Below are 53,207 nucleotides of genomic sequence, written 5' to 3'. Positions count from 1 at the left end.
TGGAACAACTCCCATAGCTCGTCAGGAACCAGTCGCTCAGTGAAGCTCGCCACGCCTGATCAAACGAGTGATCGCCAATCAAGACACGGTCTTAGAGGGCGTTGGACGTGGGAGACAGCACCGCCTTCGACAACAAGGCCCTTCACGGCCACAGCGCACGGTGGCGGCTCCAGGCCGGGGATTGCCGTGTCGTGTGCACGATCGACGACGACCAACTGCTCGTATGGGTCGGACCACCTGTCCTGAAGGCTGACATTTCCTGTCCGGATCGGTGTGGTCGTCCGTGGCTGTCAGGGTTCTGCCCTATCGTGGAGCCTCGGTCGCGCGCTGTGACGGCGCGATGGTCGTGAGGCCAGGGGAGCAGAAAGCCGGTAGATGACCGATCAGACCTCGGCGCAGCCGTTCGCGCATTTGGGTGCGCCGAACTCGGGGCTTTACCGGGACGTGCTGAGGGCGTTCGCGAAGGCGAAGGAACGGTTCATCGTCCATCTGCGGCCGGAGGACGTGGCCGCCGAACTGCGGCGGGAGAGCGACGAGCAGCTCACGCAGGCGCTGGACAAACTCGTCGAATGGGGAAACCTGCGGGCCGACGCCGACACCGGCCGGGTCACCAGCGTCGAGGATTTTCACCGTAAGCGGTTCCTTTACCAGTTGACCGCGGCGGGGCAGGCGGCCGAGCAGGCGATCGCGTTCTACGAGGAGGCGATCGGGCGGCGGGGCGCGTTGCAGTCGGTGGCGCTGGCGGACATCGGTGATCAGTTGGAGGCCTTGTCGGCGCTGGCCGAAGAGGCCGATCCCGATCCGGTCAAAGTCCATCTGCTGCTGCTCAGCATCGCCGAACGGTTCTCGTCGCTGGCCGACAACGCGCAGGCGTTCATGGCCTCGTTGCGCCGTGCGATCGACTTCTCCGACGGCGATGTCGACGGGTTCATCGCCTACAAGGAACGGCTGATCGACTACATCAACCGGTTCATCGCCGACCTGGCCAATTCCGGTGCCCGGATCGCGACGCTGCTGGACGAGGTGGAGTCACGCGGGCACGAGAGGCTGCTGCGGCTGGCCGCGCGGCGGGAGGCGGCGGACGCCGTGCCGGAGGGTGCGGACGCCGCCGAGGCCAGGGACCGGGCCGAGGTTGCCGCCCTGGAGACCTGGTGCAACCGGTGGCGCGGGCTGCGCGACTGGTTCGTGTCGGGGGGTGCGGGCCGCCAGTCGCAGGCGAGGTTGCTGCGGCAGGCCGCGGTGACGGCGATCAAGCAGCTGATCGACACGGTGGGGCTGCTGAACGAGCGGCGGTCGGGGCGTTCGGACCGGTCGGCGGACTTCCGGACGCTGGCGCGATGGTTCGCCGAGGCGCCCGACGAGGAGGCGCTGCACCGGCTGTGGCGGGCCGCGTTCGGGCTGACCTCGGCTCGTCACCTGACCGTCACCCCGCAGACCCTGGCCGCGTGGGAGGAGGAGGCCGCTCCGGGCATGCCGTGGGCGCAGGCTCCGCCGGTGCGCATCTCGCCGCAGTTGCGGCGGACGGGCTCCTACGAGCGGCGCGGCAAGCCCAACCGCGTGCAGGACCGTTCGCAGGCCAGGCGGCTGCTGGCCGAGCACGCCGAGCGTGAGGCGGCCGAGACCGCGGCGGCGCGCGCCCGGCTGCGTACCGCGGGCCCCACGCTGCTGTCGGATCTGAACGTGCTCGATCCGAAGGCGTTCCGGTTGTTCCTGGGACTGCTGGGCGACGCCCTGGCGGCGCGCAGGCCCGGCGAGACCGAGGTGAAGACGCTCACCGCCGACGGGTCGATGGAGGTGCGGCTGTCGCTGGTGCCCGGCGGCGGGCAGGCGCGGATCCGCACCGAGGACGGAACGCTGACGGGCCCCGAGCACGTCATCGAGATCACCGACCTGACAGGGGCGCCGTGATCGAGGAGGAAGAGCGGGCGAAGAGGCGGGCCGCGCTGCGCGCCCTGCTGCTCAGGCCGCTGTTGACGGCCGAGTCCGCCCCTGCGGAGCTGATGCTGGTCCGGCGGCACCAAGCGGAGCTTCGCGACTGGCTGGCCCGGGAGACCGGCTGGCGGCTGCATGTCGACAGCGAGGCCGCGCGGCTGTTCAAAACGGCGCCGTCGCTGGAGGACGACACGCATCCCGCTCGGGGCAAGGGCAAGGAGCCGTTCGGCAGGCGCCGCTACGTCCTGCTGTGCCTGGCGCTGGCGGTGCTGGAACGCGCCGACGCCCAGACCACGCTGGGACGGCTGGCCGAGGAGGTGCTGAACGCGTCCGCCGAGCCCGACCTGGCGTTCGACTTCACGCTGGACACCCGCCCGGAGCGGGCGGACCTGGTCGCGGTGGTGCGGATCCTGCTCGGATGGGGCGTACTGCGGCGTGTGGCCGGTGAGGAGGAGGCGTACCTGTCGGCGACCGGGGACGTGCTCTACGACGTGCGCCGCAACGTGCTGTCGGTCCTGCTGACCGGGGCGCGCGGACCGTCGACGGTCACGGCCGCCACGTTCGAGGAGCGGCTCGCCGGGCTGGCCGACGAGCCGGTGCCCGACAGCGACGACCTGCGCAACCAGGCGCTGCGGCGGCGCCTGACCCGCCGCCTGCTGGAGGATCCCGTCGTCTACCACGCCGACCTGGACGACGACGAGCGCGCCTATCTGGTCTCGCAGCGCGCGGCGATCATCCGGCGGATCGAGGAGGCGACCGGGCTGGTGGCCGAAGTCCGCGCTGAGGGCATCGCCATGGTCGATCCCGACGACGAGGTGACCGACGTGCGCATGCCCGAGCAGCACACCGACGGGCACGTGACGCTGCTCGTCGCCGAGTTCCTGGCCGGACGGGGCCAGGAGGTCACCCGCGAGGAGCTGCGCGGCTTCGTCCGTGACGCCGCCGCCAGACACGCCTCGTTCTGGCGCAAGGGCGTGACCGAGCCGGGCGCCGAGGACGAGCTGCTCGGCATCGCGCTGGAGAAGCTGGTCGCGCTGCGCCTGGTCGTCGTGCTGCCCGACCGGGTGCGCGCACTACCCGCGATCGCCCGCTACGCCCTGGACGAACCCACCATCCGCGAACCCCGGAGGGCCGAACGGTGACGACGATGACACCGGCCCCGGCGACACGGCTGCCCGAGCCGGCGTCCGAGCGCTGGAAGCCGCTGCGCGCCGGGCTGGTCGACATCTTCTACTACGACGCCGAGGAGTTCTGGTTCCACGACGGGCGGCTCCTGCTGCGCGGCAACAACGGCACCGGCAAGTCCAAGGTGCTCGCCCTGACGCTGCCGTTCCTGCTCGACGGCGAGCTGGCCCCGCACCGGGTCGAGCCCGACGGCGACCGGCAGAAGCGCATGGAGTGGAACCTGCTGCTCGGCGGCAGGCATCCGCATCCCGAGCGGCTCGGCTACACGTGGCTGGAGTTCGGCCGCCGCGCCGCCGACGGCACCGCCGAGTTCCGCACCATCGGATGCGGGCTGAAGGCCGTGACGGGACGCGGCATCTCCCGGCACTGGTTCTTCGTCACCGGCCAGCGTCCCGGCCTGGACGTCCACCTGGTGTCGGCCACGGGCGTCGCGCTCACCCGGGAGAAGCTGCGGGAGGCGGTGGACGGCCACGGCATGGTCTATGACAGGGCGTCGGACTACCGGCGCGCGGTGGACGAGGCACTGTTCGGGCTCGGCGAGCACCGGTACGAGGCGCTGGTCAACCTGCTGATCCAGCTCCGCCAGCCGCAGCTGTCCAAGCGGCCGGACGAGCGGCTGCTGTCGCGGGCGCTCACCGAGGCGCTGCCGCCGCTGAGCCCCACCCTGATCGCCACGGTGGCGGAGGCGTTCCGCGGTCTGGACGAAGAGCGCGAGGCCTTGCGGTCGCTGGAGGAGGCGCGCACGGCCGCCGAGGCGTTCCTGGGCCACTACCGGCGCTACGCCCGGATCGCCGCCAAGCGCGCCGCCGCGGGGCCGCGGCTCACCCACAGCCGCTACGAGCATCTGAACCGGGATCTGACCGAGGCCGAATCCAGGCACGACGCCGCCGAGCGGGAGCTGAGCGAGGCGACCCGGCTTCTGGAGGAGCTGAGGGCCGAGAAGACACGGCTGGAGGGGCGCCGGCAGGCGCTGGAGGCGAGCCCGCAGATGCGCGACGCCAAGCGCATCGAGGAGATGGGCCGGGAGCTGCGGCGCAGAGCCGAGCACGCCGAACGTCTGGAGCGTGAACGCGCCGACCGGGTCACCGAGACCGACCGCCGCCGCGGCCGCGCCGAGGCCGCGCGCACGCGCCGCGAGCAGGCCCAGCACGCGCTGGCGACGGCGCTGGACCGGGCGGGCGCCGCCGCGGCCCGGGCGCGCTGCGGCGGCCCGCACGACGAGATCGTCTCCGGCTGGGAGCACGATCCGGCGCGGGCCCGGCGGGAGGCCGACGATCTCGTCGAGCGCACCTCGCGCGCGATCGCCGAGTTGGAGCGGCTCCTGGCCGTCCTGGCGCGGGCCCGGACCCGGCTGGAGTCCGCCAGAGTGGAGGCCGAACGGCTGGAACGCCAGATCCAGGACGCCGCCGAACGCGTCGAGGCCGCCGACACGCTGACGCGGTCCCGTTCGGCGGAACTCCTCGACGCCTACGTCACCTACCTGGCGCGGCTGGAGGAGATCAAGGTCGGGGATCCGGACGCGGTGCTGGCCGCGCTGGAGGCGTGGACGCAGACCGCCGAGGGCGCCAATCCGGCCGCCACCGCCGTGAACGACGCGGCGCGCGCGGCGACGGCCGAGCTCGGCCGCCTGGACGCCGCCCTGGACTCCCGGCTGCGCGCCGAGCGGGAGACGGCGAACCGGCTCGAAGAAGAGATCGGCAAGCTCGAACGCGGCGTCCACGAGCCCCCGCCCGTCCCCCACACCCGTGATCAGCAGGCTCGGGCCGATCGTCCGGGTGCGCCCCTGTGGAGGGTCGTGGACTTCTCCGACGCGCTGCCCGCCGAGCATCGGGCCGGTCTGGAGGCGTCGCTGGAGGCGGCGGGCATCCTGGACGCCTGGGTGACGCCCGAGGGCGGGCTGCTGGCGGCGGACGACACGTTCCTGCTGGCCGGCGACCCCGTCGACGGGCCGTCCTGCGCCACGGTGCTGCGCCCGGCCGTCGACCGCGCCGACCCGCGGGCCGCCGTGCTCGGCGACGACGCCGTCGCAGCGGTGTTGAAGCGGATCGGGCTCGGTCCGGGCGCCCGGACGTGGGTCGCCGTGGACGGCCGGTGGGCCAACGGCGTCCTCGGCGGGTCCTGGCACAAGGATGAGGCGGGTTACATCGGCGAGGGCGCGCGGGAGGCCGCCCGGCGCGCCCGCATCGCCCGGTTGCGCGCCGAGCTCGGCGAGACGGCCGGGCGCGTCGCCGCGCTGGAGGACGAGCGAGAGGTGCTGAGCGCCAGGCAGCGGGCACTGGACGCCGAGCATCGTGCGCTGCCCCCCGACACGGATCTGCGGGAGGCGCACGTCCGGTTCGCCGACGCGGTCCGTCGGCGCCGGGAGCTGACCGACGAGCACACCGAGGCACTCGGCGTGGTGGCCGAACGCGACGCCGAGGCGGCCGCGGCGCACCGGCACGCCGCCGAATTCGCCGACGATGTCGGCCTGCCGGTGGACGGCGCGGAGCTCGCGGAGATCGGCGCGGCGATGACCGACTACCGGCTGGCGCTGGCGGGACTGTGGCCCGCCGCCGAGTCCCTGCGCACCGCTCGTCGGGCCGAGAACGAGGAGACCGAGGAACTCGGCCGCGTCCAGGACCGCCTGAACGAGGTGGCGGAACGCGCCGCCGAGGCCCGCGCGGAGGCGACCGAGGCCGACGAGACCTACCGCGCGCTGGTGGAGACCGCCGGTGCCGCCGTCGAGGAGCTGTTCCGGCAGTTGGAGGAGGTGCGGGAGGCCCTCACCGCACGCGACGGAGCCGAGACCGGCGCCCGCCGGCGCGAGCGGGCCGCGTTGGAGGCCCGGGGCGAGGCCAGAGGCGCCTGCGAACGGCTCGCCGACGAGATCAGGCAGGCCGCCGGCGAACGCGACGCCGCGATGGCCGCGTTCCGCGGGTTCGCCGCCACCGGGCTGCTCGCCGTCGCGCTGCCCGAGCTGGAGATCCCCGATCCGGACCAGGAGTGGGCGGTGCGGCCCGCCGTGGAGTTGGCCCGCGCCGTCAACGCCGCGCTGGACGGCGTAGACGACGCCGACGGCCCATGGGATCGCGTCCAGCGCAGGGTGACCGAGGAGCACAAACAACTGTCGGACGTCATGTCCCGGCACGGGCACTCCGTCGGGCTGACCCTCCGCGACGGGATCATGGTCGTGGACGTGGTGTTCCAGGGCCGCACCCGCGACATTCCCGGGCTGGCCGGGGCGCTGGCCGAGGACACCGGGCACCGCGCCCGGCTGCTGTCGGCCCGGGAACGGGAGATCCTGGAGAACCACCTGCTCAACGAGGTGGCCGGCACGCTGCAGGAGCTGATCGCCGCGGCCGAGGAGGAGGTCGCCGCGATGAACACCGAGCTGACGGCCCGCCCCACGTCCACCGGCATGCGGCTGCGGCTGCTGTGGAGACCGGCGCGCGACGCCCCCGAGGGCTTGGAGCGGGTGCGGGAGAAGCTGCGGCAGACCGTCGACGCCTGGTCCGCCGGCGACCGCGCGGCCGTCGGGGCGTTCCTGCAGGAGCAGATCAACCGGGAGCACGCCGACAATCCCGCGGCGGGGTGGACCGAGCAGCTCACCAAGGCACTCGACTACCGCAACTGGCACGCGTTCTCCATCCAGCGGTTGCAGGACGGCCAGTGGCGCCCCGCCACGGGACCCGCCTCCGGAGGGGAACGGGTGCTCGCGGCGTCCGTGCCGCTGTTCGCCGCCGCGTCGGCGCACTACAAGTCCGCCGCCAACCCGCACGCCCCGAGGCTGGTGGCGCTGGACGAGGCGTTCGCGGGTGTGGACGACGACTCGCGCGCCAAGTGCCTCGGCCTGCTGGCCACCTTCGACATGGACGTGGTCATGACCAGCGAACGGGAGTGGGGGTGCTACCCGCAGGTGCCCGGCCTGGGCATCTGCCAGCTGTCGCGCCGCGACGGCATCGACGCAGTCCTGGTCACGCCGTGGCGCTGGGACGGCCGCGAACTCACCCGCGCCGCCCGTCCCGACCCTCTTCGCGCACCCGGGCCCGAGCCGGACGCTGTGCAGGAGGACCTGTTCACCGAGCGACCGGAGACATGACCGGGGACACCGACCGGCTGCGGCGCCTGCTGGGCGGGCCGGAGACCGCCTGGCTGCGCACCCGGGTCCGCCGCCGTCTCGAACGCGGCACCCCCCTGACCGGCTCCATCACCCTGGCCCGCGCCACCCCGGAACAACGGCGGGCGGTGGAGCTGCTGCTCGGGCGCCGCGCGGGAACGGGCGTCTCGCTGTCGGTTCCGCTCGACGAGATCGATCGCGTGCTGCGCGACAGCGGGGCCTGCCCCGGTGGCCTGGCCGCCGCCGTCGAACTGCTGGACGGCCCCGTCCGTGACCTGGCCCGCGAGCACGCCGAGAACGCCGCCGCGTGGCGGGCGGCGTTGGCACCGCTGGACGCGGCGGTGGCCGGCCGGACGGAACTGGACGGCTGGCGCGCCTGGCTGGACTCCACCGGCCTCGTCCGCAGGCTCACCGACGGCCCCGACGAGGCCGCGCCGATCCTCGCCCGGCTGGCCGCGGTCGTGCGGCGACTGCCGTCCGCCGGCGTCCCGCTCGGCCGCCTGGCCGCCGAGACCTGCGGTGACGCGCACGCCCTCGACGAGGGGTCCGCGCTGGCGACGCTGGCCCTGTCGGCGGCGCGTGCCCTGGCGGGGCTGCCGTATGCCGCGGAGGGCACCGCCGAATCGCGGCGCGCGGCCTGGGCCGCCGTCGGGGTGCACCTGGACGAGCTGTCCTCCCTGGTTCTGAGCCTGGGTCTGCCCGGTGGCGACGAGACGCCACTTGGGCGCATGCTGGCCGCCGCCCGATCCGCCGGTGAGCCGGTCGTGCTCACGCTCCGCCAGCTCCGCCGCCACACCGGCCCCCTGCCCGTCCCGGGCCTGGTCCGGCTGTGCGAGAACCCGGTGGTGGTCGCGGCCGCGGCCGACGAGCTCGGCGCGGACTGCCCGCCCCTGGTCTGCGTGAGCGGCCGCCCGTCCGCCGCCGTCTGGCGGCTCCTGGAGCTCCTCGCGGAAGGCGGAGCCGGATTCGCCTACCACGGCGACTTCGACTGGGGCGGCGTCGCCATCGCCGCAGCCGTCCACGACCGGATCGGCTGCCGTCCCTGGCGTTACGACACCGCCGCGTACCTGGCGGCCCCGGCCGACGGCTCCGGGGCCCCGCTGACCGGACGTCCCTCCCCCACCCCCTGGGACCCCGGTCTTGCGGCGGCGATGACCGAACGCGCCGTCCGCGTCGAAGAGGAACTCGTCCTCACCGACCTTCTCGCCGATCTCCACGGTGGGGCGCACCGCTGACACGGAACCAGGCCAGCCGGGAGAGGGGCCAGTAGCGGGCCACCACGCGGCCCACGATCAGGTTCTCGGGGACGGCGTCGAAGTCCCAGCTGTCCTGGCGGCCGGGGGCGCCCTGGTTGTCGCTCTCCAGCCACCAGCCGCCGTCGGTCCGGCGCGTCGCCCGTTTGACGATCAGTTGCTCGGTACGTCCCGGATGGCGCGCCACGACGACGTCCCCCTCGGCGACCCGCGCCCCCCGGCGCACCAGGAGCCAGTCACCGGGACGCAACGCAGGCGTCATCGACTCCCCCGTCACCGCGACGGCCAACAACCGGCCGGCCATTCCCGCGCCCTCCGCATAGGTCACCGTTGTGTGGAGACAACGTCACTCCGGGCACTCCCCCGAGGGGTCCTAGGCCCAAATACCGAGCGCCCCGCCCCGACGGCGGTGCCGCCACAAGAGTAATGTCGGTGACCTGAGCATGATCCGATACGAGGGAAGGGAAACGCAGGTGCTCGCTAACCTTCTGCGCCCCAGGACCACGGTCTCCGCGCACTGCGACCTGCCGTGCGGCGTCTACGACCCGGCGCAGGCGCGCATCGAGGCCGAGTCCGTCAAGGCGATCTGCGAGAAGTACGCGGCCAACGAGGACCCGGTCTTCCGGGCCCGCGCCATCCTCATCAAGGAGCAGCGCTCGCAGCTGGTCAAGGAGCACCTGTGGGTGCTGTGGACCGACTACTTCAAGCCGCCGCACTTCGAGAAGTACCCGCAGCTCCACCAGCTGTTCAACGAGGCCACCAAGCTCGCCGGGGCCGGCGGCACCAAGGGCGGCATGGACGTCAAGACCGCCGAGGACCTGCTCGCCCGCATCGCGGAGATCGACAAGATCTTCTGGGAGACCAAGCAGGGCTGAGCACGGCCCGCGCCGCACGTCACGAGGCCCTGCCCGCCCGGGCAGGGCCTCGCACATTTCCGCGGACGCGGGGAGCACGTGTCACAGAAGATCTCGTCGATCTCCGCGATCGGAACATCCCCGCGTCATGCGGGGCCGAATGTGAACGTTCTATCACTGTTCGTGTCCGGTCGTTCCTGTGACATGGGTGTCTGTAGTGGTCAGGGCCTTGTAACCTTTCCGGTGTGATCCGCCCCGCTGCTCCCGAGGATGTTCCCGCGATCCTGACGCTGGTGCGCAGGCTCGCCGACTACGAGCGCGCCCTGCACGAGGTCAAGGCGACCGAGGACGATCTGCGCGAGCATCTGTTCGGGCCGCAGCCGCGGGTGTTCGCGCATGTGGCCGAGCACGAGGGCGAGGTCGTCGGGTTCGCGTTGTGGTTCCTGACGTTCTCCACCTGGCTCGGCCGTCACGGCATCTACCTGGAGGATCTCTACGTCAGCCCGTCCGTGCGCGGCAGGGGCTACGGCAAGGCGCTGCTGGCGGAGCTGGCGCGCATCGCCGTGGAACGCGGGTACGGCCGGGTCGAGTGGTCGGTGCTGAACTGGAACACCCCGGCGATCGGCTTCTACAAGGCGCTGGGCGCGCAGCCGCAGGACGAGTGGACGGTCTACCGTCTCACCGGCCGGGCACTGGAGGACCTCGGCGGCGGCCGGGCCGGAGGGGAACCGGGTCCCGAAGACGCGGACAGGTGATCCATTTCCCCCGGATGCGGCAAAGCCACGCGCGCCGGAGTCTCGAAGCGGGCCGGTTAGGCGGTAGTTTCGAAAGCAGCGGGACCTACCGCGCAAGGGAGTGACGTGACTGAGGAAACCGCTGCGATGCCGGCCAGTACGAAGGTGTCGCCGCGTGACGCGGTGACCGTGAAGCTGCCCGCCGCGGGCGCCTACCTGTCGGTTCTGCGGACCGCGACGGCGGGCCTGGCGGCCCGGCTCGACTTCACGCTGGACGAGATCGAGGACCTTCGCATCGCCGTCGACGAGGCGTGCGCGATGCTGCTCGCCCAGGCGGTGCCCGGAACCGACCTGACGTGCGAGTTCGAACTGACCGGGGACGCGATGCGCATCAACGTGTCGGTCCTGACCGTGGACGGCCGCGTGCCCAGCCGCGACACCTTCGCCTGGACGGTGCTGTCGTCGCTGGCCGGAGAGGTCGACTCCGAGGTCGGCGCCGACGACCGGGTCACGGTGATGCTGCAGAAGCGCCGCGGCGCGACGGGGGCCCCGTGACGGAGAAGACGACACTTCCGGACGGCGGCGGCGCGGCGGGCGCGAGCGAGCGCCCCGACACCGCGGTGCCCGACCGCGCACGGGCCCGGGCCCTGTTCGAGCGGCTGGCCGAGCTGCCCGAGGGCGACCCGGAGCGCCAGCGCATCCGCGACCAGCTGGTGGAGCTGCACCTGCCGCTGGTGGAGTACCTGGCCCGCCGGTTCCGCAACCGCGGCGAGTGGCTGGACGACCTGATCCAGGTCGCCACGATCGGGTTGATCAAGTCGATCGACCGGTTCGACCTGGACCGCGGCGTGGAGTTCTCCACCTACGCCACGCCCACCATCGTCGGCGAGATCAAACGGCACTTCCGCGACAAGGGCTGGGCGGTGCGGGTCCCGCGCCGGCTGCAGGAGCTGAAGCTGTCGCTGACCAAGGCGATCAGCGACCTGGCCCAGCGCGAGGGACGCGCCCCCACCGTCAGCGAGCTGGCGGCGCACCTGGGGATGAGCGAGGAGGAGGTGCTGGAGGGACTGGAGTCGGCCAACGCCTACTCCACGGTCTCGCTGGACGCCCCCGACTCCGGCGACGAGGACGCGCCCGCGGTGGCCGACTCGCTCGGCATGGTGGACGAGTCGCTGGAGGGCGTGGAGTACCGCGAGTCCCTCAAGCCGCTGCTGGAGAAGCTGCCCGCCCGCGAGAAGAAGATCCTTCTGCTGCGGTTCTTCGGCAACATGACCCAGTCGCAGATCGCCGCCGAGCTGGGCATCTCCCAGATGCACGTCTCCCGTCTGCTGGCCCGCACCCTGGCCCAGCTCCGCGAGGGCCTCACCGCCGACGAGTGAGCGGGAGCTAGCGTTGGGGGGCGGAGCCGGGTTCACCGGCGGCCGCCCCCACGCGCGTTTTCAGCGTTGTTTACCGCCCTGAGGCTTCTTCTTGCCGCTCGGCGCGCGTTTCCGGGGCGCCGTCTCGGCCTTGTCCGCCTGCGGGCCGGCCGTCTTGGCCTTCTCCTGCGGGCTGGACGGCCCGCTGACGCTCTTGTCCGCCGTGGCCTGCTCAACGGAGGTGTCCGCGTCGTCGGCGTCGTCGGAGGGCTCGTGGTCGTGGACGAGCCAGGCCGTGGTGGGCGGGCTGAGCAGGAGCACCAGCGAGGCCACGGCCACCAGGCCCAGCGGGACGGCCAGCCAGTACTGCTCGCTCTGCCACAGCGACCAGGCGACCGGCAGGGCGAACAGCTGGACCAGGACGCTGGGCGAGCGGCTCCAGCCGTCGCCGCGCAGCAGGCCGCGGGCGCAGCCCAGCATGCCCGCGCCGGCGCCGAGCGCGATGACGGTCACGGCGATCGCGGTGACCGGGTCCACGGCCGCGCCGATCACCGTCTCGTAGCCGGTGAACAGGCCGAACCCGATCGCGGTGAGGCCCTCGGCGGCCATGAGGGCGGCGGCGCCGTGCACGGTGTTCAGACGCTTCGACACAACCCGCAACCCTATCCCCGAGCACGGATACGCTGAACGCCGTGCGCGCCATGCTCATCGCCAACCCCAAGGCGACCTCGACCACCCGGCGGGCCCGCGACATCATGCTGCGGGCCTTCACCGGCGACCTGAACGTCGACCTCGCCGAGACGGCGCACCGCGGGCACGCCGTGGAGCTGGCCCGCAAGGCCGCGCACGAGGGCTACGACCGGGTCGTGGTCCTCGGCGGCGACGGCACGGTCAACGAGGCCGTCAACGGGCTGCTGGCCGAGGGGCCGTCCCCGGAGCTGCCCGTGCTGGCCGTGGTGCCGTGCGGCAGCGCGAACGTGTTCGCCCGGGCGCTGGGCCTGCCGGGCGACCCGATCGGGGCGACCCGGCAGGTGCTGCAGGGGCTGCGGGCCGGGCGGCACCGCACCGTGGGGCTGGGCACGGCGCGCCTTCCCGACGGCCCGGAGCGGTATTTCACCTTCAACGCCGGGGTGGGCCTGGACGCGGAGGTCGTCCGTGAGGTCGAACGGCAGCGCGAGAAGGGCAACCGGGCGCACGCGTCCCTGTACGTGCGCACGGCGATACGGCATTTCTTCGCCGGGACGGACCGGAGGCGTCCGGCACTGACCTTGGAACAGCCGGGCCGCCCACCGAAAGCGGGGCTGTTTCTGGCGTTTGTCTCCAACACCTCGCCGTGGACTTTCCTTGGACCGCTTCCGGTGAATCCGAGTCCGCGCGCCAACTTCAACAAGGGCCTGGACGTGTTCGCGCTGCGGTCGCTGGAGGTGGCTCCGGCGTTGGGGACGGTGACGCAGATGCTGCTGGCCCGGACCCGTCCCGTGCAGGGCCGTCAGGTGGTGAACGTGCACGACGCGGCCGAGGTCACGCTGCGGTCGCCCCGGCCGGCGGCCTACCAGCTCGACGGCGACTACCTGGGGGAGACGCCGGCCATCACCTTCCGTGCCGTCCCGAAGGCGATACGCGTGGTCATATGACGCCGGTCACGCACGAGTTAACGGCAAAGCAACACCGCTGAACCACGGATGTGACACATACGACACTCATACTTTGAGAAACGTTTCTCAAAGGTCTTGCGTCCCCCTACGCTGCCCTGACACGCTCAAAGTGCGCCGCGACAGGGGCCCAACGTCGTCAGCCTCCTGTTCGAGTAGCGCCACGGAACAACCACCCCTGAACCCAACCCCCTACTGCGGCTCGGGGTGTTTCGCGAGACATGTGAATCAGTTCACAAGAATGTGGGGGCGATTCCTCCACGCTGACGAAGGAGTGGACCGCATGGACTGGCGCCACCGCGCAGCCTGCCGTGACGTGGACCCCGAGCTGTTCTTCCCGATCGGCAACACCGGGCCCGCGCTCCTGCAGATCGAAGAGGCCAAGCAGGTATGCCGCCGCTGCGACGTCACCGACGCCTGCCTGCGCTGGGCGCTGGAGTCCGGCCAGGACGCCGGCGTGTGGGGCGGCATGAGCGAGGACGAGCGGCGCGTGCTGAAGCGGCGCACCGCCCGCGCGCGTGCCCGCGCCAACGCCCGCGTCTGACCCGGCGCCAGGTCCCCCGTCCGTCTCCCCCGCCGGCGCGCCGCCTCCGAACCTCCCAGCCGGAGAGCATTGCGCGTCCGTAGACTCCAAGCGCCCGTGGCATCGCCACGGGCGCTGGTCTTTTCCCCGGGAAGCGCCTAGATCCCCTGGTCGGGCAGTCCGCCCAGGGACGGCCGCCCGCCGTCGCGCTGCCGTCCGGGGCCGAGGTCCTTCAGGGCAGGACGCGCCGCCACGCCCCGATCCCGCGGCGCGGGGGCGCGCGCTCCGACCTGGTCGAGCGGTATGTCCACCAGCACCTCGGTGCCGCCGCCCGCACGCCGCCCGAACTCCAGCCGTCCGCCCAGCTCCCCCACGATCAGGGTCCGGACGATCTGCAGCCCCAGGCTGTTGCTGCTCTCCACGTCGAAGTCCGCGGGCAGGCCCACCCCGTCGTCGGCGACCGTGACGACCAGCCGCGGCCCGCCCTCGCCCGTCGCCTCCTGCCGCCGCGCGCTGACCTCCAGCGTCCCGAACCGGTTGGACAGGCCGTGCTCCAGGGCGTTCTGCAGCAGCTCGGTGAGCGCCATCGCCAGCGGCGTGGCGACCTCGGCGGGCAGCACCCCGAAGCTGCCGGTCCGCTTGGGCGCCACCCGCGTCTCCGGCGTCGACACCTCCCCCGCCATGGTGATCACGCGGTCGGCGATGTCGTCGAAGTCGATCAGCTCGTCGGGGGTGAGCGACAGGGTCTCGTGGACGATCGCGATGGACCCGACCCGGCGCACCGCCTCGTCCAGCGCGGCCCGTCCCTCGGGGATGCGCAGCCGCCGGGCCTGCAGCCGCAGCAGCGCCGCGACCGTCTGCAGGTTGTTCTTCACCCGGTGGTGGATCTCCCGGATGGTGGCGTCCTTGGTCATCAGCTCGCGGTCGCGCCAGCGCAGCTCGGTGACGTCGCGGCACAGCACGATCGCGCCGATCCTGGTGCCGCCCACCACCAGCGGGATGGTGCGCAGCTGCATCACCGACCCGTGCGCCTCCACCTCCACCTCGCGCGGCGCGCGGCCGCTGAGCAGCGCGGTCAGCGCCTCCTCCAGCGGCTCGCCGGTGTCGCACAGCTGCGTGGTGACCTCGCCGAGTGACTCGCCGACCAGGTCGGTGGGGAAGCCGAGGCGCCGGTAGGCCGACTGCGCGTTCGGGCTGGCGTAGGTGACGCGCCCGGCCCGGTCGAGCCGGATCAGCCCGTCGCCGACGCGCGGCGCGCGCACCAGGTTGGGCTCCTCTCCCGGCACCGGGAACCGTCCCTCGGAGATCATCTGGGCCAGGTCGCTGGCGCTCTGCAGGTACGTCAGTTCCAGGCGGCTGGGGGTGCGGGCCGAGCTGAGGTTGGTGCTGCGCTGGATGACGCCGAGCATCTTCGCGCCGCGCCGCACCGGGATCGACTCCTCCCGGACGGGGATGCCGCTGCCCCACTCCGGGTCGCCCTCGCGGACGATGCGCCGCTCGCGCCAGGCCACGTCGATCAGGCCGCGCCGTCCGCTGCGCACGATCCGGCCGACCAGGTCCTCGGGGTAGGCGGTGGGGCCGGTGGTGGGGCGCATCTGCGCGATCGCCACCCACGACGTCGGCACCGGGCCTTCCGCGGACCGCAGCGGCACCCACAGCAGCAGGTCGGCGAACGACAGGTCCGCCAGCAGCTGCCAGTCCGACACCAGGGCGTGCAGCCATTCCAGGTCGGTGTCGGTGAGGTCGGTGTGGTCGCGTACCAGGTCGGTCAAGGTGGGCACGGCTCCATCATCGCCGATGCCGGGCACCGCCCCGTCCACCCTTGGGCACGCCCCCCATTGACGCGTCCTGGGCACGGGACCTGGCAAAATCTGGTCATGACACGCGATCCCCTGGACCGGCTGCGCGCCGCCGCCGTCCGCCGCGAGCAGGCGGGGCTGCGACGGAGCCTGCGGCCCCGGACCGCCGACCACGACGGGCTCATCGACCTGGCGTCCAACGACTACCTCGGGTTGTCGCGCGACCCGCGCCTGGTCGAGGGCGCGGTCGCCGCGGCCCGCGCGTGGGGCACCGGGTCCACCGGGTCCCGGCTGGTGACCGGCACGACGCGGCTGCACGCCGAGCTGGACGAGCGGCTGGCCGCGTTCACCGGATGCGCCGCCGGTCTGGTGTTCTCCTCCGGCTTCATGGCCAACCTCGGCGCGGTGGCGGGCCTGGGCGGCCCCGGCGTGCTGGTGGTGTCCGACCAGGTCAACCACGCCTCGATCATCGACGCGTGCCGGCTGTCGCGGTCCCGGGTGGTGGTCGTCCCGCACCGCGACGTCGGCGCCGTCGAGGCCGCGCTCGCCGACCGGGAGGAGGAGCACGCCCTGGTCGTCACCGACGCGGTGTTCTCCGTGGACGGCGACCTGGCGCCGCTGCCCGAGCTGCACCGCGCCGCCCGTGCGCACGGGGCGCTGCTGGTGGTGGACGAGGCGCACGCCCTGGGCGTCGTCGGCGACGGCGGACGCGGCGCCGTGCACGCCGCGGGCCTGGCCGGGGAGCCGGACGTGGTGCTCACCCTCACCCTGTCCAAGTCGCTGGGCGCCCAGGGCGGCGCGGTGCTCGGCGCACCCGAGGTCGTCGAGACGCTCGTCGACACCGGACGTTCGATGATCTTCGATACGGGGCTGGCGCCGCCCGCGGTGGGGGCCGTGCTGGCCGCCCTGGACGTGCTGGCGGACGAACCGGACCTGCCCGCCCGCGCCCGCGGCCTGGCCCGCCGGATCGCCGCCACGGCCGCCGGGCTCGGCCTGGAGACCACCGGCGAACCCGCCGCCGCCGTGGTGCCCGTGGTGCTCGGCGAGCCGCAGGCGGCCGTGGGCGCCCAGGAGATCTGCGCGCGGCACGGCGCCCGCGTCGGCTGCTTCCGCCCCCCGTCGGTACCGAAGGGACGCGCGTGCCTGCGGGTCACCGCCCGCGCCACCCTGGACGAAAACGACCTCACAACGCTAGAACGGGCCCTGAAAGATGTCGCCGTCTCGGCCACCCGTACCCTTCACACATAACATCGGGGAAACCGATGATGAACGTGAGGAGAGACCGTGACGGAGGTCAGGGGCGGGCCCCGGCACGGGGGCGGCTACAGAGCCGATCGGGCACCACTCAGCGACATCGGCCGGCACCACTCGGCCAACGCACCGCGCATTCCGAAGTACTACAAGCTCAAGGAACTGCTCGTCGAGCTGATCCAGTCCCTGCCGCCCGGTAGCCCGCTGCCGCCGGAGCGGACGCTCGCCGAGAAGTACGAGACCTCGCGCACCACGGTCCGGCAGGCGCTGGCCGAACTGGTCGTCGAGGGACGGCTGCAGCGCATCCAGGGGAAGGGCACCTTCGTCGCCAAGCCGAAGGTCGCCCAGGAGCTGCAGCTGGTCAGCTACACCGAGGACATGCGGCACAAGGGCCTGCGGCCCGAGACCCGCATCCTGGAGATCGGTTACGTCAGCGCCGACGAACGCATGGCCGGCCTGCTCGGCATCCGGACGGGGGGCCGGGTGCTGCGCATCCACCGGCTCCGGCTGGCCGACGGGGAGGCCATGTCGGTCGACACCTCGCACCTGCCGGCCCGCCGCTTCCCGGGCCTGCGCCGCGAGCTGCCACGGCACCGCTCGCTGTACGAGACGCTGGCCACCGCCTACGACGTCCACCTCGCCGAGGCCGAGGAGACCATCGAGACGGTGCTGGCGACCCCGCACGACGCCCAGCTGCTCGGCGTGGACGTGGGCCTGCCGATGCTGCTGCTGTCCCGGCACGCCGTGGACACCAGCGGCCAGCCCGTCGAATGGGCCCAGAGCCTCTACCGAGGCGACCGCTACAAGTTCATCACCCGGCTCAAGCGGACCTAGAACGATCTCTCCGTACGACTTGCGGTGTGGACCCTCGCCTAACGGCTCGGGCCCACACCGCGCAAGACCTCCCGCCCCACCGCCGGGGGGAGGCGGGGGTGTGGTTGGGGTCAGAGGGTCTGGGAGAGGGCCTTGATGGGCATCTGGAGTTCGGTGAGCAGGGCCAGGTCCTGGGAGGCGGGGCGGCCGAGGGTGGTCAGGTAGTTGCCGACGATGATGGCGTTGATGCCGCCCAGCATGCCGTCGCGGGTGCCCAGGTCGCCCAGGGTCAGCTCGCGGCCGCCCGCGTAGCGCAGGATGGTGCGCGGCAGCGCCAGGCGGAACGTGCCGATCGTCTTGAGCGCCTCGGGGCCCTCCACCAGCGGACGGTCGGCGAACGGGGTGCCCGGACGCGGCGCCAGGAAGTTCAGCGGCACCTCGTCGGGCTCCAGCTCGGCCAGCTGCCCGGCGAACTCGGCGCGCTGCTCGACGGTCTCGCCCATGCCGATGATGCCGCCGCAGCACAGCTCCATGCCCGCCTCCTTGACCATGAGGCAGGTCTCCCAGCGCTCCTCCCAGGAGTGCGTGGTGACCACGTTGGAGAAGTGGGAGCGGGCGGTCTCCAGGTTGTGGTTGTAGCGGTGGACGCCCATCGCGACCAGCTCGTCCACCTGGGCCTGGGTGAGCATGCCCAGCGAGCAGGCGATGTTGATCTCGACGGCGTCGTTGATGGCCTTGATCCCGTCGCGGACCTGCGCCATCAGCCGCTCGTCCGGGCCGCGCACGGCCGCGACGATGCAGAACTCGGTGGCGCCGGTGCGGGCGGTCTCCCTGGCCGCCTCCACCAGCTCGGGGATGTTCAGCCACACCGAGCGCACCGGGGACTCGAATTTGCCCGACTGCGAGCAGAAGTGGCAGTCCTCGGGGCAGCCGCCGGTCTTCAGGGAGATGATCCCCTCGACCTCGACCTCCGGTCCGCACCAGCGCATCCGTACCTCGTGCGCCAGCGCCAGCAGGTCGGCGATCCGTTCGTCGGGCAGCGACAGGCACTCCAGGGCCTGCTCGGCGGACAGCCCCCGGCCCTCCTCCAGCACCTGGCGGCGGGCGACCTCAAGGATGTCGGTCACGGACCCCTACCTTCCTTCCTGGGTTGACGCGGCGTTCGTGCGCTCTGGGGAGAACATCGGCTCGGAGGACGTCGGGTCGTCAGGGGACGGCGGTGCCCTGGGCGTCGCGGAACGCGGCCGGGTCGAAGGAGCCGCCGAACACCGGGGCCAGCGCGCGGTGCGCGGCCACCAGGAACTCGGCCGGGTCGAGGGCGCCCGCGCCCGCGGGCACCGCCCCGGCCAGCGGCCGGGCCGAGATCGTCTCCAGGTCCGGCACGTTGCTGCGCATCGCCAGGTCCGGCTTTTCGGGCCACTCCCCGATCACCACGCCGGCGGGCTGCACGCCGCGGTGCGCCATCGCCTCCAGGGTCAGCGCGGTGTGGTTGAGGGTGCCGAGGTCGGGCCGGGTCACCACGACGGCGGGGGCGCCCAGCCAGCGGGCCAGGTCGGCGACGGTGGTGCCCTCCTCGTCGTAGCGGACCAGCAGCCCGCCCGCGCCCTCCACCAGCACCAGGCGGCGGGTCTCGGCCAGCTCGCGGATGCGGCCCGCGACCTCGGGCAGGGCCACCGGCGGCAGCCTGGCGCGGCGGGCGGCCGCGGCCGGGGACAGCGCGTCGGGAAAACGGGCGAACTCGTGCAGATCGTCCACGCCCGCCAGGCGCCGCACGACGTCCAGGTCGCCGGGTTCGCCGGGCGACACGCCGGTCTGCGCGGGCTTGACCACGGCGACCGACGACCCGCGGGCGGCGGCCAGCGCGGCCAGCGCCGCGGTCACGATCGTCTTGCCGACGCCCGTACAGGTTCCGGTCACCACGAGCACACTCACGACCGGCACCCTAGCGCGGGCCGCTCCGGCGGCGCGCTCGCCGAATTCCACAGTCTTGGCCAGGGGAATTTGTACGCGGGTTCGCGCGCATGCCCCCGGAATGCCCTGGAATCCCCCGGAACCCGGCGGTGGCGCACCGCGTCCAACCCCCATGGCCGGGCTCACACGCGCGACGGGGGCCGCGACGGCGCTGGCGGGGACGATCGTCCTCGCCGCCTGCGGCTCGAACGTCGACAAGGTGACGGACCAGACCTCACCCCCGCCGTCCTCCACCGGGGCAGCGACCGCCGAACCCTCTTCCGGCGAACGGCTCGTCCTGCGCTGGCGGCGGACCGGAGGCATCGCCGGGTTCGGCGGGCCCGGCGCCCTCCCCGACTTCTCGCTGTACGGCGACGGGCGCGCGATCTTCGTCCCGGACGGCGGCGACCGGCGCGCCACCGAGTACCGGCTGAGACCGGACGCGCTGCGGCGGCTGCTCGACCAGGCCCGCGCGGCCGGGCTCGACCGGTCACGCACGATCGCCCCGGACGAGCAGGTCATGGACGCCCCGGTCCTGGAGATCACCATGGGGGCCGCGCGCACCCGGGTGGTCATGCCCGAGGAGCACGACGGTCCGGTGACGCGGTTCCAGAAGCGCCTGTATCCGACGGGCTGGGCGGAAGGGGACCAGGCGGGGCCGGGCCGCCCGTACCGTCCCGCCCGGGTGGCGGTGCTGGCCGGACGGTTCGGCGCGGACGTCGGATCCGGCGACGGCCAGGGCGTGAAGACCTGGCCGCTGGCACCGCTCGACCGCGGCGAGCGGGTCGCCGGAGGGCTGTGCACGGTGCTGACCGGCCGCGACGCCGCCACCGCCGAACGCCTCGCCGCGTCCGGCTCCTCCGCCACCCCCTGGCGCAGCGGCGCGCACCTGTACTCCGTCCGCTTCCGGCCGCTGCTGCCCGACGAGACGGCCTGCGCCGACATCGCCCGCCCCTGACCCCGCGCATACCCTGGGCGCGGATCCGATCTACCCAGGGAGCACCATAGGTGTCAGAAACGTCGGTTGTGCATGGCCCGGTGACGGTCCGGACCGCCCGTCCGGACGAGCACGACCTCGTGGGCGAGCTGACCGTCGAGGTCTACGTCGGCGGCGGGCTGGTCGCGCCCGACTCCGGGTACGTGCCCGAGCTGCGCGACGCCCGCGCCCGCGCCGCGCACACCGAACTGCTCGTGGCCGAGATCGCCGGCGAGGTGGTGGGCGCGGTGGCGTACTGCCCGCCCGGCAGCCGGTACGCGGCGGTCGCCGGCGCGGACGAGGCGGAGTTCCGCATGCTGGCCGTCGTGGAGCGGGCGCGCGGCCTGGGGGTGGGCCGCGCCCTGGTCGAGGCGTGCCTGCACCGCGCCCGCGCGGCGGGGCTGCGCGGGCTGCGGCTGGTCACGCAGCACAACATGCCGGTGGCCCACCGCATGTACGAGCGTATGGGCTTTCGCCGGACGCCCGAGCGCGACTGGTCCCTGGACTCCGGGAAACGGCTGCTCACCTACCACATGCCGCTGTGACGCGCATGCCGCCGCGCGTCCGCCGGGGCGCCGGGCGCCGCGAGGGGTCAGGCCGAGGCGAGCGTGCCGTGCTCGGCGCAGCGGGCCGTCCAGCCCATCGGCGTCACCTGGACCACCATCCGGCGACGGCACCGGGTGCAGTAGCGCGGCGGCTCCATCAGCCGGGCGGCCCGGCAGTCGCGGTGGTCGCCCTCCGCCGCCGGGGCGCCGCAACGGTCGCAGTACGTCTCCACGGTGCGAGCGTATTACTCGATGACGGCGATCAGGTCGCCCTCCTGGACGACCTGGCCCTCGGTGACGGCCAGCTTGGCGACCGTGCCCGGCTCCTCGGCCAGCACCGGGATCTCCATCTTCATCGATTCCAGGATCACCAGGGTGTCGCCCTCGTTCACCTGGTCGCCCTCGGCGGCGGTCACCTTCCACACGTTCGCCACCATCTCGGCGTGCACGTCGGCCACGACGGTTCCTTCCTTCGATGTGCCAGGGATGAGTTCGGCGGACGCGCCCGGAGCCGGGCGGGCGCCGCCGCAGGTCGACGGGTTGCGCACCGCGAGACGCGGCGCGGGGGGTACGGCGCGGTGGGCGGCTAGCGCTCCCGCATCCGGCCGACGAGCCCGGTGTCGTAGGACCCGTCGGCGAACTCCGGATGGTCGAGCAGCTCGGCCAGGAACGGCAGGTTGGTCTTGGGGCCCTCGATGCGGAACGCCCCGACCGCCGCCCGCGCCCGCCGGACCGCGTCGTCCCGCGTGTCGGCGTGCACGCACAGCTTGGCCATTAGCGGGTCGTAGTGCGGGGTGACGGTGTTGCCCTCGGCGTACCCGGCGTCGATGCGGATGCCGTCGCCGACCGGCTCCTCCCACACCCTGATCTCGCCGGGGCCGGGCAGGAACCGCACCGGGTCCTCGGCGTACACGCGCAGCTCGATCGCGTGGCCGCGCGGCTCCACCGCGGTGAACGACACCGGCTCGCCCGCCGCCACCAGCAGCTGCTGCTCGACCAGGTCGATGCCGGTGACCAGCTCGGTGACCGGATGCTCCACCTGCAGCCGGGTGTTCATCTCCAGGAAGAAGAAGTCCTTGGTGGCCGGGTCGACCAGGCACTCCACGGTGCCCGCCCCGCGGTACCCGATCGCCTCGCCCGCCCGTACCGCCGCGGCCAGCATCCGCTCGCGCAGCTCGCCGGCGACGCCCGGCGACGGGGTCTCCTCGGCGACCTTCTGGTGCCGGCGCTGCACCGAGCAGTCCCGCTCGCCCAGCGCCACCACGGTGCCGTCGGCGAGCCCGAGGATCTGCACCTCCACGTGCCGGGCCCGCTCCACGTACCGTTCCAGCAGGATGTCGGCGCTGCCGAAGAACCGCTCGGCGCGGGTGCGGGCGGTCTCGAACGCCGCGCGCAGGCCCGCCTCGTCGCGGACGGCGGCCATGCCGATGCCGCCCCCGCCCGCCGCGGCCTTCACCATCACCGGGTAGCCGATGCGCTCGGCCTCCTCGGCGGCGGTGTCGGCGTCCGGCACCGGCTCCCACACGCCGGGCGCCACCGGGACGCCCGCCTCCTTCATCAGGTTCCGCGCGTTGATCTTGTCGCCCATGCGGGCGATCGCCAGCGGCGGCGGACCGATCCAGACCAGGCCCGCGTCGATCACCTGCCGGGCGAACGCGGCGTTCTCCGACAGGAACCCGTACCCGGGGTGGACGGCCTGCGCGTTGGTGCGGCGCGCGGCCTCCAGGATGCGCGGGGCGTCCAGGTAGCTGCGCGCGGGCTGCGGCGGCCCGATCAGGATGGCCTCGTCGGCCTCGGCGACGAACGGCAGGTCGGCGTCGGCCTCGGAGTACACCGCGATGGCCTTCAGGCCCATCGCACGCACGGTGTGGATGATCCGGCTGGCGATCTCACCGCGGTTCGCCACGAGCACGGACTCGAACACCAGGGGGTTCTCCTTCCACCTGTACACCTGTACACGCGACGGCGCGCCGGAACGGACGTGGCCGACCCTAGTCCGCGCGCGGGCGACGCGTCCGGGCGCGCGAGCGACAAATACCAGCCGGTAGTTTTGTCCGCCGCCCCCTATGTCCCCTACGTCCGGCTACCGGCCGCGACACGTCCGGCGACACGCGCGGCGAACACGTGCGGCGGGTGGGCGGGGCGCGCTACGAGCGGAGACGGCGGTCGACGACGCGGCTGAGCGCCTCCACCACGGCGGGGTCGTACTCCGACGCCGAGTCCAGCCGCAGCCGTTCCAGCACGGCGGCGCCCCGGTCGCGGTCGGAGGAGTCGCCGACCAGGTCGTCGTAGGCGTTGGCGACCTTGATGATGCGGCTGGCCAGCGGCGGCGGCACCGGCCGCTCCACGCCGTCGTCGGCGCCGGCCGGCTCGCCCTTGCTCCGCCGGGAGGTGTGGGAGGCCGTCCCCTCGCCGGGGGACGCGGCGGTGCGGTAGGGGTGCGAGGAGAGCCGGACGATGTGCGCCACCCGGTCCAGCACCCCGGTCTGCTTGATCACCTCGGCGCCGAGCTCGGCGATGCGGCGCTGCTCGGTGGGCGAGGCCAGCACGGTGGCGCCGCCGGGGATCGGGTCGCCGAGCGACAGCTGGCCGATGTCGTGCATGAGGGCCGCGTACTCCAGCTCCAGCAGCTCCTCCTCGCACATGCCCAGCTCACGGCCCATGCCCACGGCCAGCCGCGACACCCGCCGCGAGTGCCCCGTCTCGACGTAGCCGCCGACCTCTGTCACCCGCGACAGCGCCCGCACCGTCTGCAGGTACGTGGCCCGCACCCCCGAGTAGCGGCGGAAGGCGAACTGGGTGACCAGGATCGGCGCGGTGAACACCGCCAGCGCCACCGGCCCGAGCACGGTGGTGGCGACCGCGATGAGCATGGCGGTGGCGCTGGTGGCCGCGCACAGCGCCATCTTGGCGCGGATCTCGTCGCGCAGCGCGATGCCGAACCGGGCCCGCACCGTCTCGGCGCGGATCCACGCCGCGACCACCACGTCGGTGAAGCAGGAGATCACCACGGTCAGGCACATCGCCGCCAGCAGGAACTGCCAGTCCAGGTCCAGTGACAGCAGGGGGCGGAAGCACAGCGCCACCACCGCCACGGTGAACAGCCGCCGCGCCATGGCGTCCGGCCGCGGCATCCGGCCGACCGCGGCGTGCGGGAGCGAGCCGACCAGCATGCCGGCCGCGGTCACCGCCACCACCTGCAGCGGCGAGTGCAGCGCCGGGTGGACGCCGAGCAGCGCCCCGGGCGGGGCGTTCTCGGGGCCGACGCCGACGAGCAGGGCGTACCCGAGGGCGCCCGCGGTGGCGACCGGGGCGACCTCGCGGTTGCCGGGCATGACCATGCGGAACAGCTCGCCCAGCGCGATCAGCACCCCGAAGAGCACCGCGACGTCGGGCTGTTGCAGGCCGACCGTGGTGACCCGGGTGACGGCGACGGCCACGCAGAGCCCGGCGGCGGCGATGACCAGCAGCTTCCCGGAGTCGACGTTCTGCCAGGCGCTCCGGGGGTGGTGGGCGCTCACGGGCCCCTACCGCCGCGCGCCGTCCCCGGCGACCCGGATCGGGGCGCTGGGATCGTCGTGGTCCTGCTGGGTGGTCTCCACCACGTCGTCGTCGGGCAGCACCACGGGCTTGGGCGGGTCCCAGCCGTCGCGTTCCAGCGCGCGCAGGAACGCGTCGACCATCACCGGGTCGAAGTGGTCGCCCGCGCACTTGCGCAGTTCGCCCACCGCCTTCTCGATACTGAGCGCCGAGCGGTAGGAGCGGGTGGACGTCATCGAGTCGAACGCGTCGGCCACCGAGATCACGCGGGCGAACTCGGGGATCTCGTCGCCCGCCAGGCCCATGGGGTAGCCGGTGCCGTTCATCTTCTCGTGGTGGTGCATGATCCCGGCCAGCGCCTCGTCCAGGAAGCCGATCTCACGGACGATCTCCAGCCCGCGCATCGGGTGGAGCTGGATCGCGGCGAACTCCTCCTCGGTCAGCGTCCCGTTCTTCTGCAGCACCTTGGTGGGGACGCCGAGCTTGCCGACGTCGTGCAGCATGCCCGCGTAGCGGATCGCCTCGACCCGGTCGGCGCGCATGCCGATCTCCTGGGCGATCATCACCGAACCGCGGGACACCCGTTCGGAGTGGCCGCGGGTGTAGTAGTCCTTGGTCTCCACCGCCTGGCACAGCGCGGCCAGCGTCGCGGCGTGCGCCTGCTGCTGGGCGTGGGTCTGCTCCAGCGCCCACCGGGCGATGAACAGCGGCAGCAGCACCAGCACCGCCGCGAACGTGCCGACGTGCTGCCACAGGCCCGCGATGAGCAGCCCGAACATGCCGTAGCCCAGGCAGCCCACCGACAGCTGGCCGCTCTCGCGCAGCAGCTCGCGCGGCGCCGCCTGCTTGGACAGCAGCAGGATGCCGGCCATCAGCAGCAGGTTGACGCCGACGAAGGTGACCAGGGCGCCGAGGAACGGGACGATGACCTGCTCGACCCAGTCGGCCTGGCCGAAGCGGGGCGGGCTGCCGCCGAGCGCCTCGAACACGGTGCCCGCGGCGTACCCGCACAGCGCGAACTGGGCCCCGTTGAACAGCCGTTTCACCGGCGCGAACAGCCGCTGTCCGGTGACCACGGCCGACAGGCCCAGCAGCGCGGCCCCGGCGGGACCCAGGAGCACCACCGACGCCAGGCTGGCGGCGAAGCTCAGCGAGACCCGCGCGCGTTCGACGTTGAGCAGCGCCGGCGCCGAGTCGCAGATGAGGAACAGGGCGGCCAGCACCGCCAGCTTCGACCAGTCCAGCTCGCGGAACGACGACGTCGCGATGAGCCCGGCCGCCAGGGCGACCACGCCGCAGACGTACGCCCAGGCAGCCAGTGGTAGTCCACGCATTGCCGCACCTTCGGAAACGGAACGTGGGGCCGCCGCCGGGGCCGGTGGTGCCGGTGCCCACCTAGACCCAGGACACGCCCTCGGGCATCCTCAGCGACGACGCCGAGGCGCCCCGGTCTCGACTGAGCCCGGCCGTCCTCACACGCTTGAGCATGGCATTCGCCTCCCCCCGTGAACCGGCCCCGAGCGCCCGGGCGAGCGCGAGGACCCGGCCGCCGGGGCATGCGAGTGCTCCCGTCGCTGATTCCGGCACAAGCCTAACGTGAGCGGCGCAGGTCACACAGGCATGCGGCGAATCGTGAGCAAAGCGTGAACTAATCGTCACCTTAGGTGATCCGCACCTCAGGCGCTTCCTGCGGCCACCCGCTCGCGCGCCCACGCGGCGGTCGCGGCGAGGCCGTCGCGCAGCGGCACGCGCGGCCGCCAGCCGAGGGCCCGTTCGGTCGCCGCCGGGTCGACGGCCATCGCGGGCAGGTCGCCCGGCCGCGGCGGCGCGAACGCGGGGTCGTCCGGCGCGCCCACCGCCTCGGCGACCAGGGTGTGCAGCTCGCGGTCGGTGGTCTGCAGGCCGGTGCCGACGTTGAACCGGCCGCCGCCGCCCGCGTCCCCGGCGGCGCGGGCGAACGCGTCGACCACGTCGAGCACGTACACGTAGTCGCGGGTCTGGGTGCCGTCGCCGAACACCCGGGTCGGCCGGCCTGCAAGCAGCGCGTCGGTGAAGATCGAGACCACCCCGGCCTCGCCCTCGGGGGTCTGCCGCGGCCCGTAGACGTTGGCCAGCGTCAGGATGGTGAAGTCCAGGTCGTGCAGCGCCCGGTACGTGCGCAGGTAGACCTCGCCGGAGACCTTGGACGCGGCGTACGGCGAGGCGGGCCGCAGCTCGGCGTCGGGCGGGACGGGCAGCGCGTCCGGCACCCCGTACACCGCGCAGCTGGAGGCGAACACCACCTTGCGGGCGCCGCCCGCGCGCGCGGCCTCCAGCACGTTGGCGGTGCCCAGCGCGTTGGTGCGCGCGTCGTGCAGCGGGTCGGCGACGCTGGCGCGCACGCTGACCTGCGCCGCCAGATGGCAGATCACCTCGGGCCTTCGGGCGGCGACCCGGCCGGCGAGCGCCGGGTCGGCCACGTCCATGCGCCAGATCTCCACGTCCGCGCGCGCGTTGCGGCCCGAGGAGAAGTCGTCGACGCCGATGACCTGGTGGCCGTCGGCGAGCAGCCGGTCGACCAGGTGGGAGCCGATGAATCCGGCAGCGCCGGTGACGAGTACGAGCACGCCGGAAACCCTAGATCAGTCGGCGGCCTGTTTCTCGGCTTTGCCGGCCGCCTGTTTGCCGGCGGCCCCGGCGGCCCGGGCCTCGCCGGCCTCCCCGGCTCCCTCGGCCTCCTTGAGCTCCCCGCACAGCTGCTCGATGCGTCCCATCACCTTGGCCCGCAGGTCGCCGGGCACCGGCTCGCACCCGCACGACTTGCCGACCAGCTTCTTGACGGCCTCCTCCAGGCCGAACTCGCGCAGGCACGGCCCGCACTCGTCCAGATGCTGCTGCACCTCGCCGCAGCCCCTCTGGTCGAGCTCGCCGTCCAGATAGGTGTAGACCCTGGCCAGCACTTCGCTGCACGGCGTGTCGTGGTGGTCGCCACAGCTCATGACGATCCCTCCCCCGCCCGGGTCAGCCCGCGCTCCCGGGCGTAGTCCTCCAGCATGCCGCGCAGCTGCCGCCGCCCGCGGTGCAACCGGGACATCACCGTGCCGATGGGCGTGCCCATGATCTCGGCGATCTCCTTGTAGGCGAAGCCCTCGACGTCGGCGAGGTACACCGCGATGCGGAACTCCTCGGGGAGGTCCTGCAGGGCCCGCTTGACGTCGGTGTCGGGCAGGTGCTCCAGCGCCTCGGCCTCGGCCGACTTCAGGCCGCTGGAGGTGTGCGACTCGGCCCGCGCCAGCTGCCAGTCCTCGATCTCCTCGGTGGCCGACTGCTGCGGCTGCCGCTGCCGCTTGCGGTAGGAGTTGATGAAGGTGTTGGTGAGGATCCGGTACAGCCACGCCTTGAGGTTGGTGCCCTCCCGGAACTGGTGGAAGGACGCGAACGCCTTGGCGAAGGTCTCCTGGACGAGATCCTCCGCGTCGGCGGGGTTGCGCGTCATGCGCAACGCGGCCGAGTAGAGCTGGTCCAGGAACGGGAGCACGTCGCGCTGGAAGCGCTCCTGCCGCTGCTCCACGGTCTCGGTGGCGTTCGAACGCGCCGGGGCCCGCGTCTCCTGCGCCCCGTTCCCCTGTGACGGGCGGCTCAGGCGCTCCTCGCTCCGCTGTCGCTCCGCTGCGGCCACCTGACCACCCCCTTCGTCCGTGATGGCGCCTTTGGCGGCGCCGTACGCCACAGACGATATAGGGCCGCGCAGCCGGACCGGACCATAGGGGGCGTTCCGCGGCGGCTGCACCGCGGCGTCCCCCGGATGCTCGGCAACGGCCGTGGTCATCGAGCAGCACCTCCGCTGTACGGATCGTTGTCGGTCCCGTACGGCACGCCCAGTGGCCCTTTTCGCGACGGTTTCGGTCGTCTCGCGGGTCGGAGGACGCCCGTACGCGGACGGTTGTGAGACGGTGCAACGCACGGACCGGCGCGTCGATTCCCGGGTAGGACGAATCCCGGGGACCACGGAGGGTGACGCGCGGCACCCACGGGGAAGAAGTCCACATAGAGGGCGAGAACAGGAGCAAACCGTTGCTACCGCTGCCGGCGCAACCTCCCGAACCCAGCGTCGCGGATCTGCGTGCCGCGCCGGGCGACGGCCGGTCCCTGGCGCTGTACTGGACGTTCTACTGGGCGGTCGCGGCGGCGCAGCTGGCCCGCTGGCTGCCGCGCCGGCCGTCGCTGGTCCTGGACATCTCGGGGGGACGCACGGGCAGCGCGGCGCAGGCGGCCGCCGCCGGCCACACCGTCCTGGAGATGCTCGACCCGCTGGTCACCCCGCCGGGCGGGGACGGCGGGGACACCGCCGACGGCCGGGTGAACGGCACGGCGGCGCCGCGGCTGCGCCCGCCCCCGGCCCCCGACCTGGCGGGCCCGCCGCCCGCCATGGCCTCCGCCGACCCGCGCCGCGGCGGCCGCGCCCCGCGCCGTTCGGCGGCGGGCGTGGCGCGCCGCGTGATCGCCGACTCCGGGTCGCTGGCCTGCCTGCGGGACGCCAGCGTGGACGCGGTCGTCGCCGAGGACCGCGCGCTGTCGCGGCATCTGGTGACCGAGTCGACGGTCGCCGAGATCGCCCGGGTGCTGCGTCCCGGCGGCCGGGTGCTGCTGTCGGTCGACTCACTGACGCTGGGCATGGCGCTGCTGGCCGAGCAGAGCCGCTGGGCGCACCTGTCGGACGTGCCGAGCGCCGAGGTGCTGCTCGTCCCGTGGCCGGACGGCACGATCACCCGCTGCTTCTGGGTCGACCAGCTGCGCGAGCTGCTCACCGACGCGGGTCTGGAGGTGGAGTGGATCAGGCCGCGCACGGCCCTGTCCCCGTCCACCGTCGAGCACGTGCTGGCCGGCACCCCGCGCGCGCTGGCCCGCCTGGTCCGCACCGAACTGAGCGCCCCCGTCCGCGACGACTCCCTGGGCGTCCATCTGCTCGCCAGCGCCCGGCGGGTGTGAGCCGGGGTCAGCGCAGCGCCTTGTCGTGCCGGGCCTGGCAGGCCAGGCAGCGGGCGGCTTCGGGGCGGACCTCCAGGCGGCCTTCGGGGACGGGCCCGCCGCACTCCACGCAGCGGCCGTAGGTGCCCGCGGCGATGCGGTCGAGGGCCTGGGCGACCGCGGCGCGGTGCCGCTCCAGCGACTCCAGCGCCGCCTCGACGCGGTCGCTGTCGGAGAGGATGGCGCCCGCGTCGGAGGCCGAGTTCTCCCGTTCGGGGTGCTCGCCCTTCAGGATCGCGATGGAACGGTCCACGTCGGCGAGCGCCTCCTGCAGGCGGGTGCGGGCGGCGGCGATGTCCACGATGCTCCGAACTCCTCCCGGTACGCCCCCGGGTGCAGGGCTCCTCGCCTCTGAACGCCGCGCTCGCGGCGTTCAGAACAGGGCGTCGGAATGGTTGGGAGGTATATCCCCGTTTGCCGTTGGCTTTATGAGTTCTGGCCCGTTGTTTCTGACGTTGTTGACGGCGGTCGAGACGGGATAGGCCTCCATGGTCCCGGCCATCGCGGGCACCAGCAGGCCGCGCACCCGGTCGGGGTCGGTGAGGTCCGGGTCCAGCCAGGCGTCCCAGCGGTCCGGCTGGACGATCATGGGCATCCGGTCATGGATGCGGCCCAGCTCGTCGGGCGCGTCCGTGGTGATCACGGTGCACGTCCACACCCACTCGTCCTCGGGCGACTTCCACAGCTCGTACAGCCCGGCCAGGGCCAGGACCGAGCCGTCCTTGGGGCGGATGTAGAAGGGCTGCTTCTTGGGACGCTTCTTCTTCTCGCCCTCGGCCGCCTCGGACTCCAGCGTGTACCACTCGTAGTAGCCGTCGGCGGGCAGCAGGCAGCGGCGCCGGGCGAAGGCGCGGCGGAAGGACGGCTTCTCGTGCACCGTCTCGGCCCGCGCGTTGATCATCCGGTTGCCGATGGACAGGTCCTTGGCCCAGGACGGCACCAGGCCCCAGCGCAGCGTCCGCAGCTGCCGGACGGCGTGCCGCTCGTCGGGGACGTCCCCGGCGGCGCCGTTGGCGGCGTCCTTGGCCGCGTCCTTGGCCGCGTCCTTGGCCGCGTCCTTGGCCGCCCGGGTCAGGACGGCGGGCACCTGCTTGGTGGGGGCGACGTTGTAGTCGGGCTGCAGATTCTGCTCGGTGGCGTCGAACTGCACCTGGAACTGGTCGAGCAGTTCCTGACGCGCCCTTGCCGTGGCATATCGACCGCACATGCGTCCCATCCTGCACCGCGCCCGTGACAACCCGCACGGATCCGGGGCCGTGCTTGACCGTCGGCGCCGTGGGCATGTAGGCGACCATGCGACCCATCACGACCCTGGCCCGCCCGTTCGTGGCGGCGCCGTACATCATCACCGGCCTGGAGACCCTCCGTGATCCCGGCCCGCGCGCCGAGCAGGTGGCGCCCGCGGTGAAGCCGATCGCCGACCGGTTCGACTGGCTGCCCACCAAGGACCCCGAGGCCCTGGTGCGCATCCAGGGCGCGCTGAGCCTGGGCACCGGCGCGCTGCTGCTGACCGGACGCTTCCGCCGGCTGACCACCTTCCTGCTGGCCGCCCAGCTGGTGCCCGCCCTGGTGACCGAGCACCGGTACTGGACCGAGGACGACCCGGAACGCCGTGCCAGCGAGCGCTCGCACCTGCTGAAGAACGCCGGCCTGTTCGGCGCGCTGCTCATGGTGGCCACCGAGCCGCGCCGCAGCCCGCGGACGGCCGAGCTGCGCCGGCAGGCGCACGATGCCAGGATCCAGGCCGCCGCCGAGGCCAAGGTGCTGCGCAAGCAGACCGCGGCGGAGATCAGGAACGCGCGGCGCGAGGCCGCACGGCAGATGCGCGAGGCGCGTCGCCGGGGCGCCCGGCCGGTCCGGCGCGCCGCCCGCACGGTGAAGCGCTGACGCGTTCCCGAAGAGATCCTTAAGGGGATCTCAAATCCGTTGAACCCGGCGTCCGTCCGTGGCCGTACTGCCGTGCGACCGCCCGTTCCCTCCCCGACCGGAGAGGCCCGGCCATGGCAGCACCCGGAGCCGCGACGGACGCCGAACGGATCGTCACCCTGCTCTACCGCGAGCACGGTGCGGCCCTGACGGCGTTCGTGCTCAGGCTGACCGGCGGAGACCGGCAGTGGGCCGAGGACGTGGTCCAGGAGACCATGATCCGGGCCTGGCGGGGCGCGGACCGGCTGGAGCCCGGCGTGTCGCCGATGCCCTGGCTGGCCACGATCGCGCGCCGTATCGTGATCGACGGCAGGCGGCGCCGCCGTGCCCGGCCGCCCGAGGTCGGCGACGGGCCGCTGGAGAGCCTGCCCGCGGCGGACGGGCTGGACAGGGTGCTGCGCAAGGTGGTCGTGGCCGAGGCGCTGTCGTCGCTGTCGGACGCCCACCGCGAGGTGCTGACCGAGACGGTGCTGCGCGACCGTACGGTCGCCCAGGCCGCCGAGGTGCTGGGCGTGCCGGTGGGAACGGTGAAGTCCCGCGTGTACTACGCACTGCGCGCGTTGCGCGTCGCACTGGAGGAGAGGGGGGTGACGGCGTGAGCGGCTCGCCGGTCGAGCACACCGATGTCGGTGCGTACGCCCTGGGCCTGCTGGAGGAGGAGGACCGCCGGGCGTTCGAGGCGCACCTGCACGGCTGCGGGCAGTGCCGCGCCGAACTCCGGCAGATGCGCGGCATGGCGGACGTCCTGTCCGACCTTCGCGACGAGGCCGCCGCGCCCGAGCCCGCCCCTGCGCCCGCCCCTTCGCCCGACGCCGTGGAGCGGCGGCGGCCGTGAGGGCGGCACCGCGCTGTCGCGCGGCGACATCGCCCGCTTCGAGGTGCGGGTGAGCGACGGGCGGACGCTGCTGCCCGTCCCCCTGTGACGCCCACTGTGACCGCCGTGTGATCTCCGTGCCGCCGGTGGGGCGCGGGCCGTGCCGATAACCTTGGGCGCATGCCCTCTTCGCACTGGTCCGCGCCGGTCGCCGACGCCCCGGTGGACGCCACCGTCCGGCTGCCCGGTTCCAAGTCCATGACCAACCGGGCGCTGATCCTGGCCGCGCTGGCCGACGGCCCCGCGCGCGTCCGGCGACCGCTGCGCAGCCGCGACACCCTGCTCATGGCGCAGGCGCTGCGCGCGCTGGGCGTGGCGATCGACGAGGACGGCGCGGACTGGCGGGTCACCCCGGCCGCGCTGTCCGGACCGGCGCGGGTGGACGTGGGGCTCGCGGGAACGGTGATGCGGTTCCTGCCCCCCGTGGCGGCGCTGGCCGACGGCGACGTGGCGATCGACGGCGACCCGCGCGCCCGGGAGCGGCCCATGGGCCCGATGATCACGGCGCTGCGCGCGCTCGGCACGGAGATCGACGACGCGGGACGCGGCGCGCTGCCGTTCACGGTGCGCGGCGCCGGGGCGGTCAAGGGCGGCACGGTGACGATCGACGCGTCCGGTTCGTCGCAGCTGGTGTCGGGGCTGCTGCTGGCCGCGCCGCGGTTCGACGAGGGCGTGCAGGTGCGGCACGAGGGGCCGCCCGTCCCGTCCGCGCCGCACCTGGCGATGACGGTGCGGATGCTGCGGGAGGCGGGCGCCCGCGTCGAGACCGGCGCCGACGAGTGGCGCGTGGCGCCCGGCCCGATCCGCGGCCGCGACTGGGACATCGAGCCCGACCTGTCGAACGCCGCCCAGTTCCTGGGCGCGGCGCTGGTGACCGGCGGGCGCGTCACCGTGCCGGACTGGCCCGCCGACACCACCCAGCCGGGTGACGCGCTGCGCGGGCTGCTGGCGCGGATGGGCGCGCGGGTGTCGTCCGGCCCGGACGGCCTGACCGTGCGCGGCACCGGCACGTTCGAGGGCCTGGAGGCCGACCTGCACGAGGTCGGCGAGCTCACCCCCGTGCTGGCGGCGCTGGCGGCGCTGGCGTCCTCGCCGTCCCGCCTCACCGGCATCGCCCACCTGCGCGGGCACGAGACCGACCGGCTGGCCGCGCTGGTCCGCGAGCTGAACGCGCTGGGCGGCGACGCCCGCGAGCTGCCCGACGGCCTGGAGATCCGGCCGCGCCCGCTGCACGGCGGGGTGTTCCACACCTACGACGACCACCGGATGGTCATGGCCGCGGCGGTGCTGGGCCTGGCGGTTCCGGGGGTGCAGGTGGAGAACCCGGCCACGGTGGGCAAGACACTGCCAGAATTCACCGACCTGTGGACAGCGATGGTGCGGCCTGCGTAAAGGCACGTGAAAGGGAGGCGGGACCACTGGCACGCCGAGTACGCGACTACGACGAGGACGACGTTCGGGTGCGGCCCGGGCGCCGCGGCTCGCGGCCGCGCACCCGGCGCCGTCCCGCCCACGAGGACGCCGTCCCCGGCATGGTGACCGCGGTGGACCGGGGCCGCTACCGCTGCCTGGTCGACCCCGGCACCCCGGACGAGCGCGCCGTGACGGCCATGCGGGCACGGGAGCTGGGCCGCAAGGGCGTCGTGGTGGGCGACCGGGTCGCGCTGGTCGGCGACACCTCCGGCGACCCCGACACGCTGGCGCGGATCGTGCGGGTCGAGCCGCGCGCGTCGGCGCTGCGCCGCACGGCCGACGACACCGACCCGTTCGAGCGGATCATCGTGGCCAACGCCGGCCAGATGGTGATCGTGGCGGCGCTGGCCGACCCCGAGCCGCGGCCCCGGCTGATCGACCGGTGCCTGGTCGCCGCGTACGACGCGGGCATGGACCCGCTGCTGTGCCTGACCAAGTCGGACCTGGCCGACCCCGGCCCGCTGCTGGAGATCTACGCGCCGCTCGGCGTGCCGTACGTGGTGACGCGGCGCGGCGGCGATCTCGGCGAGCTGCGCGGCCACCTGGCCGGACGGGTCAGCGTGCTGGTCGGGCACTCCGGCGTCGGCAAGTCGACGCTGGTGAACGCGCTGGTCCCGGAGGCCGAGCGGGCGGTGAGCCAGGTCAACGCGGTCACCGGCCGCGGCCGGCACACCTCGTCCTCGGCGATCGCGCTGGAGCTGCCCGGCGGCGACGGCTGGATCATCGACACCCCGGGCGTGCGCAGCTTCGGCCTGGCGCACGTGCGTCCCGAACGGGTGATCGAGGCGTTCGACGACCTGGCCGAGGGCGCCGCCGAACGCTGCCCGCCGCACTGCGACCACCTGAACGAGGGGTGCGGCCTGGACGGCTGGGTCGCCGACGGCCACGCCGGCCGGGCCCGCCTGGACTCGCTGCGCCGCCTGCTGGGCAGCCGCGAGGGCGAACCCGACCACTGATCTCCAGGGCTCCCGCCGGCTCCGGGATCCGGCCGTGCCTGGGTCCGGTGGGACCACCCTCGTCCGGAGCCGGTGCCGGATACTGGACGACATGGACAAGCGTGCCGAGCTGACCGAGTTCCTGCGCTCCCGGCGGGCCCGGCTGCAGCCGGAGGACGTGGGGCTGCCGCCGTTCGGCGGGCGGCGCCGCGTGCCCGGCCTGCGCCGCGAGGAGCTGGCGCAGCTGGCCGGGGTGAGCGTCGACTACTACGTCCGGCTGGAGCAGGGCCGCACCCGTAACGTGTCGGAGGAGGTCCTGGACGCGGTGGCGGGCGCGCTGCGGCTCGACGACGACGAACGCGCCTACCTGCGGAACCTGGCCCGTCCGGCGCGCTCGGCCCGGCGGCGTCCCCCGGCGCGGGCCGAGCGGGTGCGGCCCGGGGTGCGGCGGCTGCTGGAGATGGCCGAGGGCGTCCCGGCGTACGTGTTCGGGCGGCGCTGCGACGTGCTGGCGTGGAACCGGCTGGCGTGCGCGCTGTTCACCGACTTCGGCGCGCTGCCCCCGGCCGAGCGCAACTGGGCCCGGCTGATCTTCCTCAACGAGGAGATGCAGGCGCTGTTCGAGGACTGGACGGTCAAGGCCAAGGACACGGTGGCGTTCCTGCGGCTGTCGGCGGGCGAGTACCCGGACGACCCGGAGCTGGCGGCGCTGGTCGGCGAGCTGTCGGTCAGGAGCGAGGACTTCCGGCGCTGGTGGGCCGACCACAACGTCAAGGACAAGAGCAACGGCCGCAAGGTGGTGCTGCACCCGCTGGTCGGGCGGATCGAGCTGGACTACGAGACGCTGCGGCTGCCGGACAACCGCGACCAGATGCTGACCACCTACACGGTGGAGGCGGGGTCGCCGTCGGAGACCGCGCTGCGGCTGCTGGGCAGCCTGGGGGTCAGCAGCCCGGTCCCCGACGGCGTTTCCCAACGCGACTGATGGGGCGAATGTAAGACTTGTTCCCATGGAGCGGCGCGCGTTCCTCAGGGCGACGGGACTGACCACGCTGGCGACGGCGGCCGGCTGCTCGGACGACGCCGCGCCCCGTCCGGGCCGCGAGACGCCGCCGTCACGGCCGACGACCGCCCGTCCCACCGGCCCGGCCGACTGGAACGCCCTGGAACGCGGCCTCGAAGGACGGCTGGTCCGCCCGGGCGACGCCGACTACGACCGGGCGCGCCGCCTGTACATCCCGCGCTACGACTCCGTCCGCCCCGCCGGGATCGCCTACTGCGCCACGCCCGAGGACGTCGCCGAGTGCGTGGCGTTCGCGACGGTCAAAAAGCTGCCCGTGGCGGTGCGCAGCGGCGGGCACAACTACGCGGGCTGGTCCACCGGGACGGGCCTGGTCGTCGACGTGTCCCCGATGGACGAGGTGCGGATCGACGGCGGCCGCGCCGTGGTGGGCGCCGGGACCCGGCTGATCGACCTGTACGCCGAGGCCGCCGAGCGGGGCGCGGGCGTGCCCGGCGGCACCTGCCCGACCGTGAGCGTGGCCGGGCTGACGCTGGGCGGCGGGCTCGGGGTACTGTCCCGCGCGTACGGGCTGACGTGCGACGTCCTCGAGTCCGCGCGCGTCGTCACCGCCGACGGGCGGGTGCTGGAGTGCGACGCCCGCCGCGAGCCCGACCTGTTCTGGGCGTGCCGGGGCGGCGGTGGCGGCAACTTCGGCGTCGCGGTCGGGTTCACCTACCGCACGCACGACGCCGAGGAGGTCACGACGTTCTCGGTCGGCTGGCCGTGGTCGCGGGCCGCGGACGTGATCCGCGGGTGGCAGCGGTGGGCGCCGTCCGCGCCCGGCGAGGTGTGGACGAGCCTGCAGATCAACAGCGAGCCGTCGGCCGGGGCGCCCACGGTGGAGGTCTCCGGCGCCGCCCTCACCGATCCCGGCCCGCACGTCGACCGGCTGGTGGCGGCCGTGGGCCGCGACCCGAGCGCGCGGGACTCGCGGCGCCGCCCGTACCTGGACGCGATGAAGGCGATGGGCGGATGCTCCGGCCAGTCCGTCGGGGCCTGCCACGCCCAGGGCGACCTGCCGGGGCAGCGGCCGGACGGGCGGTTCCCCCGCACCGACTACTCGGGCAAGTCGCACGTCGCGCTGCGCCCGCTGCCGGACGACGCCGTCGACGGCCTGGTCGCGCGGTTCTCCCGCGGCAACGACCGGTCGGGACGCTCGGTGCTCATGGACGCGATGGGCGGCGCGATCGGCCGGACCGAGCCGGGCGAGACCGCGTTCCCGCACCGCGGCGGGCTGTTCGTCCTGCAGTACCTGGCCGACGGCGACGACCTGGCCTGGCTGCGCGGCACCCACCGGGCCATGGACGCCCACCTGCGCGGCGCCGCGTACGTCAACTACATCGACCCCGACCTGGCGGACTGGCGCCGCGCCTACTACGGCGCCAACCTCGACCGTCTCACCAAGGTCAAGGCGGCCTACGACCCCGGACGGCTGTTCCGCTTCCCCCAGGCGATCTGACCGGCCGCCCGGGCGGTCCGGGCGGTTCACCCTCGGGTGAGCTCCTCCAGCAGGCTGCGGGCCCTGGCCTCGGCCTCGTCGAGCGACCGGACGTGCTCGGGCGCCAGTTCCCGCACCGACCGGGTCAGCACGCCCGCGACATGGCTGAACGCGGCCTCCTCCGCGCCGCGCAGCGCGGCCCGCACGGTCGCCGAGCGGGCGCCGAGCGCGGCCCACTCCAGCTCCAGCCGGGCGACGGCCTCGTCGAACGCGCGCGCCGTCTCGGCCCCCGCCTCGCGCAGCGGCTCGGGGATCGGCCCGCCCCCGGCCTGGCGGCACCGGCCCGACAGCACCGAGATGCGGTTGGCCAGCTCCAGGCCCTCGCGGGCCAGCGGCAGCACGTCGTGGATCAGGTCGGTGACCGCCGACGCCAGCTCCTCCACGCGGGTCAGCAGCGTCTGCGTGGCCTCCTTCAGCGCCGCCGACGTGCGCTCGGCGACCTGCTCGGCGACCTGCTGCCGGCGCCGGGCCAGGTCGGGGACGACCGCCGCGTCCAGCCGCCGCAGCAGCTCCTCGGCCTGCCCGCCGCCCTCCGGAACGGACGGTTGCGCCGGGAGCGCGGCCCGGACGCGCTCCAGCCGCTCCTCCCCCGCGGCGGCCAGCTCGTCGCCGACCTCGCCGAGCGCCTCGTCCGCGCGCGCCTTGAGCCGTTCCACCCGCCCGTACAGGGCCTCCCGCCGGAACGGGTCGTTCAGCTCGTTGAGCAGCGCCTGCAGGCGCCGCGACACGTCGATCGCGTGCTCGGCCAGCGGCACCAGCCGGTCGGCCAGCTCGTCCAGGGTGGTGGCCCGGCGCGGGTCGGTCAGTTCCGCGACCCAGCCGGGAAGCTCGTGCGCCATGCCCCACATGCTTTCACCCGTTCGCCGCCGGAGAGATGCGCACCGGTAAGTGTGTCGGCGCACCCCGTGATCGGGGTAGCGTTGCACGGCGTGGCGGGCTATTCCGACGATCTGCGTCTGGCGCACGTGCTGGCGGACGCAGCCGACGACATCACGACCAAGCGTTTCCGTGCGCTCGACCTCACCATCGAGACCAAGCCGGACCTGACGCCGGTGAGCGACGCCGACCGCAGTGTCGAGGAGCATATCCGCGGCACCCTCAAGCGGGCCCGGCCGCGCGACGCGGTGCTCGGCGAGGAGTTCGGCCGCACCGGGCACGGCATGCGCTGCTGGATCATCGACCCGATCGACGCCACCAAGAACTTCGTGCGCGGCGTGCCGGTGTGGGCCACGCTGATCGCGTTGATGGAGAACGACGAGGTGGTGGTCGGGGTGGTCTCGGCGCCCGCGCTGAACCGCCGGTGGTGGGCGGCCCGCGGCGGCGGCGCCTGGACCGGCCGCAGCCTCACCCGCGCCAGCCGCATCCAGGTCTCGGCGGTCTCCGACCTGGCCGACGCGTCGCTGTCGTTCTCCAGCCTCGGCGGCTGGGAGGAGCAGGACCGGCTCGACCGCTTCCTGGACCTGACCCGCGCGGTCTGGCGCACCCGGGCGTTCGGCGACTTCTGGTCGCACATGATGGTCGCCGAGGGCGCGGTCGACATCTCCACCGAGCCGGAGGTGTCGCTGTGGGACCTGGCCGCCCTCCAGGTGATCGTCGAGGAGGCCGGGGGCATGTTCACCGACCTGTCGGGAGTGCCCGGCCCGGACGGCGGCAGCGTGGTGTGCACCAACGGCCGCCTGCACGCCGACGTCCTGCGCATCCTGGGCGGCGGGCAGCTCTCACTGAAGATCTAGGGGCCGCGCCTCGGGGCTGTGAGGCCGCGCTTCGGGGGGCTGGGGCGCACCCGGCACGCGATATATCGTGGAAAGGGCCCGGATCCGGAACCACCGGCCCGCCACGGCCGTTTGCCGGGTAAGAGACCTCGGAGGTGTCGCAATGCCCAAGGTGGTCCTCGTCATCGGCGGCGTGGCCGTCGGACTCGTCGCCCTGAAGATCCTCGGCCCCCTGATCGCGATGCTGATCGTGCTGGGCGTGATCGCCCTGCCCGTGGTCGGTTACCTGATGCTGGACCCGTCGCAGCGCCGCCGCCTGCGCGCCCAGGGCCGCAAGCGCCTCGGCAGCTGACGCGGCGTCCGCGGCCCGCGGCGGCGGGGGTCAGTCGGTCGCCCCGTTGATCCGAGGGTCGGTGATCTTGCCCGCCGTCAGGCCCCAGCGGTCGGCCAGCCGCGCGTACGCACCGTCGGCGATCATATGCCGGAGCGCCTCGCGGACGGCCGTGGCCAGCTCGCGATCGCCCTTGCGCACCGCGATGCCCTGCGGCTGGGGATCGGCGAGCGGCCCGGCGACCGCGAACGCCCCGGGCCGCTCCTTGACCAGGTAGCCGGCCATCGCCGAGTCCACCAGCGCGGCGTCCGCCGCCCCGCTTGTGAGGGCCTGCTGGACGGTGGGGAGGGCGGTGCGCTCCAGGGCCCGCGGGACGGGCATGTCCGCCTCCTCGCACCTGGCGCGGTGGGCGCCCGAGCCCCCGAGGCTCTCGGCCTGGACGGTTCCGGCCACGACGGCGACCGTCCGGCCGCAGAGCGACCGGTCGTCCGGCTTCAGCCGCCCGGGGTTCCCGGCCGGGACGAGCAGGCTGGTGCCGATGCGCAGGTAGGTGACGAAGTCGCTGACCCGCTCGCGGCCCCGCAGGTCGGTGATGCCGGAGACCCCGAGGTCGGCCCTCCCGTCCTGCACGTGCGTGAGGATGCTGTCGAACGTGGTGTTCACCACCCTGGGCCGGACGCCGAACCTCTTGGCGATCTCCCGCGCCAGTTCGACGTCGAAGCCGGTGATGCCGTCCGTCCCGGTGAACGACATGGGCCGGTAGGTGGGGTCGGTCGCGATCGTCAGCGTCCCGGCGGCGCGGATCCGTTCCGGCGCCGCGACGCGGGCGGCCGTGGACGTGGCGCCGGACGAGCCCGCGCCGGCATCGAATGCGCCGGGTGCGCCGCCGCCCTCCCGCTCGCGGACGGAGTAGGCGACCAGCGCCACCGCCAGGGCGGCGACGGCCAACGCGGCCCCGAGCGGTATCAGCAGCCGTCGCGAACCGCGACGCGCCGGGCCGGGGTGCGTCGGCGTGGGCCACGGCGGCCGAACGGGCTGCTGCGGCGGCGTCGACCATGGCGGCGGGCCGGGCTGCGAGCCGAGGTGTGGGCTGGGCTGCGGGCTGGGCTGCGGGCCGGGCTGCGGGCCGGGGTGCGAGCCGGGCGGTGGGCCGGGGTGCGGTGGCGCGTACTCCTGCGGCGGGGTCGGCCGCATGGCGGGTCCGGGCCCCGGCGGGGGCGCGGTCGACGCGCGGGTGGTGCCTTCGGCGAGCAGGGTGACGGTGTCGCGGACGGTCTCGTCCGGCACCCCGTCCCCCGCGGGCCCCTCCGCGATCGGCCCGGCCGCTCCTTCGCGCATGAGCCGCAGCAGGATCTCCTCGGCGCCGGGACGCGGCGCCGGATCCTTGGCCAGCGAGCCGGCCACCAGCTCACGCAGCACACCGCCCAGAGGGCCCGGGTCGGGCTCGTGGTGGAGGATCCGGTTGAAGATCGCCGGGATCGTGTCGGCGGCGAACGGGGCGCGTCCCGTCGCGGCGTACAGCATCGTGGCGCCCCACGCGAACACGTCGGCGGCCTGGGAGATGGGCTCGCCGGACACCTGCTCGGGCGCCATGTAGGCCGGGGTGCCCACGACCTGGCTGACGGTCTCGGCCGCCGCGTCCAGCACCCGCGCCACCCCGAAGTCGATCACCCGCGGACCGGACGGGCTCATGATCACGTTGGCGGGCTTGAAGTCGCGGTGCACGATCCCGGCGGCGTGCACGGCGGCCAGCGCGGTCGCCGTGCCGATCGCCAGCCGGTCCAGGTCGGCGCCGCGCAGCGGGCCGCCGTCGCGGACCAGCGCGGCCAGCGTCGGCCCCTCGACGAACTCGCTGACGATGTAGAGGCGGTCGCCGGACACGTCGGCGTCCAGGACCTGCGCCGTGCAGAACCGCGACACCTGCTTGGCGGTCTCCAGCTCCCGGACGAACCGCGACCGCGCCGCGGCCTCGTCGATCTGGAGCATCTTCACCGCGACCGGCCCGCCCGACGGATCCCGCCCGAGGAACACCACGCCCTGGCCGCCCGCGCCCAGCCGTGCCTCCAGCGCGTACCGGCCGACACGGCGCGGGTCGTGTGCGTGCAGCGGACTCGCCATACCCGTCCAAATCCTCAGGAACTTGATCACCTTACCGGCCCGTGCCGGTGGCGACACGGACGGTTCGGCGTATCTTCGTCGGCGTGACGGAGATGCGCATCGGCGTGGTGGGGGCCGGGATCCTCGGGCTGGCGGTGGCGCGGCGGCTGTCGCTCGCGCGGCCCGGCGCCCGGGTCACGGTGCTGGACAAGGAGGACCGCGTCGCCGTCCACCAGACCGGCCACAACAGCGGCGTCGCGCACGCGGGCCTGTACTACGCGCCCGGCTCGCTGAAGGCAACGCTGTGCAGGCGCGGCATCGGGCTGCTGAAGGAGTACTGCGCCGAGCGCGGCCTGCCGTACGTGGAGTGCGGCAAGGTCGTCGTGGCGCGGGACGAGACCGAGCTGGCGCCGCTGGCGGAGATCGAACGCCGCGCGACCGCCAACGGCGTCCCGGGGCTGCGCCGGCTGTCACCCGCCGAGCTGCGCGAGGTGGAGCCGCACGCCGCCGGGGTGGCGGCCCTGCACTCCCCCAGCACCGCGATCGTCGACTTCCCGGCGGTGGCGCGGGCGTTCGCCGACGACGTGACGGCGGCGGGCGGCGAGGTGCGGCTCGGCTTCGAGGTCGTCGGGCTGCGCCGCGTGGGCGAACGGGTCGCGGTGTCGTCCCCCGCCGAGGAGCTGACGTTCGACCTGCTCGTGGTGTGCGCGGGGCTGCAGTCCGACCGGGTGGCGCGCCTGGCGGGCGACTTCCCGGCACCGGCGATCGTGCCGTTCCGCGGGGAGTACTACCGGCTGCGCCCCGGCCGCACCGATCTGGTGCGCGGCCTGATCTACCCGGTGCCCGACCCCCGGTACCCCTTCCTCGGCGTGCACTTCACCCGGCGCGTGGACGGCGGCGTCGACGTCGGCCCCAACGCCGTGCTGGCGCTGGCGCGCGAGGGCTACCGGTGGCGGGACGTGCGCCCGGCCGACGTGTGGGACACGCTGCGCTGGCCCGGTTTCCGGAGGCTGGCGCGACGGCACTGGCGCACCGGCCTGAAGGAGATGTACGGGTCGGCGTCCAGGCGGGCGTTCGTGGCCGAGGCGCGCGCGTTCGTCCCCGAGCTGACCGCCGGCGACGTGGTGGCGGCCCCGGCCGGGGTACGGGCGCAGGCGGTGGACCCGGACGGCTCCCTCGTCGACGACTTCCGCATCGGCCGTCTCGGGCCCGTGGTCACGGTGCGCAACGCCCCGTCCCCGGCCGCCACGTCGTCACTGGCGATCGCCGAGCACGTCGTCGACCGGCTGCTCGGCTAGCCCCAGAGCTTGCGGTCGTCGCCGTGCGGGTCCCGGACGACCGCGTCGGCCACGGCGTCGAAGACCTTGACGTGACGGGCGTCGGCGTCGAACCGCTGCCAGCCGGGGTCGCCGTCGGTGGCGAAGTCCACCCAGGCGCGGTGCATGGCGTCCGCCAGCCGCTGCGGCGGGTTGGGGCCCGCCATGCCCTCGGTGTCCTCGAAGCGCAGGTTGTCGAACACGAAGCCGAGTTCCAGCGCGTGGCAGGCGCCGAGGTCCGGCCGGGGCGACCGCCAGGCGAACTCGTACATCCAGGTCGGCGCGTGCGCGGCGTGGCCCTCGGCGAGCCGGTTGGCCGGGATGCGGAACAGGCTGTCGGTGATGATCGTGGCGAGCAGCTCGCCGGGGGTCAGGCCGGCGTGCCGGTCGCGGTAGCCGTCCACGACGTGCGGCGGGACGCCCATGCCGGCGGCGACCAGGCCCACCGCGTCGGGCGGCAGCGCGCCGGCCAGCCCGGTCGGCATCAGGAACAGCCGGAACTCGTCGGTCGTGTAGCCGGTGAGCAGGTCGACGTCGCGTCCCGCGCCGGCCGCGACCGCCTCCTCGGGGCGGCGCTCCAGCAGGTCGCCGTCGATCACCGGGGTGAGCGACATGCCCCCGGCGGCGGTGCTGGCGCCCCACCGGTTCGGGTCGGGGAACGCGGCGACCTCGGCCGCGACCGCCGACTGCACCGGGATGATCTCGGCCGGGGCGAGCCGGGCGAACCCCTCGGCGGTCGGCTCGACCCCGAGCCGGGCGGCCATCTCCTTGGTGACCAGCAGCGCGTCCTCGGCCGTCTGGGCGACGCCGCCCGCGCCGCTCTGCGCGACGGCGCGCCGGAACAGGCCCAGGTCGAGCGACAGCAGCGTGGACACGCTCATCCCGCCCGCCGACTCGCCGAACACGGTGACGCGGCCGGGGTCGCCGCCGAACGCCGCGATGTTGTCGCGCACCCACTCCAGCGCGGCGATCTGGTCGAGCAGCCCCCGGTTGGCCGGCGCGCCGGGCAGGTGGGCGAAGCCCTCCACGCCCAGCCGGTAGTTGATCGTCACGCAGACCACGCCGTCGCGGGCGAAGTTCGCGCCGTTGTAGACCGGCACCGCGCCCGACCCGTTGCGGAACGCGCCGCCGTGGATCCACACCATGACCGGCATGCCGGAGCCGCCGGGGTCGGGCGTCCAGACGTTGAGGTTGAGGCAGTCCTCCCCGGGGATCTCCGGGTCGGGCAGCAGCACGTCGAACGGGCGCGGGTAGCCGGGCTTGGGCGCGGTGGGGCCGTAGGCGGTGGCGTCGCGCACGCCGTCCCACGGCTCGGGCGGCTGCGGTGCCTGGAAACGCCTGGGGCCGAACGGCGGCGCCGCGTACGGGATGCCGAGGAAGGCCGTCACCCCGTTGTCGGCATGTCCCCGCACTTTGCCGTACCGCGTCTGAACGACCGCCTGCATGCGCCTCTCCCCTGAAAATTAGAACGAGATTCGAGTACTTCCGAGCGTACGCGACCGTCCACCCCAGAACGCGCAGGGCCCGGACCGCGTCCCACGGTCCGAGCCCTTCACCATGGCGGGGACAGGATCCGAACCCGCATGGCCCGGCGGATCACCCCTGCGGATCACCCCCGCTTGCGCAGGGAGCACGGGACGACTTCACCGGCCCACCCACCACGTTGCGCGAGTTGAACAATACGCAAAGTCATGACGCGGTGGCACGTGGATCACAGCCGTCCACGGGGCGGAGCATGCGGGTGAGGTGGGCGCGGGCGAAGGCGCGGATGTCGTCCTCGTCGTCCAGCCTGAGCCCGCCGCCCGGGACGAGCAGCAGCGACAGCGCCACCCGCAGCAGCACCTCGGCGACCGTCTCGCAGTCCTCGCCGGAGCCGGGACGGGCCCGGCGCAGCCGGCCGGCCAGGATGTCGCGGGCGGCCAGCAGCACCGCGCCGCCGTTCATGCCGAGCTGGGCGACGAACGCGTCCGGCTCGCTCTGCAGCACCCGGGTGATCAGCGGATGCGTGCGGGCGCCGCGCAGCCCCACCACGAACCCCTCCACCACCGCGTCCTCCGGCGTCGGCAGGCCCTCGGTGGCCTCGGCGATCGCGGTCAGGAAGCGGCGGACCTCGCGCAGGATCACGGCCTGCAGCAACTGCTCCTTGTTGGTGAACCGCCGGTAGATCGTGGTGCGTGCGACCCGGGCTCGCTTGGCGACGTCCTCGACGCTGACGCGGCGCAGCCCGTAGGTCTCGAACTCCGCCAGCGCGGCGTCCAGGATCCGGGCGTCCAGGTCGTCGGTGTCGGGGCCGCCGGTGCGGAGCCTTGTCAGCAGCCCGGCCTGCGCGGACGCATCGGTGGTCATAGCCCGCACCCTACAGTTGAACGACGAAGTTACAATTCACGTTGTTCTGTTCCTCTCCCTCTCCGGCGGTGCGCATGACGGACGACCACGCCCCGGCCGACCCGCCGCTCGGCCCCACCTCGCTCACCTGGCGGTACTTCGCCGACACCCGCATGATGCTGGTGGGGCCGCGCGCGGCCGTCCTGCAGAACATGCTTCCGGCCCTCGGCCAGGGCGTGCAGGACCACTCGGTGTTCTTCGCCGAGACGTTCGCCCGCCTGCGCCGCTCCGTCGGCCCGATCATGGACACGGTGTACGGCGGGCCGCGCGCCGCCGAGACCGGACGCCGCGTCCGCGACTACCACCGCGACATCAAGGGCACGATGCCGGACGGCTCCCGCTACCACGCGCTGGACCCGGAGACCTACTACTGGGCGCACGCCACGTTCGTCGACCACCTGATGTACGGCATCGACACGTTCGTCCGCCCGCTGACCGACGCCGACCGCCGCCGGATCTACGCCGAGTCCAGGACGTGGTTCCGGATGTACGGGGTGAGCGACCGGGCCATGCCCGAGGACTGGGAGGCGTTCCAGGCGTACTGGAAGCGCATGCTGGACGAGGTGGTCGTCCCGCACCGCACGGCCCGCTACGGCGTCGGGTACGTCACCAAGGGCCTGCCCGCGCCGCGCCGCGTTCCCCGCGCCCTGTGGCGCCGCGTCAGCCCGCCGCTGAACGCCGTCGCCCGCTTCATCACCGTCGGCGGCATGCCGCCCCGCACACGGGAGCTGCTCGGCCTGCCCTGGAGCGCCGCCGACGAACGCCGCTACCGCCGCTTCGCCGCCGCCGTCCGCCGCCTGGACCCGCTCTGGCCGCTGCTGCCCGAGGCCGTCCGCTACTTCCCGCACGCCCGCCGCGCCTTCGCCCGCGACGGCCGCCCGCGAGTGCGCTGACCCCCGGGCGGCCATGGCGGGCCGGTCGACGGCTAGCCGCGGATGCGGGCGTCGTAGGACCGGCGGGCCTCGGGATCGAAGTCCAGGAAGATGCGGTCCAGTCCGTAGCGGCGGGCGACGGCGCGCTTGAGGACGTCCGGCAACAGCGCACTGAGGCGCACCTGCGCGCCCAGCCGGCGCGGGACGACCACCTGCGGGCGCGGGCGGCCGATGACGTCGACGACGGCGGCGGCCACCTCGTCGGGCTCGCAGTTGCGCTGCCCGTTGGGGCTGCGCGTCCCCGCGACCAGCTCGGTGTTGGTGAAGCTCGGCAGGACCGCGCTGACGTGCACGCCCCGGTCGCGCACCTCCAGCCGGGCCGCCTCGGTGAACGCGACGACGGCCGCCTTGCTGGCGTTGTAGAGGGCGAGGCCGGGGGCCGGCATCACGCCCGCCAGGGACGCGATGTTGACGACGTGGCCCCGCCCGCGCGGCAGCATGCGCTCCAGCGCGAGCTTGGTGCCGAGCATGACGCCGTGGACGTTGACGTCCAGGCAGCGGCGGGCGTCGGCGTCGCTCTCGCCGGTGACGGGACCGATCGGCATGATGCCCGCGTTGTTGACCAGCACGTCCACGGGGCCGGCCGCCGCCCGCGCCGCGTCCAGGAACGCGGTGAACGACTCGCGCGACGTCACGTCGAGGGCCAGCCCGCGCACGCCGAGGCGGTCGGCGGCGTCCTTGGCGGCGGCCTCGTCGATGTCGCCGATGACGACGTCGGCGCCCTTGGCGCGGACGGCCCGCGCGGTGGCCAGGCCGATGCCGCGGGCGCCTCCGGTGATCACCACGACCTTGCTCATCGGGTTCCCTCCAGCCGGTACAGGTGCACGGGCAGGCCGTCCTTGGGCGACGGCAGTGACGTGGTGTCCAGCGGCCATTCGTACCGGCCCGGCACGCTCCAGCCGTAGCGGCACAGCACCTGGTGCATGATGCTCTTGACCTGCATGCCCGCGAAGTGCAGGCCGATGCACTTGTGGGCGCCGCCGCCGAACGGCGCCCAGGCGAACCGGTGCGCCCTGTCCTCGCGGCGTTCGGGGGCGAACCGCTCGGGGTCGAACCGGTCCGGCTCCGGCCACCACTCGGCCATGTGGTGGTTGGTGAGCAGCGGCACGACGACGACGCTTCCGGCCGGGACGTGGTGGCCGAGGATCGAGGTGTCCTTGACCACGCGGCGCGGCAGCGCGGGCACGGGCGCGACGAGCCGCAGCGCCTCCTTCATCACCAGGTCGACCGTCGTCAGCGCGTCCAGGTCGTCGAAGCCCAGCACCGGCTTGCCGAGCGCGAGCGACTCCGCGCGCGCCCGGTCCTGCCACTCGGGGTACTTGGCCAGGTAGTACGCCATGGTGGTGAGCGTGATGGTGGTGGTGTCGTGCGCCGCCATCAACGCGAAGATCATGTGGTTGACGACGTCCTCGTCGGTGAAGCGGTGGCCGTCGTCGGTCTCGGCCTGGCACAGCGCGGCGAACAGGTCGTCGCCGCCGTGGCGCCGCTTGGCGGGCAGGTGCCGGTAGAAGAACTCCTCCAGCACCTTGCGGGCGCGCATGCCCTTGTGCCAGCGCAGGCCGGGCACGGAGAAGCGCACGTAGGCGGTGCCCGCGCGGACCGCGTCGATGAACGCGCCGTTGATCCGGTCGGCCTCGGCGCGGTCGAGCTCGACGCCCATGAACACGTCGGTGGCCAGGTCGAGGGTGAGCTGCTTGACGTGGTCGTAGACGGTGAAGCCGCGGCCTGGCTCCCAGGCGTCCAGGCCCTGGGCGATGCTCGGCGCCATGGCGTCCATGTAGGCGCGCAGCCGGTCCCGGGTGAAGGCCTGCTGCATGATGCGCCGGTGGTGCAGGTGCTCGTCGAAGTCGAGCAGCATGATGCCGCGGTAGAAGAACGGCCCGATGAAGTAGCTCCAGGCCGGGCCGTTGGCGAACGCCTTGTCCCGGTTGACCAGGACGGCCTCGGCGGCCTCGGGTCCCTGGACGGTCACCGTGCGCTGGCCGAGCAGCCAGCCCCACGAGACGGGCCCGAACTGCTCGTAGCGCTTGCGGGCCTGCCCGAACGGGTCGCGCATCACCTGCAGGGTGTTGCCGATGTACGGCAGGCCCGGCACGCCGGGCACGGGTTTGAGCCCGCTGCCGGGCGGTGGCGGGGCGAGGATGCTGGTGGCCATGGACCCTCCCAGGCCCCCGAGGGGGAAGCTACAAAAACGCGATTTATGTAGCTTTGTTGTAACGCACGGGGCGAGCGCGCGTCCAGGGATCTTCGGGAGGGACCGCCCAGCGGACCGCCCAGCGGACCGTCCAGGGACGCCCGGCGGCCGCTCAGGCGAGCAGACGGTACGCGCCCGCGGAGTCGCGGACGTAGGCCCGCCCGTCGCCCGCGCGCGGCATACCCTCCGCGCGCAGCGGGGCGGTCCGCAGCCGCCGCCCGCCGGTCACCGGGATCTCGTCGACCACGCGGACGAGCGCCGGCCGCATCTCCGGCGGCACCCGCAGCAGCGCCTCGGCCAGGTCGACCGGCTTGACCTGGGTGTCCGGGTCGCGCAGGCTGATCGCGGCCGCGGCGATCTCGGTGCCGTCCCCGGCCGGGACCCCGTACACCGCGACCGCGTCCACGTACGGCAGGTCGCCGAGCGCGTCGCGGATCGGGCCGGGCGGGACGATGCCCTCGGCCGTGCGGATCAGCTCGTTCTCCCGCCCCACCAGCCAGTAGTCGCCGTCGGCGTCGCGGCGGAACAGGTCGCCGGTGGACAGCCACGCGTCCCCCGGCGCGAACACGCCCCGCAGCGGGCGGCGCGTGGACGCGGCGGCCCCGGGCGTGACCCGCACCAGCAGCACGCCGATCTCGTCCGGCGCGCACTCGACGGCGAACCCGTCGGCGCCCTGCTCCGGCCGCCCGTTCTCCAGGTCGTAGCGGGCCAGGCGCACCCCGGCGCCGCCGGGCAGCGGACGCCCCAGCGAGCCGGGCTTCTTGCCCGTCAGGTTGACCAGGATCGCCTCGGCCTCGGTGCTGGCGTAGAACTCCAGGACGCGCGCGGGCGCGAACCGCTCCTCCACCCGCCGCCACAGCCCGCGCGGCATGCCGGATCCGATGAACAGCCGCACGGCGTGGTGCCGCTCGCCCGGGTGCGGCGGCGCGTTCACCAGGTCGCGCAGCAGCGTCCAGGTGTAGGACGCGACCGTCACGCCGTAGCGGCGGGCCTCGTCCCAGAACGTCTCGGGGTCGTAGGCGGTGGCCAGCGCCAGCCGGGACCCGCCCGCCACCGCGCCGCCCAGGCTCATCAGCAGCGCCGACGGGTGCTGCAACGGGGTGATGCTGAACACGGTGTCGGCCGCCGACAGCGACGCCGACGACGCGGTGCCGAACGCCGACAGCGCCCAGCGCCGGTTGGTGATCCGGTTGGCCCGCAGGTGCTCGCCGTCGCCGGTGAAGCACACGAACGCCAGGTCGCTCGCGCGTCCCGGGTTGGGCCGGTACCAGCCGGGCACCGCCACCTGGTCCGGGTCGATGCGCTCCATGTCGGTCAGCGGCAGCCCGCGCGTCCGGTCGCCCCGGACCTGGCCGCCGCCCAGCAGGTACGCCCGGACGCCCGCCAGCGCGGCGGCGCGCGCGGCGTTCTCCGGGTCGGCGATGATCCGGTCGACCTGGCCGAGCGCCGCCTCGCGTTCCAGGTCGCCGTCGGGACGCAGCAGCACGGCCACGGCGCCGAGCCGGTTGAGCGCCGCCACCAGCGCCAGCGCGGTGGGCCGCGTCTCCATGAGCACCCCCACCGGGTCGCCCTGCCGCACCCCGATGTGGATCAGCCCGCGGACCACCGCGTCGATGCGTCCCTTGGCGGCGGCCTGCGTGTACGCGCGTCCCCGGTACAGGAAGAACACGTCGTCGGGGGCGCGGTCGGCCTGCTCGTCCAGCAGCAGCCCCATGGACATGGGCGTGTCGGCCTGGATGCGCTCCAGCCGCGCCAGCCGGGGCAGGTTCTGCCCGGCCTCCCGGGCGATCTGGCGGACCCCGTGGACGGCCCGCGCCGCCGTCACCACGGCCGACCGCGCGGCGTTCGCGCCGACGCCGACCGCCAGCTGCAGCCCGTACGCGGCCACACCGCCCGGCGGGGACGCCGCCGCCTGCTCCTCACCTTCCATCGGCCGCACGATCTCGGGCAGGTCGCCGTCCCCCTCGCGCCACCGGACCCACTCGGCGACGGCGGGCCAGGTCTGCGCGACGGCCAGGCTCCCCACGACCAGGCCGAAATGCCCGGCCCGCAGGCACGCCTCGTACACCCGCGCGCGGGGCGCGGCACGGCCGATGGCCCGCACCATGGCGGACGGCGCGATCTCGTCGACCTCGCCGACGAACGCCAGCACCGGGCAGGAGATGTCGGCCAGCGTCACCACCCGGTCGCCGATGACGAACCCGCCGGTCAGCATGCGGTTGTGCGCGATGAACTGGCGGATGAACTCCGCCAGCGCCGGACCGGGCCACGACACCCAGCCCTCGCGCTCCAGGAACCGGCGCTGCCGCTCGCGCGGCGCCAGCCGCTCCCGGTCGTGCAGCGCCAGCACGAAGTCGACCCGGCTGCGCACCGACTTGACCGGGCTGAGCAGCTGGAACCCGGTGCGGGTCACCCAGCCGGGCACGGCGAAGCCGCCGATCAGGCCCTCGGGCAGGCGGCCCGCGCCCTCGGCCGCCAGCCACGCGGGCACCCCGAACGGCAGCCCCACGCTGGTGTCGGCCGGGCTGCCGAACGTCACCAGCGACGCGACGCCCTCGCTGCGCCGGTACGCCGCCGCCTGGTAGGCGAACATGCCGCCCTGCGAGTAGCCCGCGACGTGCACGTCCCGCCCGGTGGCCTTCCGGACCCGGTCGACGGCGTCGCTGACCGCCAGGACGTGGTCGGTGATGGTGCGCTCCAGCCCGCCCGGCTCCCGCTCGGGCGCGCCAAAGTCGACCACCCACGGGTCCGCACCCAGCTCCCGCAGCACCCGCACCGCGCTGACCCGCGAGGAGATGTCGTACACCTCCGCCGTGATCATCAACGGCGGCACGAGCAGCACCACGGGCCGTTCGGCGTCGTCGCCCCCGGGGAAGTAGTGCCGCAGCCGGTAGACCCGCTGGGCGCTCACCACCTCGTACGGCGAGGCGTCCTCGTCGGTGTCCAGCCCGCCGAACCGGGCCACCTCCAGCGCGTTCTGCGCGGTGGCCCCGAGTCGGGCTCCGAGGCGAAGCAGGGATGTCGTCACAGCGGGCATTGTCGGCCTTTCACAACGTCATGGACATCGTGTCCGCTACCGACGCCGCCGGTCAACGATCTACGTCGGCGGGACGATCCGCGCCCCGGGCATCTTCCCCGCCTGCAGCAGTTCCCACATGAAGCGGCGGCGCGGCTTGCCGCTGGACGTGCGCTGGATCAGCCCACCGCCCACCACGATCGTCAGCTCGACGTCGGCGCCGAGCCTGCGGCGCAGCGTCTCCCGCACGTCCGCGGCCCACGGCGCGTCGTTCGTCTCGGCGAACAGCGCCAGCCCCTTGGTGCCGGCGCCGGGCACGCCGACCACCACGATGCGGCCCTTGCCCAGCCCGGTCAACTCGGCGATCTTGGACTCCAGGTCCTCCACGTACACCGACCGGCCGCGGACCTTGATGCTGTCGCCCATCCGCCCGAGCACGAACAGCTGGCCCTCGTGGAAGAAGCCCGCGTCCCCGGTGTGGACGAGCCCGTTCTCGAACCGCGTCGACTTGCCCTCCGCGCCCGCGTAGTAGCCGGGGCAGGCCGACGCGCCGCCGACGACGATCTCCCCGAGATGCCCCTCGGGGAGCTCCCGCCCGTCGTCGTCCACGATCGTCACCGGCACGTCCGGCTGGGGCGTGCCGCAGCCGACCACCCAGCCCGCCTTGGCGCCCACCGACGCGGGGCCCAGCGTGTGGGAGTCCAGGACGCGCACCTCCCGCCCGAACTCCAGCGACTCGGGGTCGGGCCGCACCGCCAGCGGGTCCCTGCGCCGCTGGTCCGCGGTGACCAGCAGCGTGGTCTCCGCCATCCCGTACGCGGGCATGAACGTGTGCCGCGAGAACCCGAACGGCTCCACCAGCCGCGCGAAGGACTCCAGCGCGTGCGGATCGATCGGCTCGGCCCCGATGATCGCGGTACGCCAGCCGGACAGGTCGACGCCCTCCAGCTGCTCGGGCTTGACGCGCCGCGCGCAGTAGGCGTACGCGAACGGCGGCGCCGCCGTGTGCCTGGCCTCGGCGAAGCACCGCAGCCACCGCGCGGGGTCCCGGATGAAGTGGTCGGGCCGCATCAGCCGCAGCTCGGCCTGCCGGGAGATCGGCGTGATGAAACAGCCGATCAGCCCCATGTCGTGGTACAGCGGCAGCCAGGACGCCACCGCGTCGTCGTCCCCGAACCCGGCCGTCCGCGAGATCAGCTCGACGTTGGCCTCCAGGTTCTCCCAGGTGACCATCACGCCCCGCGGCGCGCCGCTGGACCCGGAGGTGAACTGCAGCAGCGCCAGCTCCCCGGGCTCCCTGACCTCGGCCTCCCGCTCCGCCTGCCGGGGGATCCACGGCTCTCCGGGCAGCCCCGCGTCCGCCATGGCCCGCCCGATCAGCGGAGCCAGGTCCTGCGACGCGATCGTCACCCTGGGCCGCGCCTGCCGCAGGATCGCCGCCACGTGCGCGACGTACTCGTCGCCGTCCTGGAACAGCGGCGGCGTCAGCAGGCACACCGTGGCACCGGTCGCCCACACCGCGAAGTAGGTCTCCACGCAGGTGAAGTCGGTCGGCAGGACGACGCACACCACGTCGCCGGACTCGACGCCCGTCTCCAGGAGCGCCCAGGCCGTCCGCCGCGCCGCCGCCGCCAGCTCCCCGTAGTCGCGGAACTCCCAACCGCCGTCGTCGGTCGCCAGGTGAACTCCGCGTCCGGCGTTCGGCTTGTCCAGCCAGTCCCGCAGGGCAGATGCCATGACGTCCCTTCCCACCGAGTAAAAACTCGGGGGTAACTTCACCAGCGCCGCGGCATCCCGTCAACCGAAACGATCAGCAACCGGACATTCCACACGCCCGGATCTTTGGCGTCAGGCCCGCGCGGGCCGCCGCACCACCTTGACGACGCCCCGCCACCCCAGCAGGACCAACGCGGTGAACAACGTCGCCACCACGATGAACGCGACCGCCGTCCCCTGCCCCGAGACGGCCCGCAGCACCATGCCCACC

50 protein-coding genes (1 of these 50 only partly in view) are annotated in these 53,207 nt (G+C 73.8%); 26 read left to right on the top strand and 24 right to left on the bottom strand.

The window, feature by feature from the left end; translation table 11 throughout:
* Positions 1 to 375: 375 nt before the first annotated feature.
* The 4 genes from ABZ801_RS29200 to ABZ801_RS29185 are packed head-to-tail and all read left to right on the top strand — an operon-like array spanning position 376 to position 8,448.
* On the top strand, positions 376 to 1,908 hold the full coding sequence (locus tag ABZ801_RS29200; protein WP_360703698.1) for a TIGR02677 family protein: 1,533 nt from the start codon (positions 376 to 378) through the stop codon (positions 1,906 to 1,908).
* The gene (locus ABZ801_RS29195; protein ID WP_360703695.1) at positions 1,905 to 3,074 is read left to right on the top strand and encodes a TIGR02678 family protein; all 1,170 of its coding nucleotides are present in this window, start codon (positions 1,905 to 1,907) and stop codon (positions 3,072 to 3,074) included. The genes ABZ801_RS29200 and ABZ801_RS29195 overlap by 4 nt, the downstream gene beginning before the upstream one ends.
* Before the next feature lie 5 nt (positions 3,075 to 3,079).
* Positions 3,080 to 7,195, top strand: a complete 4,116-nt coding sequence (locus ABZ801_RS29190; protein WP_360703692.1) for a TIGR02680 family protein — start codon at positions 3,080 to 3,082, stop codon at positions 7,193 to 7,195.
* A complete protein-coding gene (locus ABZ801_RS29185) occupies positions 7,192 to 8,448 on the top strand; it encodes a TIGR02679 family protein (RefSeq protein ID WP_360703689.1) in 1,257 nt (418 codons plus the stop codon). Before ABZ801_RS29190 ends, ABZ801_RS29185 begins: the two co-directional genes overlap by 4 nt.
* Here the strand turns inward: ABZ801_RS29185 and sodX are convergent.
* A complete protein-coding gene (sodX, locus tag ABZ801_RS29180; protein ID WP_360703687.1) occupies positions 8,405 to 8,794 on the bottom strand; it encodes a nickel-type superoxide dismutase maturation protease in 390 nt (129 codons plus the stop codon). The genes ABZ801_RS29185 and sodX overlap by 44 nt on opposite strands.
* A 145-nt stretch (positions 8,795 to 8,939) precedes the next feature.
* Between sodX and sodN the strand changes: the two genes are divergently transcribed.
* From sodN to ABZ801_RS29160, 4 genes are all read left to right on the top strand, one after another.
* On the top strand, positions 8,940 to 9,341 hold the full coding sequence (gene sodN, locus ABZ801_RS29175) for a superoxide dismutase, Ni (RefSeq protein ID WP_344953142.1): 402 nt from the start codon (positions 8,940 to 8,942) through the stop codon (positions 9,339 to 9,341).
* Positions 9,342 to 9,565: 224 nt separating this feature from the next.
* Positions 9,566 to 10,075, top strand: a complete 510-nt coding sequence (locus ABZ801_RS29170; protein WP_360703684.1) for a GNAT family N-acetyltransferase — start codon at positions 9,566 to 9,568, stop codon at positions 10,073 to 10,075.
* A gap of 105 nt (positions 10,076 to 10,180) precedes the next feature.
* Positions 10,181 to 10,609: an anti-sigma factor gene (locus tag ABZ801_RS29165; RefSeq protein ID WP_344953138.1), complete on the top strand. Its 429-nt coding sequence runs from the start codon at positions 10,181 to 10,183 to the stop codon at positions 10,607 to 10,609.
* Between the two features lie 92 nt (positions 10,610 to 10,701).
* Positions 10,702 to 11,433: an RNA polymerase sigma factor SigF gene (locus tag ABZ801_RS29160; protein ID WP_067907127.1), complete on the top strand. Its 732-nt coding sequence runs from the start codon at positions 10,702 to 10,704 to the stop codon at positions 11,431 to 11,433.
* A 60-nt stretch (positions 11,434 to 11,493) separates the two neighbouring features.
* Here the strand turns inward: ABZ801_RS29160 and ABZ801_RS29155 are convergent, their stop codons facing one another.
* The gene (locus tag ABZ801_RS29155) at positions 11,494 to 12,063 is read right to left on the bottom strand and encodes a hypothetical protein (protein ID WP_360703681.1); all 570 of its coding nucleotides are present in this window, start codon (positions 12,061 to 12,063) and stop codon (positions 11,494 to 11,496) included.
* A gap of 50 nt (positions 12,064 to 12,113) precedes the next feature.
* Between ABZ801_RS29155 and ABZ801_RS29150 the strand changes: the two genes are divergently transcribed.
* Both ABZ801_RS29150 and ABZ801_RS29145 read left to right on the top strand, forming a co-directional pair.
* Complete coding sequence (locus ABZ801_RS29150) at positions 12,114 to 13,046, top strand: diacylglycerol kinase family protein (RefSeq protein WP_360703722.1); 933 nt, start codon at positions 12,114 to 12,116, stop codon at positions 13,044 to 13,046.
* A gap of 301 nt (positions 13,047 to 13,347) precedes the next feature.
* Positions 13,348 to 13,608 (top strand): WhiB family transcriptional regulator, encoded by a 261-nt coding sequence (locus ABZ801_RS29145; protein WP_344953134.1) that lies wholly within the window; start codon positions 13,348 to 13,350, stop codon positions 13,606 to 13,608.
* A 137-nt stretch (positions 13,609 to 13,745) separates the two neighbouring features.
* Here ABZ801_RS29145 and ABZ801_RS29140 read toward each other — a convergent pair whose 3' ends face one another.
* Positions 13,746 to 15,368 (bottom strand): PAS domain-containing sensor histidine kinase, encoded by a 1,623-nt coding sequence (locus ABZ801_RS29140; RefSeq protein ID WP_344953132.1) that lies wholly within the window; start codon positions 15,366 to 15,368, stop codon positions 13,746 to 13,748.
* 96 nt (positions 15,369 to 15,464) lie between these two features.
* Between ABZ801_RS29140 and ABZ801_RS29135 the strand changes: the two genes are divergently transcribed.
* The gene (locus tag ABZ801_RS29135) at positions 15,465 to 16,634 is read left to right on the top strand and encodes an 8-amino-7-oxononanoate synthase (protein WP_360703677.1); all 1,170 of its coding nucleotides are present in this window, start codon (positions 15,465 to 15,467) and stop codon (positions 16,632 to 16,634) included.
* A gap of 36 nt (positions 16,635 to 16,670) precedes the next feature.
* Positions 16,671 to 17,471: a GntR family transcriptional regulator gene (locus tag ABZ801_RS29130; RefSeq protein ID WP_344953128.1), complete on the top strand. Its 801-nt coding sequence runs from the start codon at positions 16,671 to 16,673 to the stop codon at positions 17,469 to 17,471.
* Positions 17,472 to 17,581: 110 nt separating this feature from the next.
* On the opposite strand, the gene bioB is transcribed toward ABZ801_RS29130, so the two are convergent.
* Both bioB and bioD read right to left on the bottom strand, forming a co-directional pair.
* The gene (gene bioB / locus ABZ801_RS29125; protein WP_360703674.1) at positions 17,582 to 18,577 is read right to left on the bottom strand and encodes a biotin synthase BioB; all 996 of its coding nucleotides are present in this window, start codon (positions 18,575 to 18,577) and stop codon (positions 17,582 to 17,584) included.
* 79 nt (positions 18,578 to 18,656) lie between these two features.
* Complete coding sequence (gene bioD / locus ABZ801_RS29120; RefSeq protein ID WP_360703671.1) at positions 18,657 to 19,382, bottom strand: dethiobiotin synthase; 726 nt, start codon at positions 19,380 to 19,382, stop codon at positions 18,657 to 18,659.
* Between the two features lie 151 nt (positions 19,383 to 19,533).
* On the opposite strand from bioD, the gene ABZ801_RS29115 reads away from it, so the two are divergent.
* Together ABZ801_RS29115 and ABZ801_RS29110 are read left to right on the top strand one after the other, a co-directional pair.
* The gene (locus ABZ801_RS29115) at positions 19,534 to 20,358 is read left to right on the top strand and encodes a hypothetical protein (RefSeq protein WP_360703668.1); all 825 of its coding nucleotides are present in this window, start codon (positions 19,534 to 19,536) and stop codon (positions 20,356 to 20,358) included.
* Positions 20,359 to 20,438: 80 nt separating this feature from the next.
* Positions 20,439 to 20,921, top strand: coding sequence for a GNAT family N-acetyltransferase (locus ABZ801_RS29110; RefSeq protein ID WP_360703666.1), 483 nt, complete (start codon positions 20,439 to 20,441; stop codon positions 20,919 to 20,921).
* A 47-nt stretch (positions 20,922 to 20,968) separates the two neighbouring features.
* Here the strand turns inward: ABZ801_RS29110 and ABZ801_RS29105 are convergent, their stop codons facing one another.
* The 8 genes from ABZ801_RS29105 to ABZ801_RS29070 all read right to left on the bottom strand — a co-directional run bounded on the left by ABZ801_RS29105 (position 20,969) and on the right by ABZ801_RS29070 (position 28,011).
* Positions 20,969 to 21,154, bottom strand: a complete 186-nt coding sequence (locus tag ABZ801_RS29105) for a hypothetical protein (protein WP_344953118.1) — start codon at positions 21,152 to 21,154, stop codon at positions 20,969 to 20,971.
* 12 nt (positions 21,155 to 21,166) lie between these two features.
* The gene (locus ABZ801_RS29100) at positions 21,167 to 21,379 is read right to left on the bottom strand and encodes a biotin/lipoyl-binding carrier protein (protein WP_344953116.1); all 213 of its coding nucleotides are present in this window, start codon (positions 21,377 to 21,379) and stop codon (positions 21,167 to 21,169) included.
* A 128-nt stretch (positions 21,380 to 21,507) separates the two neighbouring features.
* Positions 21,508 to 22,845: a biotin carboxylase N-terminal domain-containing protein gene (locus ABZ801_RS29095; protein WP_360703662.1), complete on the bottom strand. Its 1,338-nt coding sequence runs from the start codon at positions 22,843 to 22,845 to the stop codon at positions 21,508 to 21,510.
* 223 nt (positions 22,846 to 23,068) lie between these two features.
* The gene (locus tag ABZ801_RS29090; protein ID WP_344953112.1) at positions 23,069 to 24,442 is read right to left on the bottom strand and encodes an HD domain-containing protein; all 1,374 of its coding nucleotides are present in this window, start codon (positions 24,440 to 24,442) and stop codon (positions 23,069 to 23,071) included.
* Positions 24,443 to 24,448: 6 nt separating this feature from the next.
* The gene (locus ABZ801_RS29085) at positions 24,449 to 25,795 is read right to left on the bottom strand and encodes an HD-GYP domain-containing protein (protein ID WP_344953110.1); all 1,347 of its coding nucleotides are present in this window, start codon (positions 25,793 to 25,795) and stop codon (positions 24,449 to 24,451) included.
* 342 nt (positions 25,796 to 26,137) lie between these two features.
* Positions 26,138 to 27,067, bottom strand: a complete 930-nt coding sequence (locus tag ABZ801_RS29080) for an NAD-dependent epimerase/dehydratase family protein (protein WP_360703658.1) — start codon at positions 27,065 to 27,067, stop codon at positions 26,138 to 26,140.
* A gap of 15 nt (positions 27,068 to 27,082) precedes the next feature.
* Positions 27,083 to 27,439, bottom strand: coding sequence for a mycothiol system anti-sigma-R factor (rsrA, locus tag ABZ801_RS29075; protein ID WP_360703655.1), 357 nt, complete (start codon positions 27,437 to 27,439; stop codon positions 27,083 to 27,085).
* Positions 27,436 to 28,011, bottom strand: a complete 576-nt coding sequence (locus ABZ801_RS29070; protein ID WP_344953494.1) for a sigma-70 family RNA polymerase sigma factor — start codon at positions 28,009 to 28,011, stop codon at positions 27,436 to 27,438. Before ABZ801_RS29070 ends, rsrA begins: the two co-directional genes overlap by 4 nt.
* 503 nt (positions 28,012 to 28,514) lie before the next feature.
* Between ABZ801_RS29070 and ABZ801_RS29065 the strand changes: the two genes are divergently transcribed.
* Complete coding sequence (locus ABZ801_RS29065; protein ID WP_360703652.1) at positions 28,515 to 29,429, top strand: methyltransferase domain-containing protein; 915 nt, start codon at positions 28,515 to 28,517, stop codon at positions 29,427 to 29,429.
* A gap of 7 nt (positions 29,430 to 29,436) precedes the next feature.
* On the opposite strand, the gene ABZ801_RS29060 is transcribed toward ABZ801_RS29065, so the two are convergent.
* Positions 29,437 to 29,769: a TraR/DksA family transcriptional regulator gene (locus tag ABZ801_RS29060; RefSeq protein ID WP_360703650.1), complete on the bottom strand. Its 333-nt coding sequence runs from the start codon at positions 29,767 to 29,769 to the stop codon at positions 29,437 to 29,439.
* Between the two features lie 72 nt (positions 29,770 to 29,841).
* The gene (locus tag ABZ801_RS29055; protein ID WP_360703647.1) at positions 29,842 to 30,675 is read right to left on the bottom strand and encodes an SOS response-associated peptidase; all 834 of its coding nucleotides are present in this window, start codon (positions 30,673 to 30,675) and stop codon (positions 29,842 to 29,844) included.
* A gap of 86 nt (positions 30,676 to 30,761) precedes the next feature.
* Between ABZ801_RS29055 and ABZ801_RS29050 the strand changes: the two genes are divergently transcribed.
* The 7 genes from ABZ801_RS29050 (at position 30,762) to ABZ801_RS29020 (ending at position 37,198) form a co-directional block, all read left to right on the top strand.
* On the top strand, positions 30,762 to 31,355 hold the full coding sequence (locus ABZ801_RS29050; RefSeq protein ID WP_344954168.1) for a DoxX family membrane protein: 594 nt from the start codon (positions 30,762 to 30,764) through the stop codon (positions 31,353 to 31,355).
* 113 nt (positions 31,356 to 31,468) lie between these two features.
* The gene (locus ABZ801_RS29045) at positions 31,469 to 31,993 is read left to right on the top strand and encodes a sigma-70 family RNA polymerase sigma factor (RefSeq protein ID WP_344954166.1); all 525 of its coding nucleotides are present in this window, start codon (positions 31,469 to 31,471) and stop codon (positions 31,991 to 31,993) included.
* Positions 31,990 to 32,229 (top strand): zf-HC2 domain-containing protein, encoded by a 240-nt coding sequence (locus ABZ801_RS29040; RefSeq protein WP_360703643.1) that lies wholly within the window; start codon positions 31,990 to 31,992, stop codon positions 32,227 to 32,229. Before ABZ801_RS29045 ends, ABZ801_RS29040 begins: the two co-directional genes overlap by 4 nt.
* Before the next feature lie 159 nt (positions 32,230 to 32,388).
* Complete coding sequence (gene aroA / locus ABZ801_RS29035) at positions 32,389 to 33,660, top strand: 3-phosphoshikimate 1-carboxyvinyltransferase (RefSeq protein ID WP_360703640.1); 1,272 nt, start codon at positions 32,389 to 32,391, stop codon at positions 33,658 to 33,660.
* A 68-nt stretch (positions 33,661 to 33,728) separates the two neighbouring features.
* Complete coding sequence (gene rsgA, locus ABZ801_RS29030; protein WP_344954160.1) at positions 33,729 to 34,697, top strand: ribosome small subunit-dependent GTPase A; 969 nt, start codon at positions 33,729 to 33,731, stop codon at positions 34,695 to 34,697.
* A 91-nt stretch (positions 34,698 to 34,788) separates the two neighbouring features.
* Complete coding sequence (locus ABZ801_RS29025) at positions 34,789 to 35,661, top strand: helix-turn-helix transcriptional regulator (protein ID WP_344954158.1); 873 nt, start codon at positions 34,789 to 34,791, stop codon at positions 35,659 to 35,661.
* A gap of 25 nt (positions 35,662 to 35,686) precedes the next feature.
* A complete protein-coding gene (locus tag ABZ801_RS29020; protein ID WP_360703636.1) occupies positions 35,687 to 37,198 on the top strand; it encodes an FAD-binding oxidoreductase in 1,512 nt (503 codons plus the stop codon).
* A gap of 26 nt (positions 37,199 to 37,224) precedes the next feature.
* On the opposite strand, the gene ABZ801_RS29015 is transcribed toward ABZ801_RS29020, so the two are convergent.
* Complete coding sequence (locus ABZ801_RS29015; protein ID WP_360703633.1) at positions 37,225 to 38,076, bottom strand: hypothetical protein; 852 nt, start codon at positions 38,074 to 38,076, stop codon at positions 37,225 to 37,227.
* Between the two features lie 90 nt (positions 38,077 to 38,166).
* Between ABZ801_RS29015 and hisN the strand changes: the two genes are divergently transcribed.
* Positions 38,167 to 38,970, top strand: a complete 804-nt coding sequence (gene hisN, locus ABZ801_RS29010; RefSeq protein ID WP_360703630.1) for a histidinol-phosphatase — start codon at positions 38,167 to 38,169, stop codon at positions 38,968 to 38,970.
* Positions 38,971 to 39,112: 142 nt separating this feature from the next.
* The gene (locus ABZ801_RS29005) at positions 39,113 to 39,301 is read left to right on the top strand and encodes a hypothetical protein (protein ID WP_344954150.1); all 189 of its coding nucleotides are present in this window, start codon (positions 39,113 to 39,115) and stop codon (positions 39,299 to 39,301) included.
* Between the two features lie 30 nt (positions 39,302 to 39,331).
* On the opposite strand, the gene ABZ801_RS29000 is transcribed toward ABZ801_RS29005, so the two are convergent.
* On the bottom strand, positions 39,332 to 41,398 hold the full coding sequence (locus tag ABZ801_RS29000; protein ID WP_360703627.1) for a bifunctional serine/threonine-protein kinase/transporter substrate-binding domain-containing protein: 2,067 nt from the start codon (positions 41,396 to 41,398) through the stop codon (positions 39,332 to 39,334).
* Between the two features lie 92 nt (positions 41,399 to 41,490).
* On the opposite strand from ABZ801_RS29000, the gene lhgO reads away from it, so the two are divergent.
* Positions 41,491 to 42,675: an L-2-hydroxyglutarate oxidase gene (gene lhgO / locus ABZ801_RS28995; protein WP_360703718.1), complete on the top strand. Its 1,185-nt coding sequence runs from the start codon at positions 41,491 to 41,493 to the stop codon at positions 42,673 to 42,675.
* Here lhgO and ABZ801_RS28990 read toward each other — a convergent pair.
* Entirely contained in the window at positions 42,672 to 44,138 is a 1,467-nt protein-coding gene (locus ABZ801_RS28990) for a carboxylesterase/lipase family protein (protein WP_360703624.1), read from the bottom strand. The genes lhgO and ABZ801_RS28990 overlap by 4 nt on opposite strands.
* Positions 44,139 to 44,382: 244 nt before the next feature.
* Positions 44,383 to 45,039, bottom strand: a complete 657-nt coding sequence (locus ABZ801_RS28985; RefSeq protein WP_360703621.1) for a helix-turn-helix domain-containing protein — start codon at positions 45,037 to 45,039, stop codon at positions 44,383 to 44,385.
* A 74-nt stretch (positions 45,040 to 45,113) separates the two neighbouring features.
* Here ABZ801_RS28985 and ABZ801_RS28980 point away from each other — a divergent pair, with 74 nt between their 5' ends.
* Positions 45,114 to 45,971 (top strand): oxygenase MpaB family protein, encoded by an 858-nt coding sequence (locus ABZ801_RS28980; protein ID WP_360703618.1) that lies wholly within the window; start codon positions 45,114 to 45,116, stop codon positions 45,969 to 45,971.
* A gap of 32 nt (positions 45,972 to 46,003) precedes the next feature.
* On the opposite strand, the gene ABZ801_RS28975 is transcribed toward ABZ801_RS28980, so the two are convergent.
* The 5 genes from ABZ801_RS28975 to ABZ801_RS28955 all read right to left on the bottom strand — a co-directional run.
* Positions 46,004 to 46,807 carry an SDR family oxidoreductase gene (locus ABZ801_RS28975; protein ID WP_360703615.1) on the bottom strand — a complete coding sequence of 268 codons (804 nt, stop codon included), beginning with the start codon at positions 46,805 to 46,807 and terminating at the stop codon, positions 46,004 to 46,006.
* Positions 46,804 to 48,165, bottom strand: a complete 1,362-nt coding sequence (locus ABZ801_RS28970; protein ID WP_360703612.1) for a cytochrome P450 — start codon at positions 48,163 to 48,165, stop codon at positions 46,804 to 46,806. The genes ABZ801_RS28975 and ABZ801_RS28970 overlap by 4 nt, the downstream gene beginning before the upstream one ends.
* 151 nt (positions 48,166 to 48,316) lie before the next feature.
* Positions 48,317 to 51,232, bottom strand: a complete 2,916-nt coding sequence (locus ABZ801_RS28965) for an AMP-binding protein (RefSeq protein WP_360703609.1) — start codon at positions 51,230 to 51,232, stop codon at positions 48,317 to 48,319.
* Between the two features lie 69 nt (positions 51,233 to 51,301).
* Positions 51,302 to 52,957: an AMP-binding protein gene (locus ABZ801_RS28960; RefSeq protein WP_360703606.1), complete on the bottom strand. Its 1,656-nt coding sequence runs from the start codon at positions 52,955 to 52,957 to the stop codon at positions 51,302 to 51,304.
* A 111-nt stretch (positions 52,958 to 53,068) separates the two neighbouring features.
* Positions 53,069 to 53,207, bottom strand: partial view of a DUF3054 domain-containing protein gene (locus ABZ801_RS28955; protein ID WP_360703603.1) — the 3' end only. The gene runs 221 nt beyond the window's last position; 139 of the gene's 360 nt are visible here — the last part of the coding sequence; its start codon lies beyond the right edge, outside the window — the gene reads right to left on this strand; its stop codon occupies positions 53,069 to 53,071.

It is taken from the genome of Actinomadura sp. NPDC047616, from assembly GCF_040642915.1.
Classification (GTDB): Bacteria; Actinomycetota; Actinomycetes; order Streptosporangiales; family Streptosporangiaceae; genus Spirillospora; species Spirillospora miaoliensis.
Note: the sequence above shows the minus strand (reverse complement) of the source record. Positions and strands in the feature narration are given on the sequence as shown.

Coding starts and splice junctions, on each gene's coding strand:
- ABZ801_RS29200 (WP_360703698.1), top strand. CDS start 376: ATGACCGATCAGACCTCGGCGCAGCCGTTCGCGCATTTGGGTGCGCCG.
- ABZ801_RS29190 (WP_360703692.1), top strand. CDS start 3,080: ATGACACCGGCCCCGGCGACACGGCTGCCCGAGCCGGCGTCCGAGCGC.
- ABZ801_RS29185 (WP_360703689.1), top strand. CDS start 7,192: ATGACCGGGGACACCGACCGGCTGCGGCGCCTGCTGGGCGGGCCGGAG.
- ABZ801_RS29150 (WP_360703722.1), top strand. CDS start 12,114: ATGCTCATCGCCAACCCCAAGGCGACCTCGACCACCCGGCGGGCCCGC.
- ABZ801_RS29145 (WP_344953134.1), top strand. CDS start 13,348: ATGGACTGGCGCCACCGCGCAGCCTGCCGTGACGTGGACCCCGAGCTG.
- ABZ801_RS29135 (WP_360703677.1), top strand. CDS start 15,465: ATGACACGCGATCCCCTGGACCGGCTGCGCGCCGCCGCCGTCCGCCGC.
- ABZ801_RS29115 (WP_360703668.1), top strand. CDS start 19,534: ATGGCCGGGCTCACACGCGCGACGGGGGCCGCGACGGCGCTGGCGGGG.
- ABZ801_RS29085 (WP_344953110.1), bottom strand. CDS start 25,795: ATGCGTGGACTACCACTGGCTGCCTGGGCGTACGTCTGCGGCGTGGTC.
- rsrA (WP_360703655.1), bottom strand. CDS start 27,439: ATGAGCTGTGGCGACCACCACGACACGCCGTGCAGCGAAGTGCTGGCC.
- ABZ801_RS29055 (WP_360703647.1), bottom strand. CDS start 30,675: ATGTGCGGTCGATATGCCACGGCAAGGGCGCGTCAGGAACTGCTCGAC.
- ABZ801_RS29050 (WP_344954168.1), top strand. CDS start 30,762: ATGCGACCCATCACGACCCTGGCCCGCCCGTTCGTGGCGGCGCCGTAC.
- ABZ801_RS29045 (WP_344954166.1), top strand. CDS start 31,469: ATGGCAGCACCCGGAGCCGCGACGGACGCCGAACGGATCGTCACCCTG.
- aroA (WP_360703640.1), top strand. CDS start 32,389: ATGCCCTCTTCGCACTGGTCCGCGCCGGTCGCCGACGCCCCGGTGGAC.
- ABZ801_RS29025 (WP_344954158.1), top strand. CDS start 34,789: ATGGACAAGCGTGCCGAGCTGACCGAGTTCCTGCGCTCCCGGCGGGCC.
- ABZ801_RS29020 (WP_360703636.1), top strand. CDS start 35,687: ATGGAGCGGCGCGCGTTCCTCAGGGCGACGGGACTGACCACGCTGGCG.
- ABZ801_RS29015 (WP_360703633.1), bottom strand. CDS start 38,076: ATGGCGCACGAGCTTCCCGGCTGGGTCGCGGAACTGACCGACCCGCGC.
- ABZ801_RS29005 (WP_344954150.1), top strand. CDS start 39,113: ATGCCCAAGGTGGTCCTCGTCATCGGCGGCGTGGCCGTCGGACTCGTC.
- ABZ801_RS29000 (WP_360703627.1), bottom strand. CDS start 41,398: ATGGCGAGTCCGCTGCACGCACACGACCCGCGCCGTGTCGGCCGGTAC.
- lhgO (WP_360703718.1), top strand. CDS start 41,491: ATGCGCATCGGCGTGGTGGGGGCCGGGATCCTCGGGCTGGCGGTGGCG.
- ABZ801_RS28990 (WP_360703624.1), bottom strand. CDS start 44,138: ATGCAGGCGGTCGTTCAGACGCGGTACGGCAAAGTGCGGGGACATGCC.
- ABZ801_RS28985 (WP_360703621.1), bottom strand. CDS start 45,039: ATGACCACCGATGCGTCCGCGCAGGCCGGGCTGCTGACAAGGCTCCGC.
- ABZ801_RS28980 (WP_360703618.1), top strand. CDS start 45,114: ATGACGGACGACCACGCCCCGGCCGACCCGCCGCTCGGCCCCACCTCG.
- ABZ801_RS28975 (WP_360703615.1), bottom strand. CDS start 46,807: ATGAGCAAGGTCGTGGTGATCACCGGAGGCGCCCGCGGCATCGGCCTG.
- ABZ801_RS28970 (WP_360703612.1), bottom strand. CDS start 48,165: ATGGCCACCAGCATCCTCGCCCCGCCACCGCCCGGCAGCGGGCTCAAA.
- ABZ801_RS28960 (WP_360703606.1), bottom strand. CDS start 52,957: ATGGCATCTGCCCTGCGGGACTGGCTGGACAAGCCGAACGCCGGACGC.